Genomic DNA, 57,671 nt, shown 5'->3' with positions numbered 1-57,671 from the left:
GCAACAGCAATCAGCTCGTTTATTCACGCAGTTGGTAAAGCCTAGCAAGAAGCATAAAACGACCCGCATTTTGGCCTCACGCACCAAATTAGGCACAGAAAAATGGGCATTGGTCGCCAAATTGGCTGATGCTCGCCTCATTGTGACAAGCAAAGCTGAGACAGAACAGGCTGAGATTATCCATGAAACATTGATAGAAACCTGGCCACGCCTGGTAAATTGGATTGAAGCGTCGCGTGATTTTCGTATTTGGCAAGAAGATTTGGGTGTTTTGGTTGCTCAGTGGCAGAAGGTAAAGTCGGATGAAGGGATATTGTTGCGCGGTACGCTTTTAGAAACGGCCGTAACTCAGCTAAAACAACGAGGCGACGAGCTAAGTTCACAGGAACGTGAATTCATTACAGCTAGTATTGCCTTGCGTGATAAGGAAACGGCCGAACGCGATGCCCAATTGCAAAAAGAAAAAAGAGCAACGTATAGCCTGCGTCGCCGCGCCATTTATCTTGCCCTTGCCTTGTTTGCTGTTGTTATTCTGGCAATAGTCACCTTTAATTTTGGACAGCGGTCAAACCAGGAAGCCCAAAATGCGCGTGCCGAACTTTCCAACTCATTGGCCAGGCAAGCGCGTACACTTTATGCTACACAACCCCGGCTAGCGCTTCTGTTGGCCGCTGAAGCGGTGCGGATCCCTATTGAAGAAAACGATCCTCGACCCGTTTTGGCTGAAGAAGCCTTGCGGGAAGGTTTAGAACAGCTATATGGTTATGGGTTAGCTGGGCATGAAGCAACGATTACCGCATCGGCATTTAGTCCAGACGGCCGTTGGTATGCTACCGCTAGTTTCGATAGCACTTTGCGCCTGTTTGATTTGACCGCGCCAGCTTTTTCGTCAACCGTTTTGCAGGGACATGCGGCACCCATTTTGAACATGGCTATTAGTCCCGACGGCCGTTGGCTGGCTAGCGTAAGCAATGACCAAACGGCCCGATTGTGGGATTTACACACCGCAAACCCGGTAGATCATTCAGTGGTGCTAGCCGGGCATCAAAAAATTGTTGGCAGTGTGGCGTTCTCGCCAAACGGCCGTTGGTTAGCCACCGGCAGCTCAGATACCACAGTGTACCTATGGGATCTCCTTGCCCCTGATCCTGCTGCAATACCTACTGTTTTAAGCGGCCATCAAGGCTCGGTCAACAGCATTGCTTTTAGCCCAGACAGTGCCTGGCTGGCAACTGGTGGCAATGATAATCAGGTTCGTTTGTGGTCACTTGCGGCCGATCCTGCAACCAATTTTGTGGTTCTTTATGAGCATGAAGATATTGTATATAAAGTTGCCTTTAGCCCAGACGGCCGTTGGCTAGCCACCGCCAGCGCTGATGGCACAGTACGCTTGGGAGAGTTTGCCTTTGAGGACACAATATCGTCGCCTTTTTCGCTGATTCACCACGATGATGAAGTGTTTGATTTGGCTTTCTCCCCAGACAATCGGTGGCTAGCTACAGCCAGCGCCGATACGACAACTGTTGTCTGGGATTTGGCGCAGCCAGACATGGTCTCTACCGGAATTCGGCTTATTGCACACACGTCATCTGTACAAGACGTTCTGTTTGATTCTGATAGCCGCTGGTTAATTTCTGGTAGTGATGATGCCACAGTGATGGTTTGGGAATTAGCTGCAATGTCTTCCAACGTGCAGCCCATTATTCTACGAGCCCATGAGGACGGTGTGCGAACCGTTGCCATCAGCCCAAATGGCACTTGGTTGGCCAGTGGTGCTGCTGATGGCATGAGTCACATTTGGGAGTTTGCCTCGCTAAAATCCCATGCGCCAATCACATTCCAGCACAATTTCTCAGGATTGTTGTTTACAACATTTGTGCAGGAGGATGGACAGCCAGACAAGTTTCACTTGGCAGTAGCTGATGTAGAGGGCCAGGTGAGGTTGCTGCCGTTCATAGACGCAGCGCCAACAGATTCATTCATTGCTCTAGATGGGCAACAGGATGCCATTAATGTGCTTGTTGCCAGCGAAAACGGCCGTTGGCTTGCTTCTGGCGATGTAAATGGCCTTATTCGGCTGTGGCAGCTAAACGGTGGCTTGTCCACTTTTACGCTAGCCCTGGCGGAGCACGAAAGTGCAATTTCCTCAATGCACTTTTCGCCGGATAACCGTTGGCTAATCACCGCTGACATCGCTGGCACTCTACATCTATGGGAGCTGGCAACAATCCGAGCAACCCCAAACCCTGTCGCCAGCCATCAGGCAAGCGGTTCCATCATGGCTCTGGCTATTTCTGCCGATGGCCGTTGGCTGGCTTCGGGTGGTAGTGATGCCCATGTATACCTTTGGCAACTAGATACCGCACAGCCGTTGGCAAATCCAGTTGCATTGATTGGGCATGACAAACAGGTGAATAATTTAAGCTTCAGTGCAAACGGCCGTTGGCTAGCTAGCGGCAGCGATGATCACACAGCGCGCTTGTGGAATGTGGCCGCCCCAAATAAAGAAACTGTCTTAACTGGACATGAACGCTTCCTTACTTCGGTTGTGTTTAGCCCAGATAATCAATGGTTAGCCACAACCAGCGCCGATGGCTTTACTTACCTTTGGGATGTAACGGCTACCAATCCTGCTGCTTCCCCGCAAATCGTGTCAGGCCATACAGGTGCTATTCAATCCGCCGCGTTTAGCCCAGATTCCCAATTTCTGGTGACAACAGGAATTGACCAGACAGCCCGACTATGGGATTTAGAGAGCGATACCGTTTCTGAGACGGTAACTACATTGAACGCCGGAGCAGGAAATATTATTTTTGCAACATTCAGCCCAGATAATCAATGGTTAGTCACCAGCGGCAACGATGGGGTGCTCAAACTATGGCCATTAAGCTTGCCATATTTAATTAAGGTAGCCTGTCAAACAGCAGGACGGAATCTGTTCGAGAATGAGTGGAACACGTATCTACAAAATCAGCCCACTCGCCAAACCTGCCTTGAATAGGTCCATTAGCTAATTGGAGGGAAATAATATGAAGATTTACAAATTGTCTTGGCTTTTAATTGCGGCTATTTGTATTGTAAGTTGCCAGCCAACATCGCTCGTCAATACACCAGCCCCACCAACGGAAGTTGCTTTAGCCACAGCCACGCCATTGCCATCAGCAACTGCGCTGCCAACACCCACGCCTACGGCAGCGGAAACGCCAACTGTGCCCCCTACGGCAACAGTAGAGCCCTTGGCCACGCCTACATCCCCAGCCACAGCATCCCCACTGCCTACTGCCACACAAGATATTAATTGGGTGCCTTATGAATTTGAGAATGTTCAACTATCTTTACCCGCTACATTTCAGTTTTTTGATGTAACCTCATTCCCGCTTGAAAGTACAACAGGTGCAATAAGCGAAGATTGTCAAGCACAATTAGAGCAATTTGATGAAATAGTAGCATCAGCGATTCTGATTGCAGCAATGGATACATTATTTGTAAATCACTCTGTGTCTGTGTTCATATTGGTTGAGGAAACTTTACCGCCAGCTACTACATTGGGAATGAATTTAGAGCGTGTTCAAGCCTGTAGTGAAGTTGATTTTGTGGAAAGAGAAGTAATTGAAATTAATGGCCGCGAAGTAGGACGTATTGTTGCAGAATCCGAGTTTCTAGGAGTTTCATTGCACCAAGTTTCTTATCTTATTCAGCAGGAAAATTGGTTGTGGACGATCAGTTATACATTTGCACCAGAAGATGCTGAGACGCAGCTATCTATTTTGCAGCAGATTGTGGAATCCTTTACGATTTTGTCTGAATGATAGGGCTTACACAATATTAGCGCTGTGGCCAGAGAGGTCAATTACGACTTAGTGTGTCCTACCTCACAAAACCGGAGGGAAAACATGAAGATTTACCGATTATATTGGTGTTTTGTGGTTGCTTTTTGTTTAGCTGGTTGCCAGCCCACACCGCTCGTCAATACGCCAGTGCCACCCTCGCCAACGGAAGTTACATTAGCCACAGTTACGCCATTGCCATCGGTAACTGCGTTGCCAACACCTACTCACACGGCAACGGAAACGCCAACCGCGCTCCCTACCGCAACAGAAGAACCCTCGGTTACACTGCCCCCAGCTACAGCAACAACAACTCCTCAGCCCACTGCAACACAAGTAATAAACTGGGTAACATATGAATTTGAACAAGTTCAGATATCGTTACCCGCTACATTTCAGACTTTTGAAATAGACGAATTTCCGCTAGATGTTGCTGATGGTGTGGTAAGTGATGATTGTCAAACCAGATTGGATGATTCAGAATTAGCGTTTTCTGGAATCCTTTTGACAGCAATAGATATTTCGTCTGCGAATGATTCTCTTTCTTTTTTTCTCCTTGTAGAGGAGCAACTTCCACCAGCAACTACATTGGATACGACGTTGGAGCGTCTCGAAATATGTGACCAGTTTGATGATATTCAGAGCGAAATCGTAACCGTTAACGAGCTTCAGGTTGGACGTGTTGTTGTAGAGGCTGAGGCGCTTGGGTTTTCAATGACGCAAATTTCTTATCTTTTCCAGATTGGCAACCAAATGTGGTCGCTTATTTACACTTTTTGGTCAGAGGACGCTGAGACGCAGCTGCCTCTTTTGCAGCAGGTTGTTGAATCCTTTACGATTTTGTCTGAGTAGGTACTTTTTTTGCGCTACCCTCGTTGGATTTGGAAGATTGGCAATTTTTGCTATTTATTCCATAATGATTGGCAAGATTGTTAAACGAATGCTGGCTGCGGGGGTAATTGTTGATGCCGAAAAAGTACGGCCGTTACCAAATCGAATCTGAGCTAGGGCGGGGGGGCATGGCCACCGTGTACCTGGCCAATGATCCTCGCTTTGGCCGCAAGGTGGCGCTCAAGGTAATGTCCCGCGCCTTACGCGACGATCCCACGTTTCGTGGACGATTCGAGCGGGAAGCCCGCATCATTGCCACGCTAGAGCACCCAGCCATTGTGCCAGTTTATGATTATGGTGAGGTGGAAGATCAGCCGTTTTTGGTGATGCGTCACATACCCGGCGGCACGCTGGCGGAGCGGATCATTGCAGGGCCATTTACGTTGGCAACGGCCGTTCCCATCATTCGGCGGCTGGCGGGGGCGTTAGACCATGCCCACCAGCAGGGGGTCATCCACCGCGACCTGAAACCGGGCAATATTTTGTTCGACCAGTACGAGAACGCTTTTCTGACGGATTTTGGCATCGTCAAGCTGGCGGAAGGGAGCAGCACCAATCTGACAGGCAGCGGCGTCATTGGCACGCCAGCCTACATGAGCCCAGAGCAAATTCATGGGGAGCAAACGCTAGACGGCCGTTCCGACATCTACACGCTGGGCATCATCCTCTTCGAGATGCTCACCGGGCGCAAACCGTACCGCGCCGATACGCCCGTGAAGCAGATGATGGCGCATGTGCTGAACCCCATTCCCTATATTCGGGAGATGAAGCCGGAGCTGCCCGACGAATTTGAGCAGGTGATGCAGCGCGTGCTGGCCAAAGAGCGCAACCAACGCTTTGCCACCGCCACAGAATTGACCGAGGCAATCTCCCAGACGTTGCCCCGCGTGGCTCCCCCAGTTGCCCAATCGGTTCCTTCGACTCTGCCAATTGCCCAGGAAGAAGATCCGCCGACGGTTTTCATTGAAACGCCCAAACGCGCCACGCATCAGATGCCTACAATGGCGGCTGACCCATCCAACGGGTTGGTTCAAGATGAGGAATCTGCGGCTCAGAAACGGCCGTTCCGCTGGCTGGCTTGGGGGTTGCTGGGAGTGTTCTTGGTGGCAGCCGTTCTCTGGGGAATTAACAATCTGCGCCAGCTAGACCCAACGCCAACGGCTGAACACGTTGGACTGGTGCTGCCCACGCAAATCGTGCCAGAACCGTCCGTAACGATTGCACCTGCTGCTACGGCAACGGCCGTTCCCTCACCATCGCCTACACAATCGGTACTTTTGCCCACGCCAGCCATCACCACCATCGGCCAATCTGCCAACGGTGCGCCGCTGGAGGTGGTGCGTTTGGGCAGTGGCTCAACCACGTTACTGTTTGTAGGGGGATTGCACGCAGGGTTTGCCCCTGGCACGGTGGAATTGGCCAATCAGGTGATTGATTATTTCACTGAAAACCTGGCCGAAATTCCCCCGGAAATCATGCTGCTCATTTTACCCAACGTAAACCCAGACAGCCCCCGTGCGCCGGGCCAATTGGCAGGCCGTCTGAATGGCAATGGCGTGGATTTGAACCGAAATTGGGATTGCCGCTGGGTGGCCAATCCGCCCTGGGGCAGCGAGGCAGCGGTAGAAGGATTGGGTGGCTCGGAACCATTTTCTGAGCCAGAAATACGGAGCTTGTCCAATTTTATTGTGGCGCAGGAGAGTACGGCCGTTATCTTTTGGCAGGCGCGGTCGGCACAGGGGCTGGTTTCGCCAGGGGAATGCGCCGAGGACAGCACCGTCTCTCAAACGCTGGCCGATGTGTATGGCGGGGCAACTGATTATCGCGTGGCCGATTTTGAAGACCTCCTGAATACAGAGGTGCGCGGCGATGCCACCAACTGGCTAGACAGCCAGGGCATTCCCGCCATTTCCGTGCTCATTACCGATTACACAGCCACTGACTTCGAAGAAAATTTGGCGGCAATTGAGGCGGTGATGCAATTTTACGCCAACAGTGGGGTGGAGGAGTAAGTTTGGCAGGTCGGGTTTGGATTTTACTTGCTTGTTTGGGGATTATTTTGGCGGGCTGTTCAGTTGGGCAGACGGCCGTTCCTACTCAACTCCCCACCGTGGCAGTTTTGCCCACAGAAGTTGCCCAGCAGCCAACGTTGCTGCCTACTGCTACATTTGCACCGTTGCCGGCCACGCAAACGGCCGTGCCCACATCCACCACCTTGCCTACCGTCACGCCGGTTCTTAGCGAGGCGACGGCCGTACCGCAACCCACGGCTACCTTTGCTGCCTACGGGGTGGCACAAACGATTGGTACTTCTGTAAACGGCCGTCCCATCGAGAGCTACCGATTTGGCTTTGGTAGCCAGACCATTGTGCTGGTGGGCGGCATTCACGGCGGCTACGAATGGAACACCATCATCCTCGCTTACAACATGATTGATTACTTTTTAGCCAACCCAGACCAAATTCCGGCCAATATTTCGCTTTACATCATTCCCAGTGCCAACCCGGATGGGCAGTATGTGGTGACGGGCGTGGACGGCCGTTTCACCCCCGCCGACGTGAGCGGCGACATCCGCCCCGGACGGTTCAATGGCAACCAGGTTGATCTCAATCGCAACTGGGCCTGCGACTGGCAGGCCGAAGGTTTGTGGGGCGACACGGTGGTTAGCGGTGGTGCTGTCCCCTTTTCTGAACCAGAAACGGCCGCATTACGGACTTTCTTTTTACGGGAACAGCCAGCAGCTGTGCTGTTTTGGCACAGCAAAGCAGACGGCATTTTTGTCGGCAGTTGTGATGGAACCTTTCAACCTTCAGCAGAGATTGCAGAAATATACGGCCGTGCCTCTGGCTACACTGTTTACAGTGAATTTTCAGCTTACCCTATTACTGGTGACGCCAGCGATTGGCTAGCCACCCAAAACATCCCCTCATTCACGGTGGAGCTAAAAACGCGCAATGGTACCGACTGGGAAATGAATTTGGATGGAGTGCTGGCTCTGTTGGATTTTTACGGCCGTTAATCTTGCAACAACCAAGTAGCCGCGGTTTCTTACCGCGTTTTTACGCAGAAAGAATCTGCGGCTACTACTGAAACTTTCTGCCAAATTTGCCGTATATTAAATGTCCCAAACAGTGCCAAACCAAGCTGGCATTGATCCAAAAAAGTTCTCTTTCAGGTAAAATTGAAGCCAGAGAGCGCTGAATGTTAAATTTATCGCTCTTTGTGGTCAATTTTTATTTACTTCATTCAGACTTTTGAAGTTTCCTATTTGGAATTTGTTACCATTTAGCACAAAAATTTCAAAAGTCTTCCAAGGAGAACGACAATGGCCAATGTACAAAGAATTGTTCGTGGCGTCACCGAACTTGTTCAATCTGATGCGTTTGAGCAATTTCAAATAGATGCCAGGGACTTCATCTCCGCCCGCCAGGGTGGAGAATCTGCGGTGACCCAAATATCGCAGATGGCGGCAACGTTGGAAGACGCTGCCGAAGTGCTTAACCGCAGCTTTACCAAAGACGAGAAAGATTTACGCAAAGAGGTGACCAACGTCATTTCCCCAGTAGTCATTCCCAAACGATCGGGTTCTTACTTTTTTGCTCTTACCGTGCCAATGCTGTTCTTGTTCATCGGCTTGGCGGGGCAGCTTTTTGGCAGTGGCATTGATCTGTTGTTTGGATCGGGCATCGCTACTGCTTTCTTTGGCGCTCATTACTTTTTGCTGGTGCTGCTGTTTGCCGCGCTCAACGTGGCCCGCGCCCGCATTGTCATGGTGCCAGACGGCAGCCACGCCCTCATTACCAAATTTGGCAAGCTGGAAGAAGTTGTTGGCCCTGGTCGCAAATTTCTTGGCTTCCACCCCCGCCGCAAAGTGAGCTACATTGTTAACACCACCAAAGAGTATCCCTACAATGCTCCCATCCGCGAAGCGCCAACCTCTGGCCGCGTCAATGCCTCTGTTGACCTCTTCCTCCAATTTCGCATTGAGGACCCAGTTGAGTTTATTTTTACCCTGGGTGGCGTCAATGGTTTCTCCGAGAAGCTGCACAATGCTATCAGTGAGGTAACCCGCGCCCTCATTTACGAGCAAAAAGCGGAAGGAATTTACGATTTGATTGGTGAAAGCACGCAAGGCATGTTGGAAACGCTCAATCGGCAGTTTCTGCCTGCCGTGCGCTTTGTTAATGCCAACATCACCCACGCCGAACCGTCTAGCCAGGAGTACCGCATGGATTTGGCAGCCGCCGAAGTGGTGAAGGTTGCCAAAGAAGCCTACACTTACCAATACGAACTGGAACTGCGTAAAAGTCAGGATGAGGGTGATTTGAACAAGGAGCTGGCCTCTTTACGCCAAACGCATTCTGAAATTCGGGCAGAGATTGCTACTTCACAAGCAGAGATTGATACCGCTCAAGAAAAAGCGATCAACCACGCCAACGCCTATGCCCGCCAACTACTGGTCGAAGCACGTAGCGAGGCACAGGCTAACGCGGCTTTGCTTGAAGCCCAGGCACTCGATATTCGTACCGTCAACAGTGCGTACTATCCAGAAATTTTGGAGTATCGGTATAAGCGAGAGGTGCTAGACAAGATTACGGCCGTTGCTGATAAGCTCCCCCAAATTGTAAACTTGGGCGAGGCGGATCAAAACAAAATTGATTTCATGGAAGTAGCCCGCCAAATGATGGGTATTCAAGATAAACCGCTTTATACCGAAGAAGACATCAAGGCAATTCGCGCCCGCGCCAACGAAATTATGGCGCGCATTAAAGAGCGTACGCCCAAGCTCAATAGTTTGGTTGAAAGAGATGAAGATATGCTGTCTATGGCCGATATTGACCCCACAAAAACGGCCGAATTAGAAGCTGTGTTGCCCCCTGCGGCCGTCATTGAGAACGAGAATAGCGGGGAGGGAGGAAGCTAATGGCTGTTAGAGAAAGTTTTTCACGCATTAAAGAAGTAGTCGGTACCTGGGACAACATCCAGCGTTTGCTTCGCTCCGGCGACGGTGGCTCCCTGGTTCCCGTTGTCATCCCCAAGGATCGGCGGCGCATGACCTATCTGGTCTGGTTTGCATTCGGATTCTACTCGTTCATTACCAATTTGCTGCTGTTCGGATTTTCCGGTGCTGGCATCGGGTTTGGCATTCTTAGCCTTGTGTTCTTTTCTTTGATTGGCGCATTTGCCTGGTGGCGCAGTGCCATTGTGGAAATTGAACAAGGCACCACGGGCGTGCTTTCGCGCTGGGGAAAAATTGAAGGTTCCCTAAAGCCGGGTCGCCGCTTGCTGTGGTGGCCGTGGGAAAAGGTGGAATATATCGTGGATACCTCCACAGAAATTCCGTACACGGCTCCTGTTTTGGCTTGCCCCACGCATGAAAATGTGCCGCTCAAATCCATTGAGTTCTTTTTGAAGTTCCGCATCATTGACCCGGTGCTGTTTGTGCGACACATTGGTGCCAGCAACTACGACATGGTGCTGAGCAGTGCCGTGCAGGACGCGATTCGTAATCGCAGCCGCCAAGTAGAAACGGCCAACGCCTACGATTTGCGCGGCAGCAATGTAGACGACATGCGCGAGACGCTGAACCGGCAGATGAGCCGGTACGGTGTCAAAATTACGGGTGCAAACATCCCCGACGTGCAGTTGCCAAACCAGTACCAGCAAAATTTATCTACCCGTGAGCGGGTGGCCAAAGAGCTGGTAGCCTACGAGAAAGAGTGGGAACTGGTGCGGAAGCGCCGTCAGGATGCGCTGCTGCTGGAAATTGAACGCGCCAAGAAGGAACGTGACGAGAAGCGCATTGCCGTGCAGGAAGCGATTAACAAAGCGCGGGAAAGCGTGGCCCAAATGCTGCAACAGCGCGAGGCAGAAGCTGAAAAAATCCGGCTGGAGATTGAAGCAGAAGGCCGCGCTGAATTGAAATCTGCTGAGAATGAAGCACGGGCGCTGCATCGGTTGGGACAATCGTACAAGGATAACCAGGCGGTGCTGCAATATGAGCTGGCTGTCAAACGGCTGGATGTGGCCGAAGATTTACTCCGCAGCGCACCCCGCCCGGTAATTGTGAATCAAGCAGGTGGCGACCAAAATTCGGCGTTAGCGACGCTGCTCATGGCTCAGCTACTGCCGGAAACGCTGCGCGAAGCCAGGGAACGTGCCGAAAACGGTGATGTACTGCCTCGCTACGGGGGCAGGCGGTCGCTAGATCAAAGCAGTAGTTCTAATGGCTAAACAACTCGGATAGAAAAAACAGGGTTAGATAGTAAGAAACAGAAAATTGAAGTCCGATTTGTTTGAAGAAATCGGACTTCTTTTTTAGTTGCGGGCGGCGCGTGCCCAGCCAATGCCCAGGACGATGACCAAGAGCAGCAATATACCAATGATGATGAGATAAATTGTGCTTGGCGTGTTGTTTGTGGGGGGTATATTGATATCTGGCACGGCCGTTTCCCGCAAAACTCTGGTGGGACGTGGGGCAGGCTGGGTTGGGTCAGGTTCAGGCGTAGCGGCGACAGCCACAGCGGCGTCTGGTTCTGCGGTGGGTTGTGCTTCATCTGGTACGGCCGTTGGCATCGGTGTGTTGGTGGGCGGAAGGGCTGTTTCTGCTGCGGCTTGAGCCGTTGGTTCAGGCTGAGACGCTGCTTCGGTGGGTGTAGGCAATGTTTCAGCCACTTCACCACCGTTTCCGTCAATGGCAAAGTAAACGCCTGTGTATTTTGCCCCTTGCTGCCGCCCTTCTGGGTAGCGACCAAACAACTCAACTTTGTAGAAGGGAAATCCTTCCGAAATGGTTGTGTCCAGTAACTCTGTTTGCGTCCAGGCACCGCCAGTCGAGGTAGATTGATCAATATCGAGTGGCACCCAAACGGCCGTCCACGGCCCATCTGCTGAACTGCCCCCATAAATTGTGACTGCGGCTCGGTCAATCCACTGCGTCACCCAATGAATCTTGAATTGCAGATGCGTCAGCGATGGATCTGCGGCCACAACCTGGTACAGGTAGGAATCCACACCATCCTGTCCAGTACCACCCCCCTGACCAGAGCCAAAGGCCAGTCGCGCGGAGGTGCCAATGACCTGATCAGGCGATGGATTGGATTGCTTTTGACTGAGGGACCAGATGACATTGTTGCCTGCCGCGTCGGTCCAACCAGCCAAACTTGGCCTGTTACCTTCACGGAACCAGGGATTTTCGATGAGATTGTTTTCGGGTAGAGGGTCTACGATTGTTTGGGCAAGTACGGCCGTACCTGAACCCAAAAGAGCAAGCAAAATTAAAATTGAAACAAGAACACGGTTTTTAATCATTTGCACCATTACTCCATCCAATACGTTGATGATTGTCAAACATACAACGGGAAAGATTGTAAAAAGGTTCCCGACGCAGAAGTTTAGCAAATTTAGCTTAATAATTGGATGAAGAAATGGAAAGAAAAAGAGGTGCTATCTACTATCCACAGCGTCTCTTTCGGTGGCAAGCGGTTGATGTACAAAGATGTTATCAAAACCGAAAAGAAGTAAAGCAAAAGGGCTAGGGTGCAAATCCTAGCCCTTGCCGTCTATTCCCCCACTAGCTACTAATTAGCCAGTGGGGGCAAGCTATGGTTTCACGATGATCACGACTATGACCACCATATCTCACCTCCAATCAGATTCATTGGAGGCTTCTCATTTGACAAGCTACTAGCCAGTAGCTTATACTAAGTCTGCTATAATTTAATGAGTGCATCCAATTGCACCAAATATGAGACCCGCCCCGCAAAGGCGGGTCTGTTTGTTTCTACTGCCTCAATTTTAGCTCCCGCATGAGCATTGGCAATGGTCAGTCAGGATCAACCCAAATTTCTCAAAAATGTTCTATTTTGTTCCTAAAATGATCCATTAGTGGCTAAAATCACATAAATGATCTAGATTGATCCAAGAAATATCAATAATGATCCAAATTGATCCACTGAGTTAGAAAAATGATCCAAATTGATCTATCAATTATCATTACTGATCTCTATTGATCCTTCAACAATTTTCATCTTCTGATAATTTGAATGCAGCTTTCGCAAAGTGTTGTAGTTGGCATTTATTAACTCAGCGATGCGCCCCAGCTTTAACTTACCCCCACGTTTTAATATCTCCTCCCTGAATTCAAACCAATCATTAGGAAGAGAGGTTGCTGGGGGTGTCAACCCATAAAAATCATCTTTATCTATTGGTTCACCAAACTCGGTGCTGGGAGCCAACTCAAATCGAATGTATGGCAGTAATTCATCTTTGAAGCGAGGGTATGTTTCTATAAGCCCACGAAATATTGTAGAAAGAACGTTTATGCCGATCTGATTTAATGGGGCTATCTTTATCTTTATTCTTGGGGCTAGGTCTATTGGATTTACATAGTTGTCTTTTGCGGCATTTTCTTGAAATATTTCGTTTGCCAAGCTCTCATCCATGCCAATACCGATAATTATAATAGCATCCTCAACTACTGAATCGTTGATAAAGTTACTTAAGTCTTCCTGAGCTTGGCTAACGATAGAGCTAAAACTTTGGCCTATAAATTCGCTATAATTAAGGTGATTTGTTCGGATTTTGGTGTTATTCCGTTCTACTCTAGGGATTGGCTTAATATGCCCGATGAGTATATTTTTTTCAGGTATTTGTTGGGCAGCTAGGTTGTCCATAGATTGTGGTATCTGCCGATTTGATTCAGACAATATTCTATACTGTCTATTTGAACCATCACCAATCATTCTATTTATTTCGCTTTTGAGCTGACCCGTCGATATATCAAATTCAAGATCAATGACTTGAAATTCTTGAACATTCACGATTTTCACCTATAATAAAAACAACAATTCAATAAACAATACAAAGCAACGCCCCCTTTAGCTCTCACACTTGCGGGGCGTTGTGTGTTTATTTTACCAGTGAAATTTAGAGAAGCACAAAGGGGGTTGCTTGTCATGCCCCCGGCCAAAGATACTGACAAGAAAAAGAACAAAAAAGCCTAGAAAATCAGCTAGGCTTTTTAGCTTCTACGGGGGCTAGGGGCAATTCACATAGGTTTGTTATCTATATAAATCCGTAACGTTATAGAGGACTGGCAGTCCTGATGAGCGATTTTGGAGCAACAGCCAAATTGAGGACTGCCAGTCTTTAATACACTGGTTTAGCCTGCGCCGCTGGCACCACCACCGGCGGCACCCGCAGCCCCGCCTGCGCCAGCAGCCGCGCCTCCTGAGGAAGCCGAGTTGCCAGTCATAGCGACGAAGGCAGTCATGTGGTCACTGCCAGAGCGGCTCGCTGCGTGGAAGTAGGGTGGCACTTCAGTCCAGCCCTCCTTTTGGAAGAATTTGGCCCATTGGTGCAGCAGGCCGTAGCTGGCTGCATAGGGCAAAAACTGATTGAATATATTCGTGCCGCCAACGGCCGCTTTTTTGCGCGTCACGTCTTTCATGTAATCATGAAAGCTTTGCCACTCGTCGGCCATCATTTTGGCCTCATCGGTCAAAATGGTGAAGGCGTGTCCTGTCGCCATCCAAACTGCAAAGAGAGTAAACAGGCTTATGCCGATGATGACAGGCCAGGCACCAAACTGCTCTACCAATCCAATTGGTAAGCCGATCATGGCAATGATACCCAAAATAAAGAAGATGAGACTGCTGCCCATGATCCATTGCCTGCGCGATTTGCGAGCCGGATCAATGTATCCTGCAGCTTTTAGCTCGGCTTCTAGCGGTTCAGTGAACTTTTTCCACTGCTTGCCGGTAACCGTGCCGCTGAGTTTAGACATTTTTACGGCCGTTTCCCGCCCCTTCTTCGTCTCAAACAGCAAATCCAGAAGACCCTGCTCGTGCGGCCGTAGCCCGCTAGGAGCCATTTTTTGCTGCACAATCACAAAATCCTGCCCTTGATACCATTTTTTATCTTTCACTTCTTCGATGCTTAAGATGCCACGATCGGCCAGGTCGAACAGGGTGGCAAGGGCGTTGCTCCAGGCAGGTTTGGCCCCGTGCCCGTTGAGCACGCCAGCCATTGCTGGGGGCAGATCGTTTGGTGGTTCGTAGAGAACGGCCGTACTTTTGTGCGTTTTAGGCTGATGGTTCCGATAAACCCACCACGCGCCCAGCGAGCCAACTGCCAAAATGAAAACCCCAGCCCCAATCCACAGCGGGGCGAGCGCATTTTGCTCGGCTTGCCGCACTTGCCAGGTGGGCGGGGCAGAAATCAGGCTGCCCGCTGCAAACTGCATGTCAAAAACCATCGTCTCATCAGATTCGATGTTTTGGCGGCTAAAAGTGACCACATTGCCGCTGCGCTCAACCTGCACTTGCCCGGTGGTAACGGTTGGTGTCTCTAGCAAATTGGCAACTGTTGGGTAGGTAACTGTGACGGTGCTGCTGTCAATGGTGTACTCAAACTCATCTGGCAGCGGTTGGTAGCGGAGCAAATCAACGCCATCCTCTTGGCGAACCACGCCAAGCATCCGGTATTCCAGCACAAAGGTGCGCGTACTGTTGGCTGTTGGTTCCAGGTGCCAGGTTACGCGAATGTCGCTGCCGCTTTCAATTTCAACTTGCCCAGCGTTGGTGCCCTGGGGGTAGGTACGGCCGTCCACCGACGCCGACAAAATCTCAACCCCATCCGTTTTACTGGTTGGCAGCTCACGAAACACGAACGTAAATGGCTCGCCTACAAATGTGAAAACCACCGTTTCTGTAACTAGCAATGATCCATCTGATTGAACGACTACATCCACGTCGAAACGATCGGCACTGTACGATTTATCTTGGGCAAAAGCAGCAGGTACGCTAAACAGCAGCGCACCAGAAAGTAATATCAAAGCTATCAACTTACGCCACATAGTTCGCTCCTTTTATTTGCAAAATTGGGAAGGGTTATGCCCAAATATGGGCGAAAAACTAGAAAATCTACTATTTTCTACGAAATATGGGGGTGTTGAGTTGCAAAAACTACTCTAACTCAATTTCTTCGGGCGGTTCCTCGTTGGCTAACCCACCGGCTAAACTAGACAGCATATCTTCGATTGCTTCAATGACATCATCATCCAAAAAAGATGAATCACACTGCTCGCAGACCCAAACAGGTACATCTTCAATCATCACTTCTTCGCCGTTAATTTCGGTTTTGTAGGTTGTCGTTTCTTGTAGCATGACACCTTTGCATACAGAACATTGCATGTTTCAAATTTCCTTATTGGGCAAATTTGGTATTAGAAGTTCAACTTTTGTCAAAAGTTGAACTTCTTTAGACGGTATCCCAATTTGTGGAAAATTCAACTTTTTAGGAAGGAATCAGGCTGCGGTTTTGCGTGTAGAAGGCAAAATCTTGTTCGGTATCCAGATCGAACTGGAAGCTAGGCAATTGTAAGATGCGGCAGGCCAGCCCCAACCGAGCCGCTTCTTGTTGATGGTAGTGGAAGCTGTTACGGCCGTAGCCAAACCGAAACTCCCAACCCGTTGGCACAATCAATCCATTGGTGCCCTGCTGCTGCCGGTCGCCACATAAGATGGCAGTGGTTTGGGAAACGGCCGTTGTCACCTGTGCTACCAACGCAGCCAATTCATCTTGCTGCAAAAATGGCAAATCAGATGGCAGCACCAGGCAGTGGCTGGCACCATTTTGGGTTGCCAACGTCACTCCGGCGGTTACGGCACCGTTCAAGCCGCTGCCTGGCGGTTCTGCCAAACAGCGGCAGCCAAACCGTGCCGCCATTTTTGCCACGATGCGGTCTGGAGTAATAACGGCCGTTTCTCCCAACAGCGGTACTGTTTGTAGCAAACTCAGCGTGCGATCTAGCAAGTGTAGCGTCAATTCCGCTCTTTCTGGCTGTGACAGCATATTACTTAGCCGGGATTTGGTTTGCAGTAGCGACTTGACGGGCAGGATTGTCCAAAGTTTCATTGAAATAGTTCGTGAAAATTCGCGTCATTCGCGGCAAAAGATTTACTTTTGGCTGGACCAAAACTGTGTGGTGAAAACGGCCGTTACGTCCACGTCACCCGGCAGCGATTCGTACATTTGCAGCATATCTGCCAACGCTTGCCACTGTGCCTCCGTTTGCCAGCCATAGCCTTCGGGCGAGATGGCATCTGCCAATTCAGTATCCAGCATGAAGCGCATGTGGGCGGCGTCCGCATCCTCGCCAGCGTATTGCAGCACGATTTGCACCGCCTCATCCGGGTTCTGTTGCGCGTATTCAATGCCGCGCAGGACGGCGTTCATGAAACCTTGCAGCATTTCTGGGTCGGATTCGATGAGCGCTTCTGTAGCTACATAGGTTAGACCCAGCGTCGGCACGCCGTAATCGGCCGCTTCCCACTGCACCACGTCAAATCCCCAGCCACGAATCAAATTCGGCTCGTTCGATTTGAAAACAGGATAGACGTCTACCAGCCCTTCCGTTAACGTGCGCGGATCGAAACCGACGTTGACCAGCTCTACGTCAGCTTCCGTGAGGCCATTGGCGGCGAGCAGGGCAAACAAATCGGGTGGTGGCGTGCCTTTGAAGCCAACGCTGTGCCCGGCCCAGTCGGCGGGGGCGTTTATGCCGCTGTCTGCCAGGGCCACAAATGCTTGCTGCCCGCGCTGGCCGATCAGCCCAATGGAAACCAGCGGCAATCCCGGATCGGCGCGACGCTGTAGCAAAACGGCCGCATCTTGCGTCGTTACCTGCACTTCACCAGCCGCTAGAAGCTGAAGATGCTCACCACCGCCAGCCGAATGCTCGATTGTGACGGCTAGCCCTTCTTCAGCAAAAAAGCCTTTTTCCTGGGCAACATACGCACCCACAAACGGTAAATTGGCCTGAGGGCGAAATCCAGCCATAAAAGTCATTTCGCGTAGAGCTTCTTGCCCTCCGGCTTGGCAGCCTGGCGATAGAAATATGATGAAAAATAAGGTGATTAGTCGGTTTCGTTGCAAGAATGCTTCTCCTAAATGAACTTTTAAAGCGGAACACAGAGACACACGGAGAAGAAAAAATCTGTGTTAATCTGCGTAATCTGTGGCTAAGTCCCAAAACAAAAATCGTTTTTCCAGCCAGACGATGGTTTGGTAAACGGCCGTACTCAACCCGGTCAAAATAAACACAGCGGCAAACAGGGCGGGCGTGTTCAGATTGGTGTAGGCCAGCCACATGGTCCGGCCCAGGCCGCTGGATGCACCCATCCACTCTGCCACCACCGCCCCGATGAGTGCCAAAGGCCCCACCACGCGCAGTGCCGCAAACAGAAACGGCCGTGCGCCAGGCCACCGCGCCTGCAAAAAAATCTCCTGCGGCGTGGCGTTGAGCGAGTGCAGCCAATCTAGCAAAGCCCCATCCACCGAACGAAAGCCGGTGAGGGCGTTGATGAGTACCGGGAAAAAGGTGAGCAGTGCCGTCACGATTACTTTTGGCGCGGGGCCAAAGCCCAGCCAAATTGTCAAAATGGGGGCAATGGCAATGATGGGCGTGGATTTGATGAGAATCGCCAGCGACATGACCCCTTGCTCCAACTGCTGCCAAAAGGTGATGAGGACGGCCAGCGCCAGCCCAACGGCCGTTCCCAAAATCAGCCCCGCCACTGCCTCTAAAAACGTGACCCCGCCCGCCAGCAGCAAATCGCCCAAATGGGAGAATAGATAGCCGAAAACGGCCGTTGGCGCAGGAAACAAATAGGCGGGAGTGTCTGTGAGGCGAACGGCCGTTTCCCACAGCAGAAACGCGCCAACCAGCAAGCCCACTCCCGACCAATTCCGTGGACGGCGGCGATTGAGGGCAGGTTGAGGCAGCGTTACTCCCTTGATGACTTCCTCACTGGCCATGCACCCGCTCCTGGCGCAGCAATGCCCGCGCCTGTCGCAACAGCGTTTGGAATTGTGCGCTGGTGTCGTCGCGGGGACGGGACAGCGGTACGGCAATTTCGCCCGCAATCGTGCCGGGGCGGGGCGTCATCGCCAGCACGCGGTCAGACAAGCGAATGGCTTCGTGCAAGTTGTGGGTAATCCACAGCACCGTTGGCCGGAACTGCTGCCAAAGCTGCAGCAGCTCCTCGGCCAGCAGCTCCCGAGTTAGCTCGTCCAGCGCGGCAAACGGCTCATCCATCAGCCAAACGGCCGCTCCCGTTGCCAGCGTGCGCGCCAGTGCCGCCCGCTGCTGCATCCCGCCAGAAAGCGTGAGCGGATACACGTCGGCAAACTCGGCCAGGCCAACCATTTTGAGCAGTTCGTGCGGCTGCGGCATCGTTTCTGCGTTCTGCTGCGGATTGATTTTTTGAGCAAGTTGCACATTTTCCAGCACGGTGCGCCAGGGCAGCAAGGCCGCTTGCTGGGCCATCCAGCCAATCTGCTTGGCGGCGCGTGCCACCGCTGGCGGCTGCCCATCGAGCCACACAGAGCCTTCTGTGGGCAGTTGCAGCCCGGCAATGAGCCGCATCAGGGTAGATTTGCCGCAGCCGCTGACGCCAATCAGGCTCACAAATTCGCCCGTCTGGATGTGCAGATTGATGTTTTGCAGGGCATGGGTAGCGTCGTAGCGATGGATTAGGCTACTCACGCGAATGTCTAATGAATTCATAATCAACTTAATGTGCTGTGGCTGGACTCCTGACCGCGCTACTGGGCGGCACGGCGAGGACGCCGGCCGCAGCGAGTAGTGTGTTATGTTCTTCACGCACGCCCCAGCCCTTGCTGCCCGCTGATGCGCTGTGGCGTGATTTGTACGGCCGTCCAGCCCTCAATTTGGCAGAGTTCTGGCTGCTGGTCAGCACCCTGGCCCAGGTAGCGCACCGCCAGCCGCTGCCGCAGCCCGGCCAGCCCGCCCTGAACCTGGCTGCCTGCCACTGCTCTGGCCGCGCCCACCACAAAGGCACGGCGCAGCGGCGGCCACGGCTCGTCAATCGTTAGCGAAACCTGGCTCGATTCGGCAACCACTTGCTTCCACTGCGCCCCTGGCGAGGCAGCGACCCAAAAGGAACGGCCGTCCCATTCGTACCACAGCGGCAAAACGTGGGGCGTGCCGTCGGCACGCACGCAGGCCAGCCGGGCGCGCCACGGCCCCCGCAAAAATTGTTCAATTTCGGTCTGGCTCAAGGCGCGGTTAGGGCCGATTTGCTCGTTGATGGCCCAGCCGTAGGGCTGGTAAACAGTTGCCCCCAGCCGGAAAGAGATGCGTGCCGCCGCCTGCTGCACCAGCTTTTTAATCTCGGTAACGGCCGTTGGCTCACCACGAAAGACGGGCACACTCACCTGCACAGCGGCAATCGGCTGCACGCCGTCGGCGCAAATGGGGCAGGCAAGTTCGATGGTTTCGGCCGTTTCTTGCGTGGCGGTGCCTTCTGTGCGGAACTGGGTGAAGACGGCCGTTTGCTGCGCTACCTTCTCCGGTAAACCCGCCAGCAGCAGCCGCCCGCCGGGGCTGCTTTCGGCACGTTCTCGCTGCCCCAACCGGTAGATGGCACGTACCCGGTGAATGCCTTCCCGCTGTGCCAGTAGAACCGTTTCATTGCGATCTAACCAGAGGAGAACGGCCGTTTCCGCCAAATTAATCAGCCCCATCTCTGTCTCAAACGCCGTGATGAGCGGCTCCAGCCCCGGTGCCTGTCGCGGCAGCAACGCCCACAGCGCCGAGCCAAGCCGATATTTGCCCCGACTGCCACGCTGCTCAACGTAGCTCCGCGCCTTCAGCGTGTTCAGCAGCGCAAACAGCCCACTTCGTGAGATGCCATCCAGTTGCGCCAAAAGCTCCGTTGCGCTCATGCCATCTGGCGCAGCGCTCAACGCTTCCAAAATATTCAGTGTTCGTTCTGCCGCCGGAACCTGCTTCGAGTAATCCATAATCTGCATGGGTAGGTGACAGGCACTTTTAAAGTGCCTGTCACCTAGTTAGTCCACTATAAAAAACAGACATCCATTATACCGGACAAACCCCAAATTCCCCAATCCGCCGGTAGGGGCGAGGCAATCGGCCATGATCAAACCCCTAGCAAACAACCTCCTCACCGATTGCCTCGCCCAAGAATCCCGATTAGAATATTCTGCAATTAAGGGCATCCGCCAATTGCCCAGCCAAACCCAACACGGAGCAAGCCAGTGCCACAAAAAGATGAACGCCAACACGCCCAACTGCTTGAAGAAATGAAAGCACATTTCAACTTAGCTGAGATTCGCACACTCTGCCTGAATTTAGAGGTGGATTTTGATGAATTGGCTGGTGAAGAAAAAAGCAGCAAAATCCGCGAACTGATTTTATACATGGAGCGCAAGGGGCGTTGGGCAGACCTCTTAGCCGAAGTCAAAGCCAGCCAGCCTAAAGTTGGCAGCATCAAAAACCTCGTACCGCCGCCACACATTCCCTACCACCAAAACAAACTGTTTACCGGGCGGGAAGAGTGGCTAACCAAGCTGCACGACGCCCTGCACCAGGATGAACCCGTTGCCGTGACGCAAGCGGTTGCCGGATTGGGTGGCGTGGGCAAGACCCAACTGGCGCTGGCCTACTGCTACCGCCACCTCAATGATTACGACCTGATCCAGTGGCTGCGTGCCGATGACGCCGTGACGCTGGGCGGCGAGCTGGCCGAACTAGCCTATCGACTGGGGCTGGCCCGCCGCAGCGTGACCGACCAGCCCGCGCTGCACCAACTGGCCCTCAACTGGCTGCACACTACAAACAAACGGTGGCTGCTGGTGTATGACAATGCTGACGCCATCCAGCCCAACGAACTGCGGCCGTTTTTACCCAAAATGGGGCACGGTGCTTGCCTCATCACCAGCCGCAACCCCAACTGGGGTGGCCTGGCGCAAACCCTGCGCCTGACCCACTTTAGCGACGCCGAGGCAGTAGCCTTTTTGCTGGGACAATCAGAGATGAGCAGCGAGGCGATTGCCGCCCACCCACAGGGTGCGGACGCGAAAGCGTTGGCCCACCTGCTGGGCAACTTGCCGCTGGCGTTGGAACATGCCCGTGCTTACGTGGAGCAAACAGGCTGCACCCTGGCCGATTACGCCAGCTATTTTGCCAACGAGCGGGCGGAACTGTGGGGCGAGGAGTTGTCCCCTCCGGCCGATTACGATGAAAAGACAATCATCACTACCTGGGAACTGGCCTTTGCCCAGGCCAAACAAACCCCCGGCGCGGCCGAACTGCTGAACCTCTGCTGCTTTTTGGCCCCGGACGATATTCCGCTGGATGTGATCATGGCGGCTGTTGAAGCGGTTCGCGAACCGCCCTTGCCGGAAGAATTGATTGCGTTGGCCGAGAGCAAATTGAAGCTGGACAAAGCGATTGCCGCCCTGCGCCGCTACTCCCTGCTGGCACGGGATGGCGACAGGCTGACCTTGCACCGCATGGTGCAAACCGTCGCCCGCGACCAGATGCAGCTGGAAATCAGAAAAAACTGTACAAAGATAACTGTAAGTTTGCTGCTGCAAGCATTGCCGCATGGTCAACCCGATCTAACGACTTGGGAGCACAATAGTCACCTATTACCTCACCTTCTAGCCGTAATCGATGAAGCTGAAAAAATAGTACCAATGTTTGAGAAAACAAGTGTGCTTTTGAGCATTGCGGAAGGGTTGCTTTTTTACTCGGGTTTTACAATATTGCAACGGAAGCTGGGTAGAATTCATAAATCGCTGGAACCAGGCGATCTTATGGTGGGACTAGATATCCATTCTCTAGGAGCAATGTTGCTAGAGCGCGGCGACTACGAGGCGGCACGGCCGTATTTGGAACGCGCCGTGGTCATCGGTGAAGAATCACTGGGGACAAAAAATCCTATTGTGGCAAGCCGACTTAACACTCTAGGGCAACTACTGCAAGCAAAAGGGGAGCCCGATGCAGCACGGCCGTACCTGGAACGTGCCCTGGCGATAGATGAAAAAGCATTGGGGCCAGACCATCCCAATGTTGCGATTCGGCTCAACAATCTGGCTACGCTGCTGCAAGCGGTGGGGGAGTATGGGGCGGCACGGCCACTCATTGAACGCGCTCTTGCCATTTGTGAAGCAAAGCTGGGGGCAGATCATCCCAACACCAACATCGTGCGCGGCAATTTGGCGGCGTTGTTGGCTGAAATGGAAGGCAAGTCGTAGTAGGGGCAGGTCTCAGACCTGCCCCTACCAATTCACCTATCCAAAAATTGCACGCGGCTGGGCCAGGGGACGCGGGTTTTCTCTTTTTCCTCCGCAGGCCAGCCCAGCGTTAGCAGGCCCTGCGGCTCCCAATCCGGCGGCAACTTTAATGTTTGCTGCACCAGTTCCGGTACAAAGAGCGGGGCGCACAGCCAGCAGGCACCCAACCCGGCGGCGTGGGCGGCCAGCCACAGCGTTTGCGCCGCCATCGCCACGCTTTGCACCGTCATCGTGCGCTCGGCTAGGCTGCGGCGGGGATCAGGGTAGCTGTCCATATCGGCCATGCTCAAGCAAACCACAATCAGCACCGGCGCGCCGGTAATGCGGGCAAAAGAGCGGGCTACGTCCCGCTCAATAACGTCTGGCGGGTCGCCGTCGGCGGTGCGGTCGGCGCGGAGGCGCTCACCCATGGCGCGGGCCAGCCTCTCTTTGCTGGCGGGGGCATTTAGCACGGCAAAGCGCCACGGCTGGCGGTTGTGGGCGGAAGGGGACCAGGCGGCGGTTTCCAGCAGTTGGTTTAGCAGGTCTGGCGGCACGGGTTGGTCTCTGTAGCGGCGAATGGCGCGGCGGCTGCGCGCCAGTTGAATGAAATCGGTTAGCGTTGCATTTGTCATGTGGGGAGTATAGCCAATTTTCTTGGAACAACCCTGGCCGCACTGTAAAATGGAATAAAAAACAGGCCACGGATTACGCGGATTTTTTGGATTATTTGGTTCTAAATCTGCGTAAATCCGTGAAATCCGTGGCTAAAAAGTAGGAGCTGGGCATGAGTCAGGAAGCGTACATTTTTGAGGCAATTCGCACGCCGCGTGGGCGGGGGAAGCAGGATGGGGCGTTGCACGGGGTTCCCCCGGTGGATTTGCTAGCAACGTTGCTGCGCGAAATGCAGCAGCGGCATGAATTGGATACCTCGCAGGTGGATGACGTGGTGCTGGGCTGCGTAACCCCTATAAATGATCAGGGGGCGGATATTGCGAGAACGGCCGTTCTCTATGCCGATTGGGATGTGGATGTGCCCGGCGTGCAGTTGAACCGCTTCTGTGCCTCTGGCTTGGAAGCTGTGAATATGGCCGCTATGAAAGTGCGCTCCGGCTGGGAGGAGCTGGTTGTGGCGGGCGGCGTGGAATCCATGTCCCGCGTGCCGATGGGTTCCGACGGTGGCGCAATGATGATGGATCCCAAAGTCAGCGACAAAATCAACTTCGTGCCCCAGGGCATTGGCGCAGATTTAATTGCCACGCTGGAGGGGTTTGGCCGCGAAGATGTAGACAGCTTTGCTGTGCGTTCGCAGCAGCGGGCGGCCCACGCCTGGGAAAATGGATACTTTCAAAAATCAGTCGTGCCGGTTGCCAATGAAGATGGGCAAACCGTTTTGGAAAAAGATGAGCACATGCGGCTAGGCACCACTCTCGAAACATTAGGCAAATTAAAACCTGCCTTTGTAAACGTCGGCGAGATGGGTTTTGATGACCGCGCCTTGAAAAAATACCCTCAAGTGGATGCTATTAATCACATTCACACGGCCGGAAACTCATCTGGCATTGTAGATGGCGCTTCGCTAGTGCTTATTGGCTCCAAAGCAAAAGGCGAAGCATTGGGGTTGAAGCCCCGCGCCCGCATTCGCTCAGCGGCGTTGGTGGGCACGGAGCCAACCATCATGCTCATCGGGCCAGGGCCAGCCTCGCAGAAGGCACTTAAGCTGGCTGGCATGGACGCTAAAGATATTGATCTGTTTGAAATTAACGAGGCGTTTGCCTCGGTGGTGCTCCGGTTTATGCGCGACATGGACATTGAAGGGGTAGAAAATATCAACGTGAACGGTGGCGCAATTGCATTAGGGCATCCGCTGGGGGCGACGGGGGCCATGCTGCTGGGTACGGTGTTAGATGAATTGGAGCGCACGGATTTATCTACGGCGCTCATTTCCTTGTGCGTTGGGGGCGGCATGGGTATCGCTACCATCATTGAGCGTGTTTGATTTTGGGCCACAGAGGGCACAGAGCGAAAAGAGAATATCTCAGGACTTACGCACTGCTCTGGCCGGTCTCCTGACCGAGCCAGCTAGGCGGCTCGGTGAGACACCGGCCGCAGCTTCTAAAATGCGTAAGTCCTATATCTCTAAAACCTCTGTGCCCTCTGTGGCAATTTCCCACTCTTTGCCAGGATTGGCGATCTGATTGATAATGAATGGTGGTTTGTAGAAGCATTCGCTTCTACTAGCCAAAAAACAAAATCAGGAAGAGAGAAAGCAATATGGCAGACAAATCACTTGATAAAGGTTCAAGTGGCGAAGATATTCGCTACGATCACAAATGGGGCTTTACCGATACTTATTTTAAGGTGAATCCCGACAAAACCGTGACCGTGACTGGCAGCCGGTATGCGCTGTCTGGCACGGTGATGCACGAATTTTTGCCCTTCGTCGAGGAAATGCTCGACATTAAATTAGACTTCGACAACTTAAAGCCAATTGTGCAGGACAAGCCTGTGCTCCCGGCCAGGCTAAACGACGGCTTTTACCAGGCTGTACAAGCCCAACTTTCCCCGGAACAAGTTTCTGTTGATGATCGCCAGCGGCTGATCCACAGCCACGGCCAGACGACGGCCGATGAGGTGTACAAGGTGCTGTATGGTGTGCTGGAGCGGGTCGTAGACCTGGTGCTGTTCCCGGAAAGTCAGCAAGATGTGGAACTTATCATCGAATTGGCTGGGCAGCATGATGTTTGCCTGGTTCCTTACGGGGGCGGCACCAGCGTTAGCTGCGCCCTGCAGTTGCCACAAAATGAAGACCGCTCTATCGTCTCTGTGGATATGCGGCGCATGAACAAAATTTTGTGGATTGACCACGAAAATTTCCGTGCAGGCGTGCAAGCAGGTATCTCTGGTAAAGATTTAGAAGAGCGGCTAGAGCGGGTTGGCTACACCAGCGGCCACGAGCCAGACAGCCTGGAGCTGTCTACGCTGGGTGGCTGGATTGCCACCAACGCCAGCGGCATGAAGAAAAATCGGTACGGCAACATCGAGGACATTGTAGAATCTGTGACGATGGTGACGCCACGCGGTGTGATTGAGCAGGGGCCAGCGATGCCGCGTCAGTCGCTAGGCATTGACCCCAAGCATGTAGCGTTTGGCAGCGAGGGGAATTTGGGCATCATTACCAGTGCGGTGATCAAAATTCATAAGCTGCCAGAGGCCAAAAAGTATGGATCGCTGGTGTTCCCAACTTTCCAGAAAGGCACTGAGTTTTTGTATGAACTGGCGCAGACGGGCACCCTGCCAGCCAGCATTCGCCTGTTAGATAACATACAATTCCGCTTTGGCTCGGCACTCAAAGGAGAACCAACCCGCATGGAGGCAATCATCGGGGAAATTCAGAAGTTTTTCTTGCTGAAGGTGAAGGGGTTTGATCCAAATGAACTGTGTGCCGCCACGATTGTGATGGAGGGGACGCAGGAAGAGGTCAATTACCAAGCGAAGCTTATCAATCGGTTGGCAAAGCGGCATGGGGGCATTGCCGGCGGTTCAACCAATGGCCAGCGAGGGTACATGCTGACCTATGCGATTGCCTATATTCGGGACTTTTTGACGGATTTCCACATCATTGGCGAAACGTATGAGACGACGGTGCCGTGGAACAAGGTGCAAGCGGTGATTGATGCGGTAGCGGCTATGGTGGATCAGAAGCACAAGGAACATAATTTACCGGGACGGCCATATATTTCCCCACGTATCACGCAACTGTACCATACCGGGGTGTGCATTTACTTCACGCATGGTTTTTCTACGATGGGCGTTGAGAATCCAGACGAAATTTTTAGCCAGATTGAACATACGCTGCGGGAGACGATTATGGCGGCGGGTGGTTCCATTTCGCACCATCATGGCGTGGGCAAAATTCGCAAAGATTTTATGAAACATGCGATTTCCCCGGCAGCTACACAGCTGATTAAAGAGATTAAGCAGGCAAACGATCCGCAAAATATCTTTGGCATTCGGAATAACGTTTTTGCCGAATCAGCCGAGCCAGAATTAGCTACCGAGTAAAGGTAGAGAAGATGTGAGCGCAAGCTCATTAATATGAACTAAAATGGAACGCAGATTTCCCTGATCTTTTTTGTTAGGAAGAGCAGGGGAATCTGCGTCCTGTTTTCGAAGGAGCTTATATGAATAATAGAGCATTGCGCGGCGTGCTGTTGGGCGCGTTTGGCGCGTTGATTTTAATTTTGATTGTAGGGGTTGTTTTGTTGCTGCGGGGGGATGAGGATACGGTCGCTTCAACGGAGCCGACTTTTGTTGCTGTAGCGGATGTTCCTACGGACGTGCCGGAGGCAGACACGGCCGTTCCCGCCTCGCCTACAATTTTACCCCCGGCCATTGTAGAAATTTTACCAACCAATACGCTAGAACCCACTAGCACGGCGACGGCAACGCCTGTGCCTACGGAAACGCCGCTGCCCACGAGTACGGCAACGGCCGTTCCCCCAACTGTTGTACCGCCAACGGCCGTGCCTGCCACGGCTACCCCTGTTCCACCTACCAACACGCCTGTTCCGGCCGGGCCGCAGCCCACAAATGCCAATGGATTGGTCGGAGAAAGCTTTGTTTTGCAAGATTGGCGCACATCACTGACGCCGGGAGGGCAAATCTGGTACGAATGGCGCGTGGGCAACACCACAGGCGGGGGCGTGTCTTACTCCACCATCGGCGTCATGCCCCGACGGGACGGGCAGGATATTGTGGCCTGGTACCAAAACAACTGGGGGGGCAACAACGACGTGATGCCACCAGAGGGTTTGAGTTGGCCATCGTGGATGTCTATCCCGGAAGCTGGTGATTACACCTTGCGGCTGGTGGTCTGCTTCGATGGGTTTGAAACCTGCTTAAACGGGGGCGGTACGTTCCACACGCTTTCACAGGAGATACCCATTAGCATTCGGTAACGTGGTGTGCTATTGTGACAAGTACAATTTTCAGAAATCGTATTTCTCAAACCAGTTCTGTTTTCTCTGGTAGATTACTGAGAAATACGATTTCTTCGTTTGAAAACTTCTCTCAGATTTCTCAAAATCCAGTAGGAATTTATAATGAAACAACACCCCCATAAGAAACGCCCGTGAGGTAAGCCACGTCGCGGTTCCAGGTAGTGAGGTCTTCTAACGAAAATTTACTAAGATGGTCGTGGCCGCAGGCGCGGGCCAGCACCTGCATCAGATGAACTGACGCTTCGAAAAAGTTTTGCAACTGCTTGGCCGACTGCCGCACAATAAGCCGCGAGCGCAGGTTTGGCTTTTGCGTGGCAATGCCCACAGGACAATTATTGGTGTGGCAGGCGCGCATTCCCAAACAGCCAATGGCTTGCATGGCGGAATTGGCCAATGCCACCCCATCGGCACCCAAAGCCATCGCCTTCACAAAGTCAGATTCAGTACGCAAACCGCCCGTGATGATGAGCGTTACATCGCCGCTAACGCCGCGCATATCTAGATGGCGACGGGCACGGGCTAACGCCACCATTGTTGGTACAGAAATGTTATTTTTGAAGACGTTGGGGGCAGCTCCGGTTCCGCCGCCACGGCCGTCTAAAATGATGTAATCTACGCCAATGTCCAACGCAAAATCTATATCTGCCTCGATGTGTTGGGCCGAGAGCTTAAAGCCTACGGGAATGCCCCCGGTTGCCTCACGCACCTGGGCTGCCACGCGCTGGTAATCTTGCAGCGTGATCAAATCGGGGAAGGTGGCGGGGCTAACGGCATCTTGGCCTTCTGCCAGGCCGCGCACCTGGGCAATTTTGCCCACTACTTTGTTGCCTGGTAGATGGCCGCCCGTGCCAGTTTTGGCACCCTGCCCGCCTTTAAAGTGGAAGGCTTGCGTCTTTTTCACCTTCTCGATGTCCCAGCCGAATTTACCGGATGCAAGCTCGTAAAAGTAGCGGGAGTTGGCGGCTTGTTCTTCTGGCAGCATCCCGCCCTCGCCGGAGCAGATACCTGTGCCAGCCAGCTCTGCACCTAGTGCGAGGGCGACTTTGGCCTCTTCACTGAGTGCGCCAAAGCTCATGTCGCTCACAAAAAGGGGAATTTTCAGGGTGAGTGGTTTTTTGGCTTTGGGGCCGATGATCAGTTCTGTGCCTACGGAAGCGTCGTCTAGGAGCGGCCGTTTTGCCAATTGCGCCGTCAAAATTTGTATCTCTTCCCAGCGGGGCAGCTCCGTGAGCGGCACGCCCATCGCTGAGACCGCGCCATGATGCCCAGGCAGCCCATTTTTTGCCAGGTTGCGAATATATTTGTTGTACGGTTCTTCGGCCGCGCTGTGGGTGTCTTCATACAGCCCCAGGTAGCTGTCGCGCTGGAATGGCTGCGGATTTTCTTGTTCCCAGGCGGCAATTTCAGCCTCATCTATGTAGACGGCATCTGCTTCATGGTTAATCCAGGCGTTAAATTTGGGCAGGGCTTCTTCGTTGTTGTAAGCACTAACGCCCGTATCGTAGCGGTAATCCCAGTTATGCACGCCGCAGATGAGGTCTTCGCCGCGAATATGGCCGTCGGATAGGAGCGCGCCGCGGTGGAGGCAACGGCCGTACAGCACCGAAACCGCTTCGTCATACCGAATCACAACCAAATCCACATTCGCCACCAAAGCGTAAGCTGGCTCTCGGTCTGGCAAAGCACTCCAGGTAGCAATTTTCAATTTGTTAGTTATAGAAGCTGTCACGTATTTACCCTCCTGAATATAAAGTGTATTGCGTATTTCGTAGTGCGTAGTGAACGGAATACGCACTACGAAATAATCTCTGTGCTCTCTGTGGCAAATTAAAGTTGGTCGGCGGCACTGATGATTTCTACCAGGCTGGGGCCATCGTGGGCAAATGCTTTTTCCAAAGCAGGGCGTAGCTGTTCAATTTGCTCGACGCGAATCCCTAGGCCGCCACAATTGCCTGCAAATTGGGCAAAGTTGGGGTTGTGCAGGCCGGTTTGCCAAACGTGGAAGTTGCCACCGCGCTGCTCCCTGCTGATTTTGGCTAACTCGGAATTGTTTAGCAAAATGAGGGTGATGGGCATGTTGTATTTTACGGCCGTCGTAAATTCCGCCATATATTGCCCAAACCCACCATCGCCTGCCACGGCAATAATTTTGCGCTCCGGCGCGGCCGCCCACGCCCCCATCGCCGCTGGGAAGGCAAAGCCAATCGAGCCAAGATAGCCCGACATGAGGACGTGCTGCTGCTTTGATTCAAAGTACATGCCAAAGGAGTAGGCATTGTTGCCCACGTCCACCGCAATGACGGCATCCGCCGGAGTCACTTCATTCATGATTTGGAAGATGGCGGCATTGGCGATACGGCCGCTTGGACTTGGCTTCTCGGCGCGTTTTTGCTTGTCAGCCCGCCAATTTTGCCAGAGGCGAGCCACATAGCTGCGCCGCTCTGGTCTGGATTTTTGCGTGACGTGCTCGGTGAACAGTTCTAGCGTGGCACCAATTTCCCCCCAGAGTGGCAGGGTCACTTCATGGAATTTGCCCAGCATCATGCGGTCAAAATCCACCTGGATGATCGGCCGTTTTTGGGTGATGCTGGTGTGGTTACTGAAGCTGGCGCCAAACACCAGCAGCAAATCGGAGCGCATCATGGTGGCACTGGCAACGGGCGTGCCGCTACGCCCCAAAACGCTACAGGCCAGGGGATGATTGTCGGGAATAGTGCCTTTGGCTTTGAAGGTGGTGATGACGGGCGCATCTAGCTTTTCGGCCAGGGCGATGATCTCATTGGCAAACGGCCGTGCGCCGTTCCCCACAATAATGCCAGGTCGTTCAGCCCCTTCAATCATCTCGATGGCACGATTGAGGTCATTGGCTGGGGGCGTGATTTGTGGATGGGCGATACGGCCGTCCTGCGGGCGCGGCGTGGGATTTTCCACAGCAGGCATTGTTTGTACCTCGTCAGGGAAGATGAGATGCCCCACATCTCGCTTGATGACGGCGTGTTTGAGTGCCAGCGCCATCAGTTCCGTAGCGTTTTCACGCCGCAGCACGGTTTGGCTCCAGGCGGCAACGGCATCAAACGCTTTGTCGAGCGGTACTTCCTGAAACGCGCCGGGCCCTAAAACCTGGGTATTCACTTGCCCGGTCAATGCCAACACAGGGACGCGATCCACTTTTGCATCCCACAAGCCCGTGAGCAAATTGGTGGCGCCAGGACCCGCAATGGCAAAACAGGCGGCGGGCTTGCCCGTGAGTTTGGCGTAGCCGCTAGCCGCAAATGCTGCTGCACCCTCATGCCTAATGCCGAAATAGCGGAGACGGCCGTCTTGTGCTGCCTGGTAAAACGCATCTGCCAATCCCAAATTGGAGTGCCCCACCATGCCAAACACCGTATCCACACCCCAGTCGGTCATCACGTCCACCATTTGGTTCATTAGCGTCGGTTCATGTTCTGTTTCTGGCACACCGATGTAAATGCCGTCCTCTCGCTCTTCAACCGCGTAGGCTGGCACAGCATCGTCGTAGCCGCCGGGCGGTTGGCCAGTGCAAGGATGATATTCGTAAGCGTGCCACGGGCAGACGACAAATCCATTTTGCAAAAAGCCGTCGCCAAGTGGCCCGCCCTGGTGGGGACAGCGGTTGCTAATCGCCCCGTATCCTTCTTCGGTGCGGGTGAGGGCGATCGTGTGGTGATCAACTTGTACGGTGGTGATGCGACCAACATCCAGCATGTCTGGGTCGCCAACGCGCGACCAGACGAGCTTCTCAGAGCTGTCCTGGGGCATGAAATACTCCTTGTTTTGCCGCGCATGGGGATTGCAAATGGCGCGGCGTTGTGAATTGGGTACGTTCCTAAGATGCTTTGGGTACAATGTTTATTACGGATGCTGCCTGAATCAACGACTGTTCAAAATCCGCGTTAAAAAGTAAACTTGCCGCAAAATGGGAGCCGCTTCCCAGCTTTCTGCCAGGCGGGGCTGGCCCCCTTCCTGCACGAGGGCTGGAATGAGTTCTAGCGAGCGCACGCCATCTTGATCCAGCCAGACGTTTAGCACGGCCGTTTCTGGCGGCCCGTCAATCTCAAAAGCAAAGTTTCCCAAGCCGTACGCAATGACCCCACCGTTGTAAAACTCAATTCCCTGCAAAATGTGAGCATGATGGCCAATGACCAGATCGGCCCCGGCATCAATGGCAGCGCGGGCAGCGGCCGTTTGCGCGGGACTAGGTTCCTCGATGTACTCATAGCCGCTATGCAGCACCACGATTACGAGATCGGCTTGGGGGCGAACGGCCGTTACGTCTGCGGCAATGGTCTCTGGGTCTGCCCAGGCTAACCCCGGAGCATTTTCGGCGGCGGTCCAGACGGCCGTATCAAACCCACTTACTTCGACGGGAACATGAACGTACCCCAAAAACGCCAGCGATAGCCCGTTGACCTGCGCGATGTGCGGCGCGTGAGCGGCACCAAAATCATTGCCCGCGCCAATTGGGGCGATGCCCTGCTCTTGCAGCAAATCAATCGCTTGCAGCAACGCTTCTGACCCGTAATCCATGCCGTGATTGTTTGCCAGCGACACCACGTCAAAGCCTGCCAATGCCAATGCCTCGGCTGCTTCTGGCGGGGCGCGGAAAGGATAGCTTTTGAGTTCTGCCGTGCCCACATTGCCCAGCGCCGATTCCACATTGCCCACTGTGATGTCGGCATTTTGCAGTAGCGGGGCAACGTTGGCAAACGGGTAAGCCAGGTTGCCATTTTGAATAACAATCCCCAAACCGCGATCCAACATGATGTCCCCTACGCTGGCTAGATGAACGATGGGTTCAGGCGCAAGGGCGGTTTGCAGGATGGGCAGCAGCTCGCTGGCAGCGTTTGTTTCTGCTTGGAGGGTGAGGCGGTTGTGGAAGGGATAGTTGGTGTCAGTGGGGTAACGGCCGTCTACCCGCAGCGATTTCAAATCCGGTGTGAGCTCAGACCAGGGTATTACCGTAGCCAACGCATGCCCATTGGTAAAAATTGCCTCCGCCTCTGCTTGGCTGATTGTTTCCCACTCGGTTACAAATGGCACGGCTAGCACAATTGGCTCTTGCCAAACAAGTTGCCCCGCACCATTTTCGGTTAGCTGTGCATCTGCTGGCTCACTGGCTGGCACGATTTGCCAACTGCGGCTGGTGGTTGCATTTGCTAGGGCGTCACTGACTTGAAACTGCCAATTTTCTGGTACGGCTAGGGAAAGCGGTGATTGTGGCGTATGGGTAGCGGAGACGGTGGTGGGCGTAGCCGTTGCTCGCACAGCAATTGGCGTGTTGGTAGCGGGGATAGGCGTGGGGGGCGCAGGGAAGGTGCTGGTTGGTTGGGCGATTGTTAGGGCAATGGTGGGGAGGGGTTGCTGGGGAACGGCCGTTTGCCTACAACCCATCAAATAGAGGAGTGCTAAAAAGAAAAGTAGATATCTTCCTCTGTCATTCTCGCGAAAGCGGGAATCCATTCGCGAGAAAGAAGTGGATACCCGCGCAGGCGGGTATGACAGGTCGTTGTTGGTTTTTTTAGAGCAAACCGTCTGATTGCCGAGTGTAAAAATCTGCGGATAAATCCTCATGGAATGCAAGGCTCCGGTTGGTTGAGCAATTGATATTCAGTCAGGTATAAGCCCGACTGGTGCAAAAAGGTAGCCATCTCTTCGCCCACGTAGCGGAAATGCCACGGCTCGTAGTAGAAGCCGGTGAGCTCCAAAGCACCACGCGGGTAGCTAAGGGTAAAGCCATACCGGTGGGCATTTTCTGCCAGCCAGATGCCCTCGCTGGTTTGGTAAAAGTAGGTATGAAATTGAATGTCAGGAATACCCACGATTGTTGCCAGCTCTGGCGAGCCAAAATCAACCGTTGTACCAAGCTGGTGCTCGCTGTGGCCTGGGCGGGCACTGAGGATGGCGGCACGTTCGGGTTCTTCCCGGTTCCACTTTTCCCAGCTAATTGCCTGGGCGGCGTAGCTGCGGTAGCCCGACAAAATGCGCGGCTGCAAGCCTGCACTTTGCATATCGGTGATCATTTGGATGAGCGGCTGGACGGCAATCTGGCGAATTTCTGTGGGAAAGCCTAACGTAACTTCGAAGGGCAGATAGTCGGTGAGCAAGACTAAATCTTGTGGCGCATAGTCGCGGCTCAGGCCATAGGTTTGGGTGACGATAGTGAACAGATCATCCTGCGGCATGCGCTCGCTGCAAGGGCCGATGGGGGTTGGGGTTAAAGTGGCCGTCGGGGTGGGTGTTGGTGGTTGTGTTGCCGTGGCTGTTGCGGTTGGCTGTAGTGTGGCGGTGGGTGGGGGCAGTTGGGCAACATCGTTGCTTTGCGGTGTTGGTGGCGGTGTGGGAACGGCCGTTGCCACACCAGTGGGGACCAGTGTCGGCAGCGGTGGCGGACTGAAGGTTGTTTCCACACCGCAACTTGTGATGAAGATGATGCCTAAAATCAATATTGCCCAATGGTGTCGCCGCGTTTTCATGAAGGCAGATTGTACCAAAATCGTTCAGAATTGGGAATTGACAAATTGGCCAGAATCCGTATAATTTTCTGAAATATCTCAAAAATAACGAATAATATTTCATATAATTTGGAAAATTTAGAATGTTTGACGAAAAAGATGCACAAATTCTTGATCTTTTGCAGGCGGACGGCCGTTTGTCTAACGCCGCCATTGCTGAACACGTAGGGTTAACAACCTCCACCGTCTTCGAGCGAATTAAGAAATTAGAGAAAAAAGGAATCATCCAAAAATATGTAGCACTGGTTGATCCACAAAAGTTAGGCAAGCCAATTACCGCTTTTGTTCGGCTGGTAATTGGCACGGCTCCCGGCGAAGATTATGCAGCCTGCAAGCAAAACTTTGTGGCCCAATGCTTGGCCGAGCCAGACATTTTGGAATGTCATTCTGTTGCTGGCGAAGAGTGCTATCTGCTTAAGGTGCGTGTGGGCAACACAGGCGAACTGGAAAGGCTGCTGGAGCGGGTGCGTACGTACACGCTGGTGGCCAAATCCACTAGCAGCATTGTCATGTCCACGTTCAAAGAGGAGATGGGCATTGCAGTGGCAATGCAGGTTGCCATCGAAGGAGGTGTCTCATGAGTCGCGCAGAAAAGATTGCCTTGTATGGCCAGGCCGCTGAGTTGTTGGCGGCGGCCTTAGCCAAATTTCCCCGTGAAATGTGGCAATATCGCTCTCCAGTAGATGATTGGACCATTCATGAAATCATTGTTCATATCACCGACAGCGAAGCAAACAGTTACGTACGCTGCCGTCGCTTCATTGCCGAACCAGGCGAGTCGTTAATGGCGTACGATGAGAACCAGTGGGCAAGGGTGTTGGATTATCACAAGTTGGATGTGGACACGGCCGTTTCCCTCTTCAAGTGGCTGCGGCAAAGCTCTTATGAACTCATTCAAAATTTGCCGGAAGATGTCTGGCAAAATGAAGCCTACCATCCCGAAAGCGGCCAAATGAGTTTTGATAATTGGCTAGACACCTACAGCCGCCACGTTCCTGAACACATCGCCCAAATGGAGCTGATTTACCGGGCATGGCAGCAAACAAAATCCGCCTGATTTTCCGCAAATTTTGGATCGATTTGCGGGGAGCGATGGGTTATATTTTGGAAGTAAGACCCTCACCCCAACGAGGGTTAGGGAGAAGGTAAGATAATCACCTAAACTCAACAACAGGATTCGCTATGAAATTGAAGAATTTTTTACTTCTGGTCTTACTGGCTGCCTTGTGGGGGCCGTCATTTTTATTCATCAAAGTGGCTGTGGCCGAAATTCCGCCGCTGACGTTGGTTTTGGGGCGCGTGGGGATTGCGGCCATTTTGCTAACGTTGCTCTTGCTTTTTCAAGGAAAAGTATTCCCGAAAAGAGGGACTATTTGGCGACATTTGGCGGTGGTTGCGGCCGTACAAAATGCCATTCCGTTTGTGCTGTTTAGCTGGGGGGAGCAATATATCAGTAGTGCTTTGGCCTCCATTCTTAACGGCACCACGCCAATTTTTACCATCATTATTGCCCACTTCTTTGGCAAGAACGATAGGCTCACGCCAACCAAACTGGTGGGTGTGCTTATCGGCTTTGCGGGACTTATGCTGCTCATTTCGCCATCGTTTGCCGATGGCCTGCAGGCGACAACGCTTGGGGTGTTGGGGGTGGCGTTGGCAGCGGTGATGTATGGCATCGCTATTGTATACACGCGCAACAATCTGACGGGGCTACCGCCGTTGGTAGCTCCTGCTGGGCAGATGATTTTGGCTTCGCTTTACTTGCTGCCGCTGTCGCTTTTGCTGGAACGGCCGTACACGGTCACATCCCTCTCACTTCCTGCCATAGGCTCCATGTTGGCGCTGGGGGTGCTGGGAACGGCCGCAGCCTTCGTTGTTTACTACCGCCTGCTAGAAACGGCTCCAGCCAGCTACGTTTCTATGACCACCTACATCATTCCGGTGTTTGGCGTCATTTTAGGGGTGCTGGTGCTAAATGAGCAGCTTACCTGGCACGCATATGCAGGATTTGCCCTCATTTTGCTGGGGGTGATGATTGTGAATGGCTTGTTGAAGCTGAAACGGCCGTCGCAAGGGCGTGTTAATCTGTCGGTTGCAGACCATAACCAAAGGGGAACAGCGGATTGAATTCCTCCTAAAAGTGGAAGGGAAGCTGTTCAATGTGACGTGGCCAAATATGGCCGTTCGCCTACTACGCCAATACAGGTAATGGGTTAGTCAGCGGGGATGCTACGGAACCATATTCGTAAGCGAATTTTTTCCTTCGGCAATCAGGTCGCAACGGTTGATAATTGACGCGGATCAGGGTCGGTTGGCGTGGTTTCCGGTTCGCCAACCCACTCAAACTGCCCACGTAGGCGAATATCGCGTGAAGATGCACCAATGAGCAGGGCAAACGTGCCCGATTCTACGACCCAATCGTGAACGGCCGTATCCCAAAAAGCCAACGCCTGCCGATCTAATTCCAGCGTCACCGTCTTCGTTTCGCCCGGTTCCAGCGCGACTTTGGCGAAGGCTTTCAGTTCTTGTAACGGCCGTACCACCTTCGCTTCCTCATCCCGCACATACAACTGCACAACCTCCTGCCCGGCGCGTTCGCCCGTGTTCGTCACATCCACGCTGACCAAAACGACATCATCTGCGCTAAACGTATCCCCGTTCAGCCGCAAATTATCATAGGCAAACGTCGTGTACGACAGCCCATGCCCGAAGGGGAACAGCGGCGCGATTTCCTTCTTGTCGTAGTAGCGGTAGCCGACAAAAATACCTTCGCCGTAATGAACTTTGCCATTCTCACCCGGATAGTTAATATGGGCTGGATTATCTTCCAGCCGTTTGGGGAACGTCGTCGGCAGTTTGGCTGATGGGTTCACGTCGCCAAATAGTACATCCCCCAACCCATGACCCGCATCTTGGCCGCCGTACCACTGTTGGAGAACGGCCGTTACCTCATCCAGCCACGGCATCTCCACCGGCGAGCCTGCATTCAACACCACCACCGTGCGCGGATTTACCGCCGCTACCCGCGAAATCAGCTCATCTTGCAGACCAGGCAGCCGCATATCAACCCGATCAAACCCTTCGCTCTCCCATTCCCGCGTCAGGCCAGCTACAATCACGGCCACATCCGACTTAGCCGCCAAATCAACCGCCGCTTGGATCGTATCCTCCGGCAAGGGCGGCACATACCCAAGCCGCAATGTGCGCCAACGGCTAGCTGGGTTGGTGATGTATTCCACAAGGATGGAAGCGGGTTTTTCTGGTGTGAGATTGAGCGTAACGGCCGTTTGCCGATCTACATCTGCCTCACCTCCACCTTCCCAATGGTCAACCACAACTTCACCGTCCACCAATAAGCGAGCGTGGCCAACGCTCCACAAGTGCAATTGGTACGCTCCCGCTGTCGGTACAGATAGCGTTCCTTCCAACCGCATGGAGAAATTTGTCGGGTCTACAAAGGGGTTGACCGTACCAAACCAGCTCACTTCACTCTTGCCAATCACATGCGTGTGCGCCGCTTCGCCAGCCAATTCCAGATTGTGGTAGTAGGAGAGTGTGAGGCCAAGGGAGCCATCAACGGCCGTTAACCAATCCATTTCCAACAACGACGGCATCTTGTGATTTAGCGTTCCCACTTCGTAGGCAACATCCCACTCGTCACCTGCCCGCGCCTGAATGCCCGCCAACGGCGACACGGCGCGATGCGGATTCACTTGCGAACTCCCGCCCCCCATAATCTGTACCCAATGCGCGTTCTCCCCAATCACAGCAATTTTGGACGCGGATTTCGCGGATGAACGCGGATTTTCTTCTTTTTCCGCGTCCTCCGCGTTCATCCGCGTCCCATTCAAAGGCAACAAATCACCTTCGTTTTTAAGCAGGACGATGGATTCGGCGGCGACGGCGCGAGGCAAATTGGGATCGGGCATGGTTGATGGCGTCGTTTCTCTGCCAAATAATCCCACACGCCCCAACGTCCGCAAAAGACGGCGGATTTTGTCATCCACCACCGCCTCATCCAATTCGCCCGCGTTCACAGCAGAAATGACCCTTTCCGCTGACATCCAACGCGCCGGGCCAGGCATCTCCAAATCGAGCCCACCAGCAGGCACATTCTCACTGTACGTGCCGTACCAATCGGAGATGACGAGGCCGTCGTACCCCCATTTTCCCTTGAGAATGTCGTGCAGAATCGGATCGCTTTCACTGGCATATATGCCGTTGACTTTGTTGTACGCACTCATGATCGTCCACGGGTTCGCTTTTTGCAGGGCAATGCGAAACGGTTCAAGGTAGATTTCGTGCAACGGCCGTTCCGCCACCTCCGCACTAATCGAAAACCGTTCATATTCTTGGTCGTTCGCCACAAAATGCTTAATACACGCCGCCACGCCCTGCTTTTGCAAGCCGTTCACATAGGCGGCGGCAATTGCGCCACTGAGATATGGGTCTTCGGCAAAACATTCAAAATTGCGCCCCGCAACGGGTGTACGATGAATATTGACCGTCGGCGCGAGCAATACATGCGCCCCTTTGCGGTGAACTTCCGCCGCCAACGCCGCACCCACCTGCTCAATCAAATCCACATTCCACGTCGCCCCCATGGCCACGCCCACCGGGAAGCAAATAGACGTATCACCGATGTTGTCATCACTGCCGCGCACACCGTTTGGTCCATCGCTTACCTGCATTACGGGGATGTCCAATCGTTCCACCGGCACAGTGTGCCACATATCTGCCCCTGCTAGCATGGACGCTTTTTCAGCGAGAGTTAGTTGTTCGAGTAATTCGTTGATTTTCGTATTCATATTCCTCTTGTTTTGTGGACACGAATGGAGGGAACATGGATTTTAAATTTTTATCCATGTTTCTTCTATCCGCGTGAATTTCAACAATCCAAGGTGACGCGCAATAAGCACACCTGCCCGTCTCGGTCGAAGATGTGTTGGCTGATGGTTTGGCCTAAACGGCCGTTTCCTATCACCGTTCCCCCTCCACCTGCAAACACAACCTCAATCTCTGTAGTTTCTCCCAACGTATACACAATCGGCATCTGGCAAAACGTAAACGCCAATGAATTAGCAGGCAAGCTAATTGTTTGTTCCTGCCCGTCCATATCCAAATACGTGAAACTGTCCGGCGCAACCGAAAATTCATCGGCGCGGAGCAACGTGGGGGCAAACTGGAGGCTGCCATCTTGCACCGAAATGCCCAACTCGCCCCAGCGGGTCAAGATTTCCTCTTTGACTTGCCCCGTCATCCCCGGTTGGCGCGCGCCACTCCCTATCGGCGTGTGCGAGTATGGGTCGGTAGGAAACGCACCATACACATCGGGGGATTTGTTGAAACCGATACCAGCGCGGATGTCGTAGTACGCCTTGGCAAGCGCCTCTGTAGTGGCTGAGGCCGCCCCTTCACGCACGGCAAGCTGATAGATTTCCTGTGCTGCCAGCAAAAGTTTGGAAACCATGTGCCAGTAAATGCTTCCTAACCCTTCGTAGGCAAAAAACGTACCCGAACGGCCAGTGAAAGCGCGATGGTTAAACGTCTCTTCAAACAGTTCCAAGATTGCTTCCCGCTCGGCAATCGCCATCTCGGTGTAGGCGGGTTCTTGGGCAAGTTGATCTAAAATGGCCACAACATCACGAGCATTGTGGAATTTGCCGTTGAAATGGTAAACATCCGCCGCATCCCGCGCGATTAGGCGCACATCTTTTGCCGCCACCAATGCCGCCGTCAGCTTAGAGTCAGCAACTCGTTCGGCGGGGATGTTGTTCTTCTCGCGGAAGGTGGGCAGGCGACGATTGGGATACAACATGTATGAATGCTGGTCGGCGCGGTACAAAGCGCTGTGGTGCAGGCTTTGCAACATCGCCAAACCTTCATCGGCCGAAAGCAAACCGGAAGAAAGGATAGCAACCTGCCCTTCCAACATAAGGTAGAGATTTTCTACCCCCGCTTGTCCCTTGCCCAAACTGAGGATGTTGTAGGTGTGGTACAAGCCATCCTCCCGCCGATTGGCGTGCAGGGTGTGTTCGATGTACCGCTGTGCCAAGGCCAAAAACGCGCGTAAATCTTCTGCCTGTAGCTCTGTTTGGGTGTTGGGAATGCCGTTTTGGTAGATTTCTTGGCGATAAGCGGTAACGGCCGTTCCCAAATCATCCATGAAATCGCGCCGAGCCTTCTCAGTGAATCCCGTCTCTAAACTGGATTGATGTCCATCGAAAATGGTTTTTAGTTGGATGAAGAAGGTGGAAAGAGCCATATTTATTGCAAAAGTTTCCTGCCCATTACCCAGCTGCGCCAGCCAAAACGCAATAAAACGGCGCAAATACGCCGTCGTCACTACCGATAGCCCCTTGCCCACCAACGCATTATTCGCATCGTTCCATTCGGGGCGTTGGGTATTCATCCAAATGCCGCCTTCCGGCACCAAATTGGCGAGTTTTGCCAGCAGAAGCGTGAGTAGCTTTTCCGTCATCGTGACGTGGATGATGTTGCCATTGTCATCGTGGCATAAACGGCCGTCTGTGCCTAGTTGGGATACGGCCGTTTCCGTCGCCTCATTCCGTTCCTCGTCAAAATCAATCGTGTGTGCCCAATCGGCCAACATCTCCTTGTAAGAGCGCAGCCGGTACGGCACATCGGCATATACAAAAATCGGTTGATTTCCTAGCCTGGTTAACGCTTCGGGATGAACTTGGGCGGCAATTTCTAGCAATTTTTGCAAGTAAATGATTTGGTGATCGCTCCAATAACCGATATTCGACCACGGATTATCCGGTTCCAGCACTTCCCACTCGATGCCATCACGAGTCACGCGGTATGGATTGTATCCATCAGCCGTGGTTGCGTTTAGGAATTTGGCGATGAGACCTTCCACGTAATCGGGATACGCCAAAGCGAGTGGCTCCCAATTTTGGAAAATGTCGCGCCAATTCCCCTGATAATTCAGGCGCGGCGAGCCATCTTCCTGCTTCAAGTTAATCGAAAAACGGTTCCACGGACGGCTGGGGTCGCCGTGCCGTCGGCTGAATGTGAGCGGTAGATATTCGTAACAAAGTCGAATCAGGTTAATATCTCCCGTTACCCTAGCCTGTGCGTACAGGTCGCGGATGTCGGTTTGTTCTGGCAAGGCGGCAAACCAATCGGCGTGTATTTTGTACACCTCCCGATTGCGAACGTGCATGAATTTCCGCAGGTCGTTCCGCTCGATTTGATACCCATCTGCAAAGATGCCACCGCGCATGATGTTGAACAGCACGTTGGCAAAGTGGTGTGCCGATGTCGTTTTCTGAGCCGAATATTGCAAACCATCGGCGGCGGCGACATAGCCCAGCAAAACGGCCGTATTCTGGTCAATATCCGCCTCGAGCGCTTGTTCGATGGATGCTGTATCCTGCTGTAGAAACTGAGTGAGATGCGTAACGGCCGTTGCCGTCTGGTTCACGTCTGCCACAAGATGCCATCTCTTTTCCTCGCCAGCCAACATAGCAAACGTAGACGAGACAAAGTACGCGCCTGCCTTACCACAAATGTCATGCTCCGAGATCAGGAGGTTCCCATGCCGAAACTGATCCACCTGCTTACCACTCAACAAATGTGTATCTGCGTTTAAGCCTGTCTGCCAAACGGCCGTTGCCTTCAACGATTCACTCGGCTCGGCACGATCACTAATTGTCGCACTAAGCGAAAAAATACCCAGACCCGTTTTTGGTTCCAACTCATTCCGCTTGTATGCATTCAGCAAACTGCTCATGTTGGTTTGCAAACCCGTATTTGCCCCATATGGCAAGATGTTTTGCAGCCCATCCAGCAAGGTGATCTGGCAGTCGGTCTCCGCATCATTCGTCAGCCAAGCCGTTCTGATAAAGCCAAAGCGGTCGCCCGTGCGCCAAACAATACGGAAAGTTAGTCCCAAATCGTGGTTCACTTCCTCAAAAATGAGCTTGTTGCCGGGGACATTTTTGTACAGATAGTGTTCACTGTTGTAAATGCCAGCGTAGCGATTAGAAAATGGTTCCCAGAGGTGTGTGTGCTCGCGCGTAACGCGAATAATTGTCTTGCTGCCTGTCAAATCGCTATGTGCCGTGATTTTGTCTTCTGTTTCGTAAGGGAAAAGGGCGGAGTCAGCGTTGATGCGCCCGGCCGTTAGGCCGCCGGTGCTGGCAATGAAAAGCCAATGGTTGGTGCCACTCACCAGACTCATGAAAAATGGCGGCATCTGGTCGTAATGGGCAATGCGATAATACGTTTCACCCATCATTTGGACGTATGTTCCCGTAAGTGTCGTTGCTGTTTTTTCGAGCGATGTGTTGCCAATGAAAATATCAGTCATGTTTTTTGCTTTTGTTGTAATACTTTTTGGAACACAGAGAATCACGGAGAACCTCAGAGGTTCACAGAGATTTTTTGAGATGGTTACTCTATATTCAAGAGAAAATGAGACAAAGAAAAGGCATCAGCCGGATATTTCCGGCTGATGCCTCTATCCATTCAGAAAACTTATTCTAAATTGATAAACGTGCCGGACGCTTACGGCACATATTCAAATGCACCGATGTCACAAGCTGCATCCCGAGTGATTCCGCGTTGGTCGGCGGTGGGACAAACGGCCGTATTCGCTGCATCAATCGCCACACTTCCAGCCAACAGAGCATGGGTCAGCGTTGAGCCACCGTTGTCAGCCAGTACATCAACCCCAGCCCCACCAGGGGCAACGATGATGTCGCTTCCAACGGCGGCACAAGAGGCACCTGTGACAACATTGTTGCCAAGAGAAGTGAGAACGGCCGTAGCCGGATCACCTTCTACCTGACAGTTGTAAGTGCCGTTGTCGGCAATGAGGCTGTTTTGCACCGTCACATTCACAGCTGCGCCAAACGTAGCCACCATTAGACCACCTGCAGTGCCATCTGGTGCGCTGTTGCCCACAATGGTGCTGTTCAGGATGGTTACTGTACCATCTGTGCTGAACATTGCGCCACCGTGCCACGCCGTTGACGTGTTGCCGCTGATGGTGCTGTTGACGATAGTTGCATTGCCCAACGTCCGCAGGCCACCAGCTACATCACCAGCCACATTGCCGCTCACCGTGCTGTTGGTCAGGTTAATGCTGCTGTTGAAGAAGCCGTAGATGCCGCCACCTGGTTGACCAAGCGTGCTGTTGTTCATCACGGCACTATTGGTCATGTTCAGCGTTGCACCGTCTCCATTGTAGATGCCGCCGCCGCCAAACTGGAAGTCCGGTGCGCCACCACTTGATTCTGTGTTGTTCATCACAGTCACGTTGTCCAAGTTTAGCACGCCGTAGTTTAGAATGCCGCCGCCTTGCGGCGAACCGACACCGTCAGCCACCGTCAGACTGTTTATACTCACCTCAGCACCCGCCGCCACCTGGAAGACCCGCGAGGCGTTGCTGCCGCTTACCGTCAAGCCAGGTGCGCCGCTGCCGTCAATCGTCATGCTACGAACCACATCAAGCTGACCTGATGAGAGGGCAATGGTGCCGCCCGCCAAGCTGGGGTCAAAGGTGATTGTGCCGTCTGGGGCGATCAGCTCAACCGCTTCGCGCAGGGAGCCTTCGCCACTGTCGGCCAGGGTGGTTACGGTTAATGCCGTTGGCGGTGGCACTGGTTTTACGGCGACCATGTCCAGCCAGGTGGTGCCTGTTGGCAAACCGCTGTCGGGCAAGGTGATGCCGTAACCCCAAACTTCGCTCAGGGTCAGGCCGTCGTTTGGTGCGCCAGCCGGTTGTTCATCGCTGCGCGTAAAGGCGGTGAAGGGCACTTCAATTTGCTGCCAGCCAGTGAAGTTGTCTACAAAGGTGGCTTCAAACTGTTCGGCCGTATCCGGGCCTTGGTACACGCGGATGTAATCAACCGCCATTGATTGCGGTAGCTGCAATTCGGGATCAATCGTGCCGCCAAAGTTACCGCCAATGGCTACGTTTAGCAACAGGAAGACCGGGTCGTTGAACACCCACTCGTTGGGCGCGACATCATCTGGGGTGGCGGTGTGGTACAACATGCCGTCCACATACCATTCGATGAGGTCAGGCTGCCACTCGATGGTGAAAGTATGGTAATTGTTGTAAACCGGTTCACCAAAGTCAACGACGTTGCCGAAGCTTTGTCCACCAGCATAGCCGGGGCCGTGAATGGTACCAAAGATTTCATTAGGCAAGCGGCTCACATACTCCATGAAGTCAATCTCGCCCGTTTGCGGCCAGCCCACCACGTCAATATCGGTGCCCAGGCTCCAGAAGGCGGGCCACAAACCAGCTTCACCCTCTGGCACAAGAATGCGGGATTCGATACGGCCGTAAGCAAACTCCGCCTTGCGCCAAGAGATCAACCGGGCAGAGGTATAGTCACATGGGCCGTAGTAGCATTGCAGCGAGCCATCCGCCTCATGCACCGTCAGCACCATGTTACCATTGCCGTCGGTAGCGGCATTTGCCGGATCATCTGTGTAATATTGGAATTCGTCATTGCCCCAGCCAGGGATGCCGTTGACCGTGCCGTCCCCAATTTCGTAGCTCCAATAGTCTGGATTCGGTGGCGTACCAGCCGGTTCATTGAATTCTTCGCTCCAAACCATTTCCCAGCCTGCTGGGCCAGGATCTGGCGCACGGTTATCTTTGAGATTTACCGTCACTTCTTCGCCGCTGTTGCTGCCGTAATACCAGAATGTCAACGCTTCGCCGTTTGACCAATCTTGCCCAATGGCAAAGTCGCGCCCGAAGCTGGCAGTAGCTCCACCTGCGGTAATGGCCTGGCCATCGTAGGTTTGCCCATTAAAAGGCACCACCTCTGGGAAGCAAGGCAACCCGGTTTCTCTAAAGTGGAAGTGGAATACCAGGTCTAGATCGCCATCGCCATCCACATCTTCTTCATGGCGGATGGGCAGGCGCGTACGACGATTCTTGTGAAATTCGTACGCATCGCCTAACGTCACCGTTGTATGGTCTACCGTAGTGGCATCAAAGCTGTCTGTTGAGAACAGCACAACGGGGATGATCCCATTGCCGCGATTGCAAATGGTGCCTTGCACTTCAATTTCCACAGCCAGCGGTGCCTCAATTTGCAATACGCCTTCGTAGGCATCTTGCCCTGGGCGTGCCAGCGGCGAAGCCTGGCTAAATGTTGGATTCGACAAGGTAACAGAATCGCTGCTGTTCCACAGATGTGGGAAGCGCTCGAAATCATCTAGCAAATTAGGATCGTAGGTGTCATTTTCCACGATGGATGCAGCGGCTTGTACGGCAAAACCAGCCTCAACGTCTACAGGATTTGTGAGCCGCAAGATGACGCGCTCGGTTCCTTCCCATTTTGTGTCATCGAACGTTTCCAATGAAAAACTTAATTCTGATGCGCCACCGTTGACAAACGTAAGCGTGCCGGAGGTTGGTGTGTACTCGGTGCGGGGCGTGGCGGATGCTGGCTCCGTGAAGTAATCAACAGAAACCTGTGCAGGATCATCGCTGTTCATGGGTCGGTTGAGCTGCACCGTGATCTCTCCCGTACTTCCTTCTTCAATGTCGTAATTTGCGTTGGCAAACGTTACGGCCAGATCAGGAATTTCAGCGACACCGTACACGGCGACATCATCAATGTAATAAGTGACCTCGCCGGGGGTGTTGAGGGTGCCCAAAGCCCAGCCATGAATCTGGGTTAAGGTGAACCCATCGTTGGGTGCGCCATTGCCGATGTCTTTGCGTACAAAGCTGGAGAAGGGGAATTCAAAGAACTGCCAGCCAGAGAAATCATCAATCAGACTGACCGTAAATCGTTCGCCATCATCAGTGGTGGAACCAGGATTGCGGTTGTCTATCACGTCTACAAAAACGGTGGTGCCGTTGTTGAGGCCGTACAGCCAGAAGCTAAACCCTTCGTAACCGCTCCAATCTTGCGGAACCCAGGTGTCTACGGCCGTATTTTCAAACGCATGGACAAAACCAGCAAACGCTGTCACGTCCCCTGTCAGAGCCATAACATTGTTGCCTGCGGCTGAGTCCGGTACAGGTTCCGGTGGTGCATCTGTGGTGGCAATGGAAACAGGGCTGCCATCACTAAACGTGAGGAAGCCAACCGGAATGCCATTTTCGTCTACGCCTGCTGGTAAGCCATTTTCAAAATCATCAATGATTTGGGAGGGTGCCTGTGAGCCACCGGTAAAACCAATGTTGTCAAAATCAACTTCAACCGTGGAGCCAACTGCACCTTGCACACCAGCCACAACAATGACGATTTCGTCGAGGGCACCGTTGAAGGTACCGTCTCCACCGGTGAATTGGTCAGCAAAACTGCTTACAGGTGCGCTGACCAACGTCCATTCATCGTCAAATGAGGCACTCGTGAAAGTCGTGTCATATCGGAAGGAATCTTCTGAACCGCTTGTCCAGCCATCACCATCCAGGTCCTCACGAATGGTAATTTCGAGGCGGTATTCATCAACTGTGGCGTTGCTTTGATTCAGCACCCAGATGTTGAACACGGGGTCGGCAGGCAAGATCACCTGCGCCGCGTTATCGAAATTCTTGAAAGTGCCGCCATAAAAATCGCTGGCAGTGCCTTCACCACCCCAGCCTGTGCTGAAGTAGAAGCTACCTTCCTGGGGGCGATCGTCTAGAGGGCCCCCGCCGCCACCAGCGGCGTTACCACCGAAGAAGATCCAATCGGAGGTGTCCCCATCTTCGAAATCATCAATGATGGCGGTGGGCGTTCCTGAGCTGAAAGAGATGTTGTCAAAATCAACTTCAACTGTGGAGCCAACTGCACCTTGAACACCAGCAACTACAATCACAATTTCGTCGAGGTTGCCGTTAAACGTGCCATCTCCACCCGTAAACTGATCCGCAAAACTGCTAACAGGCGCGCTGATCAATGTCCATTCATCATCAAATGAGGCAGCTGCGAAGGTCGTGTCATATCGGAAGGAATCTTCTGAACCGCTTGTCCAGCCATCACCATCCAGATCCTCACGAATGGTGATTTCTAATCGGTATTCGTCAACAGTGGCGTTGCTTTGGTTTAGCACCCAAATGTTGAACACGGGGTCGGCAGGCAAAGTAACTTGCGCCGCATTGTCGAAATTCTTGAAAGTGCCGCCATAAAAATCGCTGGCAGTGCCTTCGCCGCCCCAGCCAGTGCTGAAGTAGAAGCTGCCTTCTTGGGGTCTATCGTCTAAGGGGCCACCGCCGCCACCAGCAGCGTTGCCACCGAAGAATATCCAATCAGAGGTGTCGCCATCTTCAAAATCATCAATGACCACGTCTGGTGTTGCTGCGGCCAAAGAAAAAGGTGCCAGAAACGCTGTTAGCAATAAGCCAGCCAGCGCCAAAAAAGTAAAAGCTCGGGTTTTTTTACTCATCAATCTTTTTCATCCTTACAGGAGATGGGTTGCATCTCTTGATGCACTTTGATCATCCTGTACCGGGGGTTCATGTTATCTGGCCCACCTTCCCAATTTTGCTGCATGGAACCCAATCATTATGTCTACAATGTTGTTAGTTTAGAAATGATTTGCTTTTATTTTTCGATAGCGTTTCCTCCTATGGTTAACATCTACATTTTGCCTGTGTCATTCTACTGCATCGGCTTTTTCGTAAATGCGGACATAATCAATTTTCATGATTTGGGGGAATGTGGTGGTACCGTCTGGGTAGCCGGGCCATTCTCCGCCAACGGCTAGGTTGACGATGATGAAGAAGGGATGGTTGAATACCCAATCTCCTGGAACGGCCGCAGGCGTGAGCTTCTGGTACATTTGGCCATCCATGTACCAGCGAATTTCATCTTCTTCCCATTCGATGGCAAAAATGTGGAACTCATCGGTGTACTGAGCACCGCCGGATAGTCGTTTGGCCATGCCCACCCCATTGGCACCAAAGTAGCGGGGGCCATGTACCGTGCCGTGAATCACAGAAGGCTCAGAGCCAATATTTTCCATGATGTCAATCTCGCCACAAAAGGGCCAGCCGACTTGATCTATGTCATTACCCAGCATCCAAAAGGCGGGCCAAAGGCTTTGCCCGACGGGAATTTGAATGCGTGCTTCGATACGGCCGTATGCCACCTCAACCTTGCCCTGCGTACTCAGCCGAGCCGAGGTATACAGCTTGCCACTTACATTTTCTTGCAAAGCCTGGATGACCAAAACGCCATCTTCAATATAAGAATTTTTGGGATCGTCACTGTAATATTGGGCTTCCCCATTCCCCCAGCCGTGTCCACCAACCTCATGTGTCCAGTTGTCAGAATCAATGGTTTCGCCATCGAATTCATCCTGCCAAACAAGGTTCCAACCCTCTAGCATCCAATCTGGGGTAGGGGTTGCCGCTGGTGTGGGTGGCTCAGTTGCAGTTGGGGCAGCGGCATTTGCACCGCAAGCGGCCGTTAGCAAGAACAGAAGGAGAAAGGCTTTTTTGAGATGCATAAATTGCCACCACGAAATTTAAATAGCTGTTTGGAAAAGCCACTTCAGCCTATTTGCTAATTCCCCAACGCATTTATGCGCCTTCATTTTGCAAATGGGCACTAAATTTGTTTAAAAAACAGAAACTAGAACAGTGAACACAAAGAATGTGCAGCTTTTATACTTTTACTGAGGTGGATGCGTTTGAATATGCATCCACCTCTTTGTGCTAAGAAATCTGCACATCAATCAGATAACTACTTGTCTACACCCGTAATGACAACGCCCTGAATGAACGCTTTTTGAGCGAAGAAGAAAACAATCAAAGGGATAACAGCTGCTGTAAGTGACGCTGCTTGAATCAGGTTATCCTGCCCTTCATACAAACCATTGAAGCCGTTCAGCCCAACGGTAATTGGGTACAGGTCTGGATTACCAGCAAGATAGATCAGCGGCCCGAAGAAGTCATTCCAGGCAAAGAAGAAGTGGAACAGCGTAACGGCCAGCAGCGCAGCCTTTGCCTGCGGCAAAATCACTGACCAGAAAATTCGGAAATGCCCAGCACCATCGATCATTGCTGCCTCATCTAATGCTTTGGGAATGCCCAAGAAAAATTGTCGCAGCAAGAAGATGTTGTATCCATTGGCAAAAAACTGCGGCACAATGAGTGGCCACCAGGTGCCTACCCAGCCTATTCGGTTGAAGAATGCATACGTAGGCACCAATGTCACCGCTGGGGGCAAAATGATTGTCGCCATTACAACGAGGAACAACGTTCCTTTGCCGGGGATGTTATAACGAGCAAAGCCGTAAGCAACGAGGGCCGCTGAGGACACAGCCCCAATCGTGCTTAGGACGGCGTAGAAGACGGTGTTGCCCAGCAGACGTGGAAAGTTAATTGTGTTCCAGGCGTCAATAAAATTGCTCCAAACAGGGTCCCATTCCCACGCTTGATCCAGGGTGCGCCAACGGCCGTCCCAAGGGATCAAGCTAGCAGCGGGATTATCAGGGTCAATGAATTCACTTGCTTCACGCCCTTTATTGATGAGAGCCCATTGTTCGATACGGCCGTCAACTGGCACCTCATACACATCGTATTCTCTACCCTCATACTCAAATGTCACCGGAGACGCTGGGTACCAAGGTGCACCAGCAGTGGAGACCTGGGTGTCTGTCTTCAATGACGTGACGATCCCATACCCCAACGGCAGTAAGAAAATGAAGAGAACGATCGCTGTAAACAGCGTCATGAGCACTATATTTAAACGTTGACGCGCCTTAGGAGATAATCGGGAGCCTGATTTGCGGTTAGGTATTGTGACAGAAGCCATGCTATTATTCCTCCCCAGCGTAGTAAACCCAGTAGCGGGCACTGCCGAATAAAACAACGGTTAGAACAAGAGAAACAAGGAAGATGAGCCAGGCAATCGTTGCCCCATACCCCATGTTAAAGAATTTGAACGCCTGATTGTAGAAGTAAATCCCTACGTAATTAGTCGTTCCGTCGGGAAAACCGTTACCCCCATTGAGGACGAACGGCACCAGGAAATATTGCATGAGGCCAATGGCACCCAAAACGAGATTGTAGAAAAGCACCGGAGAGATCATTGGCACGGTAATGCTGATCATCTTGCGCCAGTAACCGGCACCGTCAATATCTGCTGCTTCATACATTTCTGTGGGCACGCCCTGTAAGCCAGCGAGGGTGATCATCATTGTGTTTCCCACAGCCCAAAGGCCAATAAAGGTGAGTGTGAAATAAATCAGTCTAGGATCCGCCAGCCAGCGCAAACCGCTAACCCCCACTGCCTCAATGCCAAAAACATTTTGCAATAAGATGTTGTACCAGCCTGTTTGTTCGTTGAGGACGCCGCCCCAAATCAAAACAGTGGCCACCAATGGAACCATCGTTGGCATAAAAAACATGGTGCGGAAAAAAGCTTTGCCTCGGACGCTATTCGAGTTCATTAATAGCGCCAAAAGCAGGGCGAAGATCATCCCAATCGGCAATGAAATGGCGGCGAAGAGAAAAGTGACGCCAAATGATTCGTACACATTTGGATCATCAAATAATGCCCGACGCCAGTTAGAAAAGCCGACAAATGACGTCTCTTCTGGGACGGCAAGGTTAAATTCGACTAGTGAAAAACCAAATGAAGCAATAAATGGGATGAGGTAGAAAATAACAATACCAATGAGCCAGGGACTAAGAAAAATCAAACCCCACTTGATTTGTTCCCGTTCAATGCGTCCCCGCTTCTGCTTACCAGCCTGAGTTCCCTCAGGTACAGTATCCGGAGTGATAGCTGCCATCTGTGCCTCCTCTATTAGCACCGCTTGCGATTAGCGACACTGTTTAAATGACTTCCCCATAATAAAAAAGCAGAAAAAGCGGAAAACAGAAGGACACCAACATAACATATTGATGTCCTTCTTATTGTTTTAGAAGAACTTATTCGTTGCCAGCGGCATCGTAGATGGCCTGTAAGTCTTCGATGAGGAGATCAATATCTGCATCTACGTCACGATCCGGTTCCTGACCTAGCAGAGACCAGAATTCGTTGTAGCGGTCGTTGGCTTCTTGAGGGCTGGGCATGTAGCTTTCGTGGTTAGGGTTGTCGGCGTAGGCCATGGAGTCTACAACAACCTGCCAGTTAATGGTGTCGCCATTGGCAATGCCTTCAGCAAAGGTTTCAAAGTAGGTATCTTGCAGGCTCAGGCGAGCGGGCATACCACCGTACATATTGGTCATCTCTTCAGCGTTATCGCCGAGGAAGAATTTCAAGACTTCCCAGGCTGCTTCTGGATTGTCGCTAGATTTCATGATGCCAAAGGTGTCGGCATGCATTTTAGCGGTTGGTGCACCTGTAAGCTCGTTTGCAGGCACAGCGGCAAGGTTCCAGGTGAAGTCGATGTTGCCAATGCAGCAGCCGTGATACCAAAGATGCGTGTGAGACATGGCAACGTTGCCAGACTCAAAGGCGTTACCGGCAATGATGTCAGAAGCATCGTAAATGCCGTTGGGGTAGAAGACATCGTTCCACTGTGCATCGTAGAACCATTTGGCAGCGTCACGCCAATGATCTGGTACCTGAGCATTCCCGCTGTCATCCACCAGAGAACCAGGGCCAAACAGGGTGGCAACGCCGCGGAAGTCAGTCCATTGTTCGTAGTAACCAAACTGCACGATGTTGTCTTTATCAAAGTCAGGGCTGGTGGCGTCATTACCGTTTGCATCTACGGTTAACAAGAGAGCTACATCGCGCAATGCATCCAAATCCCAAGCAACTTCTTCGCCATCAGCATTCACGTAGGGTGCACCATATTCCATAGGCGGGTATTCCAAACCAGCTTCATCAAAGAGGTCATAGTTTACAGAGAGGAATGAGGGGAAGATGGCAAATGGCAGGCCGAGCTGACCTTCGGCTGCATCAACATAAAATTCCACAAGCGCAGGGTCGAAATCACTGAGGTCATAGCTTTCTGCATCGATCAGCGGCTGAAGGTCTAGCCAGGCACCACGGAAGAAGTCACGACCACGAATGCCGACTGGGCCTACGATGTCGGGAGCATTGCCAGCAGCAATTTGCGTGGCCAGGGTGGCGTAAGCCTGGTCAGCATCTACAATTTCCAGAACCAACTCAATTTCATCCTGGCTGGCATTGAAATCGGCAACGACTTGTTCTTGCGGTTCAAACATTGGCTCATCAGAACCAGCCCCAAGGCCAACGAACCAGCGAACCTGGGTTCTGTCACCAGACGATTCGTCTGTTACTTCTTCAGTAGTATCTTCGGTGGATGAATCTGTTTCGGTTGTGGTTGTATCTTCAGAAGATGTGTCTGCCTCTTCTGGATCGCTGCCGCTACCACCACAGGCAAAAAGCAACATACTAAGTGCGGCTAAAAGGATGATGTGTAAAAACCGTATATTTTTCATTTCTCTCCTCCATAGGATTGATTAGGTTTTCGGTTAAAATTTGGCAAGCCAGAGGTTGGCTTGTGTGCAACAGGGGTGATTGAAGTGAATTTGGTCAAACCTTCTTGAATAAGCACCTCCTCTTATTTTTATTTGTCCTAAAGGGATTGAATATTCCGCTGTTTGCGGCGGGATAGTTCATTAGTTAAAGCTGACGCAAACTTGATTTAGTTGTATTGGTGCGCGTGTTGCGGAGATTTGTTCAACATTTTCCAGGATCGCGCATGTTTTTGAAGGGGCTGACATACGCATTTTGAAAATGCTTTCTTAAAAAATGAGCATTTTAACCATTATCTTGAAAACGTTTTCAAGATAATAATGTATTTGCCCCTATTTGTCAATATGAACAATCAAATTAGGTGCTATGTGTAAAAGGTGCACAACAGAAACAGTCGTGGTATATTGAAAACTGACGATTTGTTGATTAACTTGTGAAAACGTTTTCAACTATGATGCATTCATTAGGGCGGGTTTTAAACTGTCGATCAGGGTGATATTTATGGCTCAGAGAAAAATTACCATCGAAGATATTGCACAGAAAGCCAATGTATCTATAAGCACGGTTTCGCGGGTTTTGCGTAAATCTAGCGGGGTTAGGGCATCAAAGCGGGAAGCTGTGTTGCAAGCCGTTGCGGATCTTGATTACCGTCCAAATGTGTTTGCCCAAAGTTTGGCAAGTGGGCAATCGATGACAATTGGGGTGATTACGCAGAATTTTGGCAGCCCTTTTTATGATGGTATTTTGGCAGGAATTTTGCAGGGGTTGGAAAGTTCTGATTATTCAGCACTATTTGCAGACGGCCGTTGGGATAGAGTCATTGAGCAGCGGGCTGTAGAAACCTTTACAGACCGACGTGTAGATGGTCTTATTTTTGTTGGGGGGCAGCTTTCCGAATCGTTTTTGGCCGAAGTTGGCCAAAGAATACCTACTGTTGTAGTGGCCAGAGAATTAGCATCCATGAATAGTAACTGCATTTTCGCTGACAATTTTAAGGCTGCTTATGAGTTAACCAACTATCTGATTGAAGCGGGCCATCGCAACATTGCCCATATCACAGCTAAAATGCATTATCAGGAAGCCGTAACTGATGTAGAACAGCGGCTTCGGGGCTATAAACAAGCATTGGTAGATGCAGGCTTATCCCCTGACCCGCGCCTGATAGTGGAGGGAAATTTGCAGCAGCAGTCTGGGGCTCTGGCAATAGAAATGTTGCTGATGGAAAAACAGCCATTTTCGGCAATCTTTGCCGCTAATGATGCGATGGCTTTAGGTGCTCGGCTGGGGCTTTACCGACGCGGTCTTCGTGTGCCAGATGATGTTTCTCTAGTCGGTTTTGATGATGAAGCATCGGCAGCTTACATGGTGCCGCCTTTGACGACTGTTCGTCAACCATCTGTTCAAATGGGGCAAGAAGCAGCGCAGGCCATGTTGTCGTTGATCAATGGCGAATTGCCAGAGTTAGCCCAGTTTCATGGTGAATTGATTATCCGCGAGTCAGTTGCCCGTCAGCGTTAATTGGTTTCATGTTTAATGGTTTTTCAAGCTAATTTGCCAAAATCTCGTTGACTTCGCTAACTTCTTCCGGTGTGAGCCGCCAATCCGCAGCTTTGGCGTTTTGTTGCAAATGCTCTAGCCGCGTTAGCCCAGAGATGACGGAGCAGACCTGCGGTTGCGCTAGCAGCCAGGCATGAGCCAGTTCGGCCATTGTATGGTCTCGTTCTTGCGCCCAAGTGGTTAATTTTTCTGCTTTTGTGTAGTTCGCATCTGTCATGTAGTTTTGCACATATTGGCTCGATTCTCCCCGCGAGCCTTTTGGCGCGCCTGCTGAGCGGGTGTATTTGCCCGTAAGAAAACCTCCCGCCAGCGGAAAGTAGGGAATAAAGCCCACGTTATCTGCCTCGCAGTATGGAATCACCTCTTTTTCTACTTCGCGCTCTAGCATGTGGTAGTGTGATTGCACCGTTACAAAGCGAGACCAGCCGCGCATTTCGGCCAGCAGGTTGGCTTGGGCCAACTGCCAGGCAGCGTAGGCCGACGCGCCGATGTAGCGCACTTTGCCGCTGTTTACCAAATCATCCAGTGCCCGCATTGTCTCCTCGATGGGCGTATTCACATCCCAGCGGTGCATCTGGTAAAGGTCAATATGATCCGATTGCAGGCGGCGCAGGCTGGCTTCCACACCGTTCATGATGTGGTAGCGGGACGCACCGTAATCGTTCGGACCATCGCCGACCTTAAAATAGACTTTGGTTGCCAGGACAAATTTGTCCCAACGGCCGTTCAGCGCTTTGCCCAACGTTTTTTCCGATTCGCTGCCAGTGTACACATCGGCCGTATCTATAAAGTTGATGCCCAAATCCAGCGCGGCGTCAATCACATTGTTCACGCCTGCCTGGTCCACTTTGTTACCAAATTGATTTGTACCCATCCCAATAACCGAGACGCGCACGCCAGAATTGCCAAGTTGTCTGTATTCCATGATTTTCTCCCTTGCTTGTCACTCCCGCACAGGCGGGAGTCCAGGTTTGTGGATTCCCGCCTGCGCGGGAGCAACTGTGATAAAAGTCAAGAGCAAAAAGCGCATTTCGTTAAGCTGATATCCAAGCAGAGCCATCACGGACGATGGCATTCAAAATGGTTAACAATTTACGCATACAGGCCGTGAGAGCGACTTTGGGGAGTTTTCCTTTCGCAATCAAACGGTCATAAAAGGCTTTGAGAACCGGGTTATAACGAATGCCTGAAAGAGCAGCCATGTACAAAACAGAACGAACATCTGAACGTCCGCCAAAAATATGGCGTCGTCCGCGAGAACAGCCGCTGTCCCGATTGAAGGGAGCCAGGCCAACTAAGGCGGCGATTTTTTGTCGAGACAATGTACCCAATTCGGGCAATTCAGCCAGCAACGTAAAGGAGGTGACCTGGCCCACGCCGGGCACGCTTTCTAAACTGGTTCGTTTTTCGCGCCATTGGGCATTTTTGTTGATCCAATCATTGAGGTCTTCCTCAATTTCAGCTAATTCAGTAGCTAACCAATCCAGGTGCTTCTCCAAACGAGGCCGCAATTCTGGATTGACCGTGGTGTGCCGATTCTTCTCGGCTGTTTGCATATCGATCAGTTGGCGACGACGCGTGACCAATGCTTTGATGAGCTGCTGGTCTTGCGTCTTCAAAGTACGTACCTCTGGACGGACCGCCTGGGCAAAGCTGGCAATCATCTGGGCATCGATCTTGTCTGTCTTAGCTACTTGCCCTTTGGCACGAGCAAAGTTACGCACTCGTGTCGGGTTGACGACGACAATGGGCAGAGAGGCAGCGGCCAGTTCTGTAACCATAACTTGCTCGAATCCACCGCTGGCCTCAACCACTATCAAGGTGACAGCCGTTTTCGTTGACATTATTTCCACCAGGGTGGCGATACCGGTTGCGTCATTATCGTGTCGCAACACTTCTTCGATTCCCCACTGGGCTAAATCCAGGTGGTTTTTGGAAACGTCAATGCCAAAAAAGGTTTCTTCGGTTTGCTTTGCCATCAGGTACTCCTTTGTGACCCGCACTAGCAATGATACGGACTGCAATGTCCCAACAACTGTTCGGGTTCTCGCTGAATCTCTTGGCTCGGTGACCTGCGCTCCTGCGCGGCTGGTTGCCAATGACATCGGCCTACCAAGCTGGAGCAATCCTAACAAATGGTCGCTTTTTTGGCTGCTTGTTTTATCTTTTTCACGATGGGCCACATCTCCCGCACGGTTTCTTGCACCTAATGACAGTCGGCCTTTCGTCTTTGCTTTATCATACTAATGACACTTTTACCTATTTATGCTGTTATAAAAAAGCGATCTGAATTTACGAAAACGAGTTGGATTAGAGAGGATGTCGGTGCTGTCGCATAGCTGATCCAAATTGCCCAGGCCACGCGGCAGAGCGCGTACCTGTGGGTCTTGAATCTGGTCGTAGAGGGCATCGGCGTACTGCTCACTGTGGATGACGCGATACGGCCGTTCATGGAAAAACCCTACTTTGGCAGGCAACGGTTTGGTAAGCCGTAGCGCATTGTGCCAACGTGCCAGATACAGATACGCTTCGTTGAGAGCGGCTTCACGCGGCTGCCAGTTTTCTGCTTGCCAAATCTGGTTAAAAACTGGTTGTAAATCGTCGGCGCAGGCAAGTTGGGCAAAGGCGGTGCCAAACCATTTGGGGTAAGGAGCGTACTGTTTTTCTAGTAAAAAGGCCAGGCGCATGATATTTTGCACCTGCCGCGCCGCCAAAATCCGCGAGCCGAGGTCGTCCTCCACATCACCTGTGCGGCTAACAAACACATCCTCCTGGGCAATGCGCGTCCACTGCCCGGCCAGCGTGTAGAGCCAAATGTCGTGTGGGTAAAAGTGCAGTGTTTGGCGCAGTTGGGTCATCTCGCCGAGGCTATCGTGGAAGAGACGGCCGTATCGGACCGTGCCCAACATTTGCGAAGGAGTACAAAGCCAGTCAACGGGCTGCATCGGCTGGGCGATGTCCACGGCCAGGTAACTTTGGGCAAAGCGAGCAGCAGTACTGATTTTGACCGCGTGATTGACGGGGGGAGCGTCAATAAATGTGAGGTTGAGGCTGCCATCGTCGTGACGGCCGTAATGCGTCGGGTAGCCCCGAAATGTGACGGGCAGCGTCTGGTGCAACATCTCGTCAATGGCGGGAGCCAGCTCTTTGTAATCTGCTTCAGCCAAAAAGATAGTGCCGCGTGGCCCCCAATCATGATCGCGGGATTGGGGCGTGTCGAAGCCAAGCACATCGGAGCCACCGCCAAGCCGCCCGGCAGCGTAGCGCAAGTTGGGGAAGTGGTTGGTGAGCAACGGCCGTATCGCTTCTGCAAAAAATTGTTCACACAAATCAAGCCCCTTAATGAAGGGAAGGGTCATA

Annotated in this window: 39 protein-coding genes (2 of these 39 running past the window's edge); 15 read left to right on the top strand and 24 right to left on the bottom strand. The window is 52.4% G+C overall.

The window, feature by feature from the left end; genetic code table 11:
- From ACOQPM_RS05265 to ACOQPM_RS05235, 7 genes are all read left to right on the top strand, one after another.
- On the top strand, positions 1-3,001 hold the 3' portion of the coding sequence (locus ACOQPM_RS05265; protein ID WP_420628181.1) for a hypothetical protein. 1,160 nt of this gene lie to the left of the window's left edge; only the last 3,001 of its 4,161 coding nucleotides appear in the window; its start codon lies beyond the left edge, outside the window; its stop codon occupies positions 2,999-3,001.
- A 28-nt stretch (positions 3,002-3,029) separates the two neighbouring features.
- On the top strand, positions 3,030-3,809 hold the full coding sequence (locus ACOQPM_RS05260) for a hypothetical protein (protein WP_420628180.1): 780 nt from the start codon (positions 3,030-3,032) through the stop codon (positions 3,807-3,809).
- Between the two features lie 84 nt (positions 3,810-3,893).
- Entirely contained in the window at positions 3,894-4,679 is a 786-nt protein-coding gene (locus ACOQPM_RS05255) for a hypothetical protein (RefSeq protein ID WP_420628179.1), read from the top strand.
- 113 nt (positions 4,680-4,792) lie between these two features.
- Positions 4,793-6,730 (top strand): protein kinase domain-containing protein, encoded by a 1,938-nt coding sequence (locus tag ACOQPM_RS05250; protein ID WP_420628253.1) that lies wholly within the window; start codon positions 4,793-4,795, stop codon positions 6,728-6,730.
- A 2-nt stretch (positions 6,731-6,732) separates the two neighbouring features.
- Complete coding sequence (locus ACOQPM_RS05245) at positions 6,733-7,737, top strand: M14 family zinc carboxypeptidase (RefSeq protein WP_420628178.1); 1,005 nt, start codon at positions 6,733-6,735, stop codon at positions 7,735-7,737.
- A 306-nt stretch (positions 7,738-8,043) separates the two neighbouring features.
- Positions 8,044-9,642, top strand: a complete 1,599-nt coding sequence (locus ACOQPM_RS05240) for an SPFH domain-containing protein (protein ID WP_420628177.1) — start codon at positions 8,044-8,046, stop codon at positions 9,640-9,642.
- Positions 9,642-10,952, top strand: coding sequence for an SPFH domain-containing protein (locus ACOQPM_RS05235; RefSeq protein ID WP_420628176.1), 1,311 nt, complete (start codon positions 9,642-9,644; stop codon positions 10,950-10,952). The genes ACOQPM_RS05240 and ACOQPM_RS05235 overlap by 1 nt, the downstream gene beginning before the upstream one ends.
- An 84-nt stretch (positions 10,953-11,036) precedes the next feature.
- Here ACOQPM_RS05235 and ACOQPM_RS05230 read toward each other — a convergent pair whose 3' ends face one another.
- The 9 genes from ACOQPM_RS05230 to ACOQPM_RS05190 all read right to left on the bottom strand — a co-directional run bounded on the left by ACOQPM_RS05230 (position 11,037) and on the right by ACOQPM_RS05190 (position 20,549).
- Entirely contained in the window at positions 11,037-12,029 is a 993-nt protein-coding gene (locus tag ACOQPM_RS05230) for a hypothetical protein (RefSeq protein ID WP_420628175.1), read from the bottom strand.
- 674 nt (positions 12,030-12,703) lie between these two features.
- The gene (locus ACOQPM_RS05225) at positions 12,704-13,540 is read right to left on the bottom strand and encodes a hypothetical protein (protein ID WP_420628174.1); all 837 of its coding nucleotides are present in this window, start codon (positions 13,538-13,540) and stop codon (positions 12,704-12,706) included.
- Positions 13,541-13,881: 341 nt separating this feature from the next.
- Positions 13,882-15,576: a DUF2207 family protein gene (locus ACOQPM_RS05220; protein ID WP_420628173.1), complete on the bottom strand. Its 1,695-nt coding sequence runs from the start codon at positions 15,574-15,576 to the stop codon at positions 13,882-13,884.
- Between the two features lie 109 nt (positions 15,577-15,685).
- Positions 15,686-15,913: a type II toxin-antitoxin system MqsA family antitoxin gene (locus ACOQPM_RS05215; RefSeq protein WP_420628172.1), complete on the bottom strand. Its 228-nt coding sequence runs from the start codon at positions 15,911-15,913 to the stop codon at positions 15,686-15,688.
- A 103-nt stretch (positions 15,914-16,016) separates the two neighbouring features.
- Positions 16,017-16,637, bottom strand: coding sequence for a 2-phospho-L-lactate guanylyltransferase (gene cofC, locus ACOQPM_RS05210; RefSeq protein ID WP_420628171.1), 621 nt, complete (start codon positions 16,635-16,637; stop codon positions 16,017-16,019).
- 42 nt (positions 16,638-16,679) lie between these two features.
- Positions 16,680-17,657, bottom strand: a complete 978-nt coding sequence (locus ACOQPM_RS05205; protein ID WP_420628170.1) for an ABC transporter substrate-binding protein — start codon at positions 17,655-17,657, stop codon at positions 16,680-16,682.
- A 66-nt stretch (positions 17,658-17,723) separates the two neighbouring features.
- Complete coding sequence (locus tag ACOQPM_RS05200; RefSeq protein WP_420628169.1) at positions 17,724-18,539, bottom strand: ABC transporter permease; 816 nt, start codon at positions 18,537-18,539, stop codon at positions 17,724-17,726.
- Positions 18,529-19,290, bottom strand: a complete 762-nt coding sequence (locus ACOQPM_RS05195) for an ABC transporter ATP-binding protein (protein WP_420628168.1) — start codon at positions 19,288-19,290, stop codon at positions 18,529-18,531. The genes ACOQPM_RS05200 and ACOQPM_RS05195 overlap by 11 nt, the downstream gene beginning before the upstream one ends.
- A gap of 92 nt (positions 19,291-19,382) precedes the next feature.
- Complete coding sequence (locus ACOQPM_RS05190; RefSeq protein WP_420628167.1) at positions 19,383-20,549, bottom strand: pyridoxamine 5'-phosphate oxidase family protein; 1,167 nt, start codon at positions 20,547-20,549, stop codon at positions 19,383-19,385.
- A 255-nt stretch (positions 20,550-20,804) separates the two neighbouring features.
- On the opposite strand from ACOQPM_RS05190, the gene ACOQPM_RS05185 reads away from it, so the two are divergent.
- Positions 20,805-22,808: a tetratricopeptide repeat protein gene (locus ACOQPM_RS05185; RefSeq protein ID WP_420628166.1), complete on the top strand. Its 2,004-nt coding sequence runs from the start codon at positions 20,805-20,807 to the stop codon at positions 22,806-22,808.
- Positions 22,809-22,840: 32 nt separating this feature from the next.
- On the opposite strand, the gene ACOQPM_RS05180 is transcribed toward ACOQPM_RS05185, so the two are convergent.
- Positions 22,841-23,461: a nitroreductase family protein gene (locus tag ACOQPM_RS05180; protein ID WP_420628165.1), complete on the bottom strand. Its 621-nt coding sequence runs from the start codon at positions 23,459-23,461 to the stop codon at positions 22,841-22,843.
- 152 nt (positions 23,462-23,613) lie between these two features.
- On the opposite strand from ACOQPM_RS05180, the gene ACOQPM_RS05175 reads away from it, so the two are divergent.
- The 3 genes from ACOQPM_RS05175 (at position 23,614) to ACOQPM_RS05165 (ending at position 27,787) form a co-directional block, all read left to right on the top strand.
- Entirely contained in the window at positions 23,614-24,825 is a 1,212-nt protein-coding gene (locus tag ACOQPM_RS05175; protein WP_420628164.1) for an acetyl-CoA C-acetyltransferase, read from the top strand.
- A 275-nt stretch (positions 24,826-25,100) separates the two neighbouring features.
- Positions 25,101-26,891, top strand: coding sequence for an FAD-binding oxidoreductase (locus ACOQPM_RS05170; RefSeq protein WP_420628163.1), 1,791 nt, complete (start codon positions 25,101-25,103; stop codon positions 26,889-26,891).
- Positions 26,892-27,010: 119 nt separating this feature from the next.
- A complete protein-coding gene (locus ACOQPM_RS05165) occupies positions 27,011-27,787 on the top strand; it encodes a hypothetical protein (RefSeq protein ID WP_420628162.1) in 777 nt (258 codons plus the stop codon).
- 139 nt (positions 27,788-27,926) lie between these two features.
- On the opposite strand, the gene ACOQPM_RS05160 is transcribed toward ACOQPM_RS05165, so the two are convergent.
- The 4 genes from ACOQPM_RS05160 to ACOQPM_RS05145 form a co-directional block, all read right to left on the bottom strand.
- Positions 27,927-29,558, bottom strand: a complete 1,632-nt coding sequence (locus ACOQPM_RS05160) for a glutamate synthase-related protein (RefSeq protein WP_420628161.1) — start codon at positions 29,556-29,558, stop codon at positions 27,927-27,929.
- A gap of 98 nt (positions 29,559-29,656) precedes the next feature.
- Entirely contained in the window at positions 29,657-31,609 is a 1,953-nt protein-coding gene (locus ACOQPM_RS05155; RefSeq protein ID WP_420628160.1) for a thiamine pyrophosphate-dependent enzyme, read from the bottom strand.
- Between the two features lie 111 nt (positions 31,610-31,720).
- Positions 31,721-33,241, bottom strand: coding sequence for a CapA family protein (locus tag ACOQPM_RS05150; RefSeq protein ID WP_420628159.1), 1,521 nt, complete (start codon positions 33,239-33,241; stop codon positions 31,721-31,723).
- Between the two features lie 176 nt (positions 33,242-33,417).
- Positions 33,418-34,323 carry a M15 family metallopeptidase gene (locus ACOQPM_RS05145; protein WP_420628158.1) on the bottom strand — a complete coding sequence of 302 codons (906 nt, stop codon included), beginning with the start codon at positions 34,321-34,323 and terminating at the stop codon, positions 33,418-33,420.
- Between the two features lie 122 nt (positions 34,324-34,445).
- Between ACOQPM_RS05145 and ACOQPM_RS05140 the strand changes: the two genes are divergently transcribed.
- The 3 genes from ACOQPM_RS05140 (at position 34,446) to ACOQPM_RS05130 (ending at position 36,489) form a co-directional block, all read left to right on the top strand.
- On the top strand, positions 34,446-34,943 hold the full coding sequence (locus ACOQPM_RS05140; RefSeq protein WP_420628157.1) for an Lrp/AsnC family transcriptional regulator: 498 nt from the start codon (positions 34,446-34,448) through the stop codon (positions 34,941-34,943).
- Positions 34,940-35,419, top strand: a complete 480-nt coding sequence (locus ACOQPM_RS05135) for a DinB family protein (protein ID WP_420628156.1) — start codon at positions 34,940-34,942, stop codon at positions 35,417-35,419. Before ACOQPM_RS05140 ends, ACOQPM_RS05135 begins: the two co-directional genes overlap by 4 nt.
- A 125-nt stretch (positions 35,420-35,544) precedes the next feature.
- Positions 35,545-36,489 (top strand): DMT family transporter, encoded by a 945-nt coding sequence (locus ACOQPM_RS05130; protein ID WP_420628155.1) that lies wholly within the window; start codon positions 35,545-35,547, stop codon positions 36,487-36,489.
- A 143-nt stretch (positions 36,490-36,632) separates the two neighbouring features.
- On the opposite strand, the gene ACOQPM_RS05125 is transcribed toward ACOQPM_RS05130, so the two are convergent.
- From ACOQPM_RS05125 to ACOQPM_RS05095, 7 genes are all read right to left on the bottom strand, one after another.
- On the bottom strand, positions 36,633-39,170 hold the full coding sequence (locus tag ACOQPM_RS05125) for a beta-glucosidase H (protein WP_420628154.1): 2,538 nt from the start codon (positions 39,168-39,170) through the stop codon (positions 36,633-36,635).
- A gap of 80 nt (positions 39,171-39,250) precedes the next feature.
- Positions 39,251-42,700 (bottom strand): hypothetical protein, encoded by a 3,450-nt coding sequence (locus tag ACOQPM_RS05120; RefSeq protein WP_420628153.1) that lies wholly within the window; start codon positions 42,698-42,700, stop codon positions 39,251-39,253.
- Positions 42,701-42,897: 197 nt separating this feature from the next.
- Positions 42,898-47,736, bottom strand: coding sequence for a carbohydrate binding domain-containing protein (locus tag ACOQPM_RS05115; RefSeq protein ID WP_420628152.1), 4,839 nt, complete (start codon positions 47,734-47,736; stop codon positions 42,898-42,900).
- A gap of 210 nt (positions 47,737-47,946) precedes the next feature.
- Positions 47,947-48,801: a glycoside hydrolase family 16 protein gene (locus tag ACOQPM_RS05110; RefSeq protein ID WP_420628151.1), complete on the bottom strand. Its 855-nt coding sequence runs from the start codon at positions 48,799-48,801 to the stop codon at positions 47,947-47,949.
- A gap of 236 nt (positions 48,802-49,037) precedes the next feature.
- The gene (locus tag ACOQPM_RS05105) at positions 49,038-50,111 is read right to left on the bottom strand and encodes a carbohydrate ABC transporter permease (protein WP_420628150.1); all 1,074 of its coding nucleotides are present in this window, start codon (positions 50,109-50,111) and stop codon (positions 49,038-49,040) included.
- A 4-nt stretch (positions 50,112-50,115) separates the two neighbouring features.
- Positions 50,116-51,093: a carbohydrate ABC transporter permease gene (locus ACOQPM_RS05100; protein ID WP_420628149.1), complete on the bottom strand. Its 978-nt coding sequence runs from the start codon at positions 51,091-51,093 to the stop codon at positions 50,116-50,118.
- 139 nt (positions 51,094-51,232) lie between these two features.
- Positions 51,233-52,717, bottom strand: a complete 1,485-nt coding sequence (locus ACOQPM_RS05095) for an ABC transporter substrate-binding protein (protein WP_420628148.1) — start codon at positions 52,715-52,717, stop codon at positions 51,233-51,235.
- A 538-nt stretch (positions 52,718-53,255) separates the two neighbouring features.
- On the opposite strand from ACOQPM_RS05095, the gene ACOQPM_RS05090 reads away from it, so the two are divergent.
- Positions 53,256-54,272, top strand: coding sequence for a LacI family DNA-binding transcriptional regulator (locus ACOQPM_RS05090; RefSeq protein ID WP_420628147.1), 1,017 nt, complete (start codon positions 53,256-53,258; stop codon positions 54,270-54,272).
- A 28-nt stretch (positions 54,273-54,300) separates the two neighbouring features.
- On the opposite strand, the gene ACOQPM_RS05085 is transcribed toward ACOQPM_RS05090, so the two are convergent.
- The 3 genes from ACOQPM_RS05085 to ACOQPM_RS05075 all read right to left on the bottom strand — a co-directional run.
- Positions 54,301-55,236, bottom strand: a complete 936-nt coding sequence (locus ACOQPM_RS05085; protein ID WP_420628146.1) for an aldo/keto reductase — start codon at positions 55,234-55,236, stop codon at positions 54,301-54,303.
- 109 nt (positions 55,237-55,345) lie between these two features.
- Positions 55,346-56,290 carry an IS110 family transposase gene (locus tag ACOQPM_RS05080; protein WP_420627234.1) on the bottom strand — a complete coding sequence of 315 codons (945 nt, stop codon included), beginning with the start codon at positions 56,288-56,290 and terminating at the stop codon, positions 55,346-55,348.
- A 276-nt stretch (positions 56,291-56,566) separates the two neighbouring features.
- On the bottom strand, positions 56,567-57,671 hold the 3' portion of the coding sequence (locus tag ACOQPM_RS05075) for a DUF4037 domain-containing protein (RefSeq protein WP_420628145.1). Its footprint extends 11 nt past the window's final position; 1,105 of the gene's 1,116 nt are visible here — the last part of the coding sequence; its start codon lies beyond the right edge, outside the window; its stop codon occupies positions 56,567-56,569.

It is taken from the genome of Candidatus Leptofilum sp., from assembly GCF_965223525.1.
Taxonomy (GTDB): Bacteria; Chloroflexota; Anaerolineae; order Promineifilales; family Promineifilaceae; genus Leptofilum.
This window is presented reverse-complemented; position numbering and strand designations above follow the sequence as displayed.

Excerpts from the sequence above, each read along its gene's own strand:
- ACOQPM_RS05115 (WP_420628152.1), bottom strand. The coding sequence starts at position 47,736 with ATGAGTAAAAAAACCCGAGCTTTTACTTTTTTGGCGCTGGCTGGCTTA.
- ACOQPM_RS05150 (WP_420628159.1), bottom strand. The coding sequence starts at position 33,241 with ATGGGTTGTAGGCAAACGGCCGTTCCCCAGCAACCCCTCCCCACCATT.
- ACOQPM_RS05090 (WP_420628147.1), top strand. The coding sequence starts at position 53,256 with ATGGCTCAGAGAAAAATTACCATCGAAGATATTGCACAGAAAGCCAAT.
- ACOQPM_RS05145 (WP_420628158.1), bottom strand. The coding sequence starts at position 34,323 with ATGAAAACGCGGCGACACCATTGGGCAATATTGATTTTAGGCATCATC.
- ACOQPM_RS05140 (WP_420628157.1), top strand. The coding sequence starts at position 34,446 with ATGTTTGACGAAAAAGATGCACAAATTCTTGATCTTTTGCAGGCGGAC.
- ACOQPM_RS05230 (WP_420628175.1), bottom strand. The coding sequence starts at position 12,029 with ATGATTAAAAACCGTGTTCTTGTTTCAATTTTAATTTTGCTTGCTCTT.
- ACOQPM_RS05240 (WP_420628177.1), top strand. The coding sequence starts at position 8,044 with ATGGCCAATGTACAAAGAATTGTTCGTGGCGTCACCGAACTTGTTCAA.
- ACOQPM_RS05105 (WP_420628150.1), bottom strand. The coding sequence starts at position 50,111 with ATGGCTTCTGTCACAATACCTAACCGCAAATCAGGCTCCCGATTATCT.
- ACOQPM_RS05220 (WP_420628173.1), bottom strand. The coding sequence starts at position 15,576 with ATGTGGCGTAAGTTGATAGCTTTGATATTACTTTCTGGTGCGCTGCTG.
- ACOQPM_RS05120 (WP_420628153.1), bottom strand. The coding sequence starts at position 42,700 with ATGACTGATATTTTCATTGGCAACACATCGCTCGAAAAAACAGCAACG.
- ACOQPM_RS05095 (WP_420628148.1), bottom strand. The coding sequence starts at position 52,717 with ATGAAAAATATACGGTTTTTACACATCATCCTTTTAGCCGCACTTAGT.
- ACOQPM_RS05125 (WP_420628154.1), bottom strand. The coding sequence starts at position 39,170 with ATGAATACGAAAATCAACGAATTACTCGAACAACTAACTCTCGCTGAA.
- ACOQPM_RS05100 (WP_420628149.1), bottom strand. The coding sequence starts at position 51,093 with ATGGCAGCTATCACTCCGGATACTGTACCTGAGGGAACTCAGGCTGGT.
- ACOQPM_RS05200 (WP_420628169.1), bottom strand. The coding sequence starts at position 18,539 with ATGGCCAGTGAGGAAGTCATCAAGGGAGTAACGCTGCCTCAACCTGCC.
- ACOQPM_RS05135 (WP_420628156.1), top strand. The coding sequence starts at position 34,940 with ATGAGTCGCGCAGAAAAGATTGCCTTGTATGGCCAGGCCGCTGAGTTG.
- ACOQPM_RS05170 (WP_420628163.1), top strand. The coding sequence starts at position 25,101 with ATGGCAGACAAATCACTTGATAAAGGTTCAAGTGGCGAAGATATTCGC.
- ACOQPM_RS05155 (WP_420628160.1), bottom strand. The coding sequence starts at position 31,609 with ATGCCCCAGGACAGCTCTGAGAAGCTCGTCTGGTCGCGCGTTGGCGAC.
- ACOQPM_RS05080 (WP_420627234.1), bottom strand. The coding sequence starts at position 56,290 with ATGGCAAAGCAAACCGAAGAAACCTTTTTTGGCATTGACGTTTCCAAA.
- ACOQPM_RS05165 (WP_420628162.1), top strand. The coding sequence starts at position 27,011 with ATGAATAATAGAGCATTGCGCGGCGTGCTGTTGGGCGCGTTTGGCGCG.
- ACOQPM_RS05190 (WP_420628167.1), bottom strand. The coding sequence starts at position 20,549 with ATGGATTACTCGAAGCAGGTTCCGGCGGCAGAACGAACACTGAATATT.
- ACOQPM_RS05215 (WP_420628172.1), bottom strand. The coding sequence starts at position 15,913 with ATGCAATGTTCTGTATGCAAAGGTGTCATGCTACAAGAAACGACAACC.
- ACOQPM_RS05255 (WP_420628179.1), top strand. The coding sequence starts at position 3,894 with ATGAAGATTTACCGATTATATTGGTGTTTTGTGGTTGCTTTTTGTTTA.
- cofC (WP_420628171.1), bottom strand. The coding sequence starts at position 16,637 with ATGAAACTTTGGACAATCCTGCCCGTCAAGTCGCTACTGCAAACCAAA.
- ACOQPM_RS05260 (WP_420628180.1), top strand. The coding sequence starts at position 3,030 with ATGAAGATTTACAAATTGTCTTGGCTTTTAATTGCGGCTATTTGTATT.
- ACOQPM_RS05130 (WP_420628155.1), top strand. The coding sequence starts at position 35,545 with ATGAAATTGAAGAATTTTTTACTTCTGGTCTTACTGGCTGCCTTGTGG.
- ACOQPM_RS05110 (WP_420628151.1), bottom strand. The coding sequence starts at position 48,801 with ATGCATCTCAAAAAAGCCTTTCTCCTTCTGTTCTTGCTAACGGCCGCT.
- ACOQPM_RS05175 (WP_420628164.1), top strand. The coding sequence starts at position 23,614 with ATGAGTCAGGAAGCGTACATTTTTGAGGCAATTCGCACGCCGCGTGGG.
- ACOQPM_RS05085 (WP_420628146.1), bottom strand. The coding sequence starts at position 55,236 with ATGGAATACAGACAACTTGGCAATTCTGGCGTGCGCGTCTCGGTTATT.
- ACOQPM_RS05195 (WP_420628168.1), bottom strand. The coding sequence starts at position 19,290 with ATGAATTCATTAGACATTCGCGTGAGTAGCCTAATCCATCGCTACGAC.
- ACOQPM_RS05235 (WP_420628176.1), top strand. The coding sequence starts at position 9,642 with ATGGCTGTTAGAGAAAGTTTTTCACGCATTAAAGAAGTAGTCGGTACC.
- ACOQPM_RS05180 (WP_420628165.1), bottom strand. The coding sequence starts at position 23,461 with ATGACAAATGCAACGCTAACCGATTTCATTCAACTGGCGCGCAGCCGC.
- ACOQPM_RS05250 (WP_420628253.1), top strand. The coding sequence starts at position 4,793 with ATGCCGAAAAAGTACGGCCGTTACCAAATCGAATCTGAGCTAGGGCGG.